Here is a 42,252-nt window from a genome sequence, read left to right as displayed (position 1 = left end):
TTAATGACGCCCCTTCGGCCGCCCGCAGCGGTGATCGCAGCGACATGCCAGGCGCCCCACCCCGACAGTGGGCTTTCACCTTGAACGGGTTAGAATGTTGGGCACAATAGCTGGAAAGCGAAACCTGCATTTCTTGCACGAACACCTCGACCAAGGAGACACGCCAACCATGGCAAGCACCATTGATTCCGTCGTCAACCTAGCCAAGCGCAGGGGGCTGGTGTATCCCTGCGGCGAGATCTACGGTGGCACCCGCTCTGCCTGGGATTACGGCCCGCTGGGTGTGGAGCTGAAGGAGAACATCAAGCGCCAGTGGTGGCGCCACATGGTTACTTCCCGCCGCGACGTCGTCGGCCTGGATTCCTCCGTGATCCTGCCGAAGCGTGTCTGGGAGGTCTCCGGCCACGTTGAGGTGTTCACGGATCCGCTGGTTGAGTCCCTGCACACTCACAAGCGTTACCGTGCCGACCACCTGCTGGAGGCTTACGAGGAGAAGCACGGCCACCCGCCGGCAAACGGCCTGGCCGACATCAACGATCCGGAGACCGGCCAGCCGGGCGCCTGGACCGAGCCGAAGGCTTTCTCCGGTCTGCTGAAGACCTTCCTGGGTCCGGTGGATGACAAGGAGGGTCTGCACTACCTGCGCCCGGAGACCGCGCAGGGTATCTTCACGAACTTCAAGAACGTGATGACTACCTCCCGCCAGAAGCCGCCGTTCGGTATCGCGCAGGTTGGTAAGTCCTTCCGCAACGAGATCACCCCGGGTAACTTCATCTTCCGCACCCGCGAGTTCGAGCAGATGGAGATGGAGTTCTTCGTCAAGCCGGGCGAGGACGAAGAGTGGCACCAGTACTGGATCGATGATCGCCACCAGTGGTACATCGACCTGGGTATTAACCCCGATAACCTGCGCCTTTACGAGCACCCGAAGGAGAAGCTGTCCCACTACTCCAAGCGCACCGTGGACGTGGAGTACGCCTTCCACTTCAACGGCTCCAAATGGGGCGAGCTCGAGGGCGTGGCCAACCGCACCGACTACGACCTGCGCGTTCACTCCGAGGGCTCGGGCGAGGACCTCAGCTACTACGACCAGGCTGCGGACGAGCGTTGGATCCCGTACACCATCGAGCCCGCCGCCGGTCTTGGTCGTGCGATGATGGCCTTCCTTGTTGACGCCTACACGGAAGAAGAAGTACCGAATGCGAAGGGTGGCACGGACACCCGCACGGTGCTGAAGCTGGACCGCCGTCTGTCTCCGGTCAAGATCGCAGTTCTGCCGCTGTCCAAGAAGGAGACGCTGACGCCGACCGCGGAGAAGATCGCCGACCAGCTGCGCGGCTTCTGGAACGTGGACTACGACACCTCCGGCGCTATCGGCCGCCGCTACCGTCGCCAGGATGAGATCGGCACGCCGTTCTGCGTCACCGTCGACTTCGACACCCTCGAGGACAACGCCGTGACTGTGCGCGAGCGCGACACGATGGAGCAGGAGCGCATCAAGATCGAGGATCTGCAGAGCTACTTCGCTGAGCGACTGGCGGGCTGCTAAGTATGTCGAGTGACATTCGCTGGGGCCTGCCGAGTGACGGGCACACGTTCCCCATCTACGAAGGTCCCAGCAATGACCTTGTGAAGGTGGCGGAGTTCGCCGACGAGCGCGGCGTCACCAACATCCGCTTCGGCGGCGACACGTGGCAGCTGCACGGCCCCGACGGCACCAACGCCAGTAGTGGCGCCTCGGCTGCCGACGATGCCGCTGACGGTGAGTCGCGCGGCGGTGGCGTCACAAAGAATGGCTGCACTGCCTCGGCGACGACCCAGACGGGCACCTGGACGGTGACCGGCAACGGCAAGAGCTTCGGCAAGTCGGACCGTTACGAGGTACAGGCCGACCGGCACCACGTGACGATCATCGCGGAGACCAAGAAGAACTTCGTGCTGGACATCGACGGCGAGAAGGTGGGGCAGTTCACCAGCGAGAACCGCGGCCTGCGGAACCTGCACGTCGAGTTCGAAGGCGCGGGGGAGAAGCTGCCGATCGACGTGCGCGTGTTCATTTCCTGGGCGGCGCGGCTGTGCATGGAGACGCGGATGATCAGCTCTTCGTGGGCGATCACCATCGCGCTGCTGCTGTGCATCCCGATCGTGGTGCTCTACTGGATTGGGTTTATCTAAAACGCCGGATTGGGGTTGGTAGGTAGCTGGGTTTGGATCGGTCGAAACCGTCTGTCGAGGGTTTGACCAAACTAAATAGGTAGCAAGAGTTCAACCCTCGTTAACCTCTTGTTTATTATTAAAGCCCGTTCTTTTTACCTCCATCGGACAAGGTGTTTCTGTCTGACATCTTGATGTTTTGGAGGAATCTTGTCGACGACAACCGAAACGGCCGCGCCATTGTCGGCCACGGGCATCACCCCAGTGCCCGAGAACGAGAATAATACCTGGTGGCACCTGTTCTTCGGTGGCCTTATGGCCATCACCCTGGTGACCTTCAGCCTGTGGGCGCACGACTACGTTGGCGACGACGCCAGCTTGATCGTGCTGCTGACCACCATCATCTTCGCCGTGTTCATGGCGTTCAACATCGGTGGTAATGACGTCGCGAACTCCTTCGGTACTTCCGTGGGTGCGGGCACGCTGAGCATGAAGCAGGCCCTGGTCGTGGCCGCCATCTTCGAGGTCTCCGGTGCTGTGCTGGCCGGTGGTGAGGTTACGGATACGGTACGTTCCGGCATTGTTGACCTGGGCGCTATTGACCACCTCGACCCGATGGACTTCGCCTACATCATGATGGCCTCCCTGCTGGGTGCGGCTGTGTGGCTGCTGTTGGCGACCCGCATGGGTTGGCCGGTGTCCACCACCCACTCCATTGTTGGCGGTATCGTCGGTGCGGCTCTGACCGTTGGCTTCATTACCGGCAGCGGTGGCTGGTCTATGGTCCAGTGGAGCGAAGTTGGCATGATCGCCATCTCCTGGGTTCTGTCCCCGGCTTTGGGCGGAGTAGTTGCCTACCTTCTGTATGGCTCGATTAAGCGCGGCATTCTGGTCTACAACGAGCAGGCGGATCAGCGCCTCGAAGAGATCAAGAAGGAAAAGAAGGAGCTGAACATTCAGCACAAGATCGCCTTCGGCAAGCTCAGCGAGGAAGAGCAGCTGGCTCTGACCGATTCGATGATCCGTGACTCGACCACGATGCGCGAGCACGGCTATACCGAGGAGGACCTGGAGTCCGACTACTACAAGAAGCTGCACCGCATCAATAGGTCCATCGACGAGGTTGAGGCGCACCACGCCCTGGATACCTGGGTGCCGCTGCTGGCTGCTGGTGGTTCCATCATCATCTCCGCGATGATGTTGTTCAAGGGTCTGAAGAACTTGAACCTGGAGCTGTCCAGCCTGGGCAACTTCCTGATCATGGGCATGATTGCAGCTGTCGTCTGGATGGCTGTCTACATCTTCTCCCGCACTCTGAAGAAGCAGGCTCTGAGCCGTTCGACCTTCCTGCTGTTCAGCTGGCTGCAGGTGTTCACGGCATCCGCCTTCGCATTCAGCCACGGCTCCAACGACATCGCTAACGCGCTTGGACCGTTCGTTGCAGTGCTGGATGTGTTGAAGACGAACTCCATCTCTGAGGAATCCGCCGTGGCCCTGCCGGTCATGGTTGCCATGGGTGTTGCCTTGATTGCTGGCCTGTGGTTCATTGGCCGCTTCGTTATCCGCACCGTTGGCTCCGGCCTGACCAAGATGCACCCGGCCTCTGGCTTCGCTGCAGAGCTGTCCGCAGCTGCCGTGGTTATGGGAGCGTCCGTACTGGGTCTGCCGGTTTCCTCCACCCACATTCTGATCGGTGCTGTTCTGGGCGTTGGCCTGGTTAACAAGGATGCAAACTGGGGTCTGATGAAACCCATCGCCCTGGCTTGGGTTATCACCCTCCCGGCCGCCGCGATCATCTCCAGTGGTACGGTCGCTATCCTGCGCGTGATCTTCTAAAGCAAACTGCTTGCCGCTGGCTTAGCCCGGCTGGCTGACTCGGCTCGGCCTGGCTGAAGTTGCTGGCCCGTCCCGACTGGCTGGCGCGTTACTGCAGGCCCGGATGGCTGACCCGGCATTGCTGACTTAAGGCGCTCGCCCCTCTGGGCGGGCGTTTTTGCTGCCCGGAGAATGTGGGGGCGCCAGAATGTGGGGGCGCCTGCTCGAGTCGATCCGAGGTTTGGATCCTCTGTCCTGGTGGATCTGAAGGGTGGTGCTAGGCGTAAATGTCGTTAAAGTGGGAATCTGTAAAATTGAATCCGGCTTATAATTTTTCAGCAACTCGCTGACCTGCGGTTTTACATATGTGGAAATGGGTGCCAGCAACGGATTCCCACTTTAACGACATTTAGCGGAATCCGAGGGCACAAAAGCCCCGGCTGGAAGCTGGAGGAGCCCCAGCCAGCCGATCGGCCCGGCCCTAGCTAGAAGTTGGAGCTAGCTAGTAGTCAGCAGTAGCTAGAAGCTGGAGGAGCCGCTGCCGCCGAAGCCCCCGCCTCCACCGCCGAAGCCCCCACCAAAGCCGCCGCCGAAGCCCCCACCAAAGCCGCCGCCGAAGCCGCCACCAAAGCCACCGTTGCCGCTCAGCAGCGAACCCAGCACCATGCCCGTCACAAAGTTGCCGCTGCCGCCGCTACCGCCGAACCCGCCGTAGCCGCTGTTGCGTCGGTTGAAGTCATCAATGTCCTTGCGCGCCTGCGAAGTGGCCTGCTGCGCCAGCTGGCTAGCTCGCTGGGCCGCCCGCAGCGCTCGCTTCGGATCCTCCGTCCGCAGCTGCGCAGTCTCATCCAACGCAGCCCGCGCCGCCTGCGCCGCCGTGCGCGTATCCACGCCGATGATCCGCCGGCGGTTCCTGATCAGGTCCTCCACGGCCTCCAACCGCTGGGCGGCATCCATGGCCGTCCGGTCCACCATGTCCACGGTGCGGGCAAAGTCGCTGGCCTTGCCACGCGCCTCGTCCAGCTGAATATCCAGAACACCGTCGGCCTCCAGCAGCTGGGAGTAGCTACCCAGTGGATCCGAAGAACCTTCCTCCCGTGCCTTCTTCAGCGCCTCGCGGGCCTGCTCCACGGCCTTGTACAAAGCCGCACGGTCCAGGTCTGCGCCGGACTTATCCAGCTGCCCGGCCTCCGAAATTTCCTCTTCCACTTCGGTGATCAGCGCAGGCAAGTTGGATTGTGCCGACCGCAGATGCTCTTCCGCACGCTCCACGGCCAGCAGCTGCGAATCCGCCTGCTGGAGTGCCATGCGCGCGGCACCAAGTGCGTCGATCAGCCCGCCCTGCTGCCCGGCCGGCTTGTCCAGCAGCCCACGAGCGGAGTCCAGCGCCTTCTCAGCCTCCGCCAGCTCGTCCTCGGCCACGTCCGGGTTGTGGCGCACGGATTCCAGCAGCGCCGGGTCCACGCGCGTGATGGCGTCGCTGAGGATCTCCCGCGCATTCGGAATGCGGTTGTGCAGGCTGATGCTGGTCTGGCGGAGCTTCTCCACCAGCTGGGGCGCATCCATCAGCTTCTGGCGCAGCTCGGCAAAGCGCGCGGCCTGCCCGTCCAGGTTGTCGTCTGCCTGTCCGCAGGTAGATACGATCTCGATCAGTAGGTCGCGCTGCTCCGGTTCGGTTGTCACCAGCCCGGAGCGTAGCCGCTCGTTCATGCTATAAGCCTTGTTCAGCGTCGAGCGGCTGTGCTGCAGCGCCTTAGCCAGGTCGCGGGTGCGTTCCTCGCCGAACTCTCCGCGCGCGACGGCCAGCTCTTCGTCGCCCTTACGGATGGATTCATCGGTACTGTGCAGTTCCTCATCCGCCAGCTCGCGCAGCACCTCAGTAGGCTGCTCGTACAGGTCGTCGATGTTGCCCGGGTCGATTTCGCGGGCGGTCTCCAGCTGCTGCGCGTGCGTCTTCTTCCTATTGCGGCGGGACCACACAACGGCACCGGCCCCCGCGCCGACCACTCCGACGGCTCCGGCGCCCATCCACACCTTCGACGCCGTGGAGGTCTTGCCCGCCAGCTTGTCCGCCGCCGCCTGTGCGCCCCCGGCCCAGTCGTCGTCGGCGAAGTGGTCTTGCGCCGCGTCCTGCAGCTTCTCCGCCTCGCTCGTCTTTACCTTGTCCCCGGCGGCGTAGCCAATCTGCCGCGTTTCGGTGGCCACTGCCAGCACGATCACGTTGTCGGTGCCGTCCTGTTCCCGCAGCTGCTCGGCCATGGTCGTAATGTCGCCTGGTGCGGTCGGGACGAAGACGATGTAGAGCTTCTTGCCGGATTCTTTGGTTGCTTCTTTTAATGACGCCGTAATGTCCGCTTTTTCCTGTTCAGACAACACCCCGGACTCGTCAACGAGCTGGGAGGTCAGCTGTACCTCGCTGGTGGCGGTGGCGGCTGGGGCCGAGGGGGCGTCAATAAGAAAAGAGCCAAATCCGAGTACGGCGCCGGCGGCTAGGATTGCCAGGAAGCGAGTGGTGGAAAAAGTCGGTTTCATACAGCCCACCTTAACGAAAAATACAGGGGAAACCGCGTATGGTTTTGCGCATGGCTAATGCACGACATCCGGTGAGGCGCGCGGTGAAGTATGTCTTCATCGCGCTGTTAACCATCGTCTTGGTGGCGGCGGGTGTGTTTGGAGTGACGGCTTTCCAGGTGTGGCACTTCGCACGGTCGGACGATAGGCGGCCGGCGGACACGATCTTTGTGTTGGGGGCGGCGCAGTACGCGGGCAATCCGACGAACTGGTTTGCTTCGCGGCTGAACCACGCAGCGGAGCTGTACAAGCAGGGCGTGGCGCCGACGATCGTCACCGTGGGCGGCAAGGCGGAGGGCGACCTGTACACCGAGGCGGCCGCGGGCAAGAACTACCTGGTGGAGAACTTCGACATTCCGGAATCGGCGGTGGTGCCGGTAGAAGAAGGCGCGGATACGCTGAAGTCCGCCGAGGCGTTCGCGCAGGTGGCGAGAGAAAACGGTTGGCGGACTTCTGTGGTGGTGACGGATCCGGAGCACTCGCTGCGAGCTACCCGGATGGTGCGCGATCAGGGATTGGATGCGTGGGCGAGCCCCACGCGCCAGGGGCCGTCGGTGTTTACCCGAAAGTCGCAGGCCAACTCGATCCTGCACGAGACGTTGGGCATGCTGTACTACGAGGTAGTAGAGAAGCGCCGGTAGAGAAGTGGAAAGAGGACATGCGTTACCCCTATAGCGATCACGACCAGCAGCGGCGGCTGCCGGATCGGCCGAAGACCCTGGGGCTGCCCGGGGCGGTGGTGGACGGGCGCGATAGCTTCGACCGCGACCGGGCGCGCGTGCTGCACTCCGCGGCGCTGCGGCGGCTGGCGGATAAGACGCAGGTCGTGGGGCCGGGGTCGGGAGATACGCCGCGTACCCGCCTGACGCACTCGCTGGAGGTCGCGCAGATCGCCCGCGGGATCGGCAAAACATTGGGCGCGGACCCGGATCTGACGGAGCTGGCAGGCCTGAGCCACGACATTGGCCACCCGCCTTATGGGCACAACGGCGAGCGCGCGCTGGATGAAGCCGCCGCCGATTGTGGCGGCTTCGAGGGCAACGCGCAGACGCTGCGCATTCTCGCCCGGCTGGAGCCGAAGGTGCTGGGGGACGGCGCCGTCGGTGCGGGCACTAATGCAGGCGCCGCGCCCGTCTCCTACGGCCTGAACCTCACTCGCGCCAGCCTGGATGCAGCCTGCAAATACCCGTGGGGGCCGGTCGACGAGCACGGTAACAAGCGCGCAAAGTACTCCGCCTACGCCGAGGACGTGGAGACTCTCAAGTGGATCCGCGAGGGCGCGCCGGAGGGGCGGAAGTGCCTGGAGGCGCAGATCATGGACTGGTCCGATGACGTCGCGTACTCGGTGCACGACGTGGAGGATGGCATTCTTTCCGGGCGCATCGACTTCGGCGTGCTGTGGGACTTGGTGGAGCTGGCTGCCTTGGCGGAGAAGGGCGCCCGCGTTTTCGGCGGCACCCCGGAGGAGCTGCTGGAGGCTGCCGACCGCCTGCGCGCGATGACCTTGATCTCCCGGGCGGCGGATTTCCGCGGCTCGATGCAAGATCTCGCCGCGCTAAAGGCAATGACCTCGGAGTTGGTTTCCCGCTTCGTCACCGCCGCCGTCACGGGCACCCGCCAGCAGTTCGGCGAGGGGGCGCTGGGCCGCTACGCCGCCGACCTGGTGATCCCCGAGCCGGTGCAGGCGGAGGTCACACTGCTGAAGTCCGTTGCGGTCCTGTATGTCATGGACGAGGCCCAACATCTGGCCAACCAGCAGCGTCAGCGCGAGCGCATCTTTCGCGTCACGGACTACCTCTGGCGCGGCGGCTCGGGCGCGCTGGACCCAATGTTTTCTTCGTGGTTTGACGCCGCAGCCTCCGACCGTGAGGCACGCCGCGTAGTCATCGACCAGGTGGCCTCGCTGACGGAATCCCGGTTGGAGCGGCTGGACAAGCGCGCCAGCGGAATCAGCGCCGCCTGGGCCTAGCTGCGAGCAGGGCGGCGCGAACTAGCGAGAGCCCCCGGTTAATCCTCCGCGTCTGGGATAGAGCAGAAGCTCTCGAAGTGGTCGGACGTGTAATACCACACGTCCGGGTCGGTTTCAGTGCCGCCGCCGACGACGATCCGGCGCTCACCCCGGTGGTTAAGCCCCGGGGTTTTTACGGTGTATTCGCGGTAGTAGCTGCCCTTTTCCTTCGGCAGCAGGCCTTCGTAGTTGCCGAAGTGCTTGCCGTCGGCGTCTCCGTCGTCCGGCGGAGCGCCCTGCAAAATGTCGTCGATCTGCTTCTTGGCCTCCGGCGGGAGGGTGTCAACGGCGCAGATGTCGGCGTCATTGCTAGAAACACCGGAAGCCGCACCGCCGTTGCCGTCATTTCCGTCGGCTCCATCGTCGCCTTGCAGGCCGAACCAACCGGCTGCGACGACTGCCGCGCCGACGATCGGCGTGGCGTACTTTGCCCACTTCTTCGGCACTAGGCCCTGCGAGGGGCTCTGCGAGCGGCCCTGCGAACTTCCCTGAGACATAGGGAAGAGTCTAGAGCACGCGCAGTGGCAGGCGGAGGGCGGCCGGGGCGTCGTCCGGAACGATCGGGTTGTTCGGCTGCACTGGGTTAATGCGGCGGTAGCCCTCGGACTGCGGCGGGCGCGGGTCGGCCTCGCCCTTGTTCGGCCACATGGCGGCAGCACGCTCGGCATTCGCGGTGATGGACAGGGAGGGGTTCACGCCCGGGTTCGCGGTGATGGCGGAACCGTCGGTGATGAACAAGCTCGGGTAGCCCCATGCGCGGTGGTAAGGGTCCACCACGCCGTGCTCAGGCGAGGAGCCGATAACGCAGCCGCCCAGGAAATGCGCGGTCAGCGGGATGTTGAAGACCTCCGACCACACGCCACCTGCGATTCCCTTCGGCAGAAATTTCGCCAGGATGCGGGTGGCCGTGTTGCCTTCGGGGATCCAGGAGGGGTTTGGCTCGCCGGTACCCTGCTCGGAGCTCAGCATGTTGAACGGGCCGACCTTGCGGAGGAAGGTGCGCAGCGAGTTATCGCGGGTCTGCATCACCAGGTTGATGACGGTGCGCTGCGACCACTTGCTCAGGTTCACCAGGCGCGGGATGGCCTTGTACTGCAGGAAGACTTGCTTGATGAACTCCAGGAAACGGGGCTGCAGCTTATCGCCGTCTGTCATGAGGGTCTGCAGCAGGCCCATCGCGTTGGAGCCCTTGCCGTAGCGCACCGGCTCGATGTGCGTATCCGGGGCGGGGAAGTAGGAGGAGGTGATGGCCACGCCCTCGGAGAAATCCATGTCGGGGGAGTAGTCCGAACGGTTCGCGCCCAGCAGCGCCTCGGAGTTCGTGCGGGTAAGGTGCCCCAGCTTGTCTGACAGCTTCGGCAGGTTGCCGTTGGCCTTCTGGCGGTGCAGCAGGTTCTGGGTGCCCCAGGTGCCTGCGGCGACGACGAGGTTATCGGCGGTGAAGCTGCTGGTCTGCGGGTTGCGTTTGGTGATCGGTCCAGTCTGTTGCGCCTGTACCGTCCAGGTGGTGCCGTCGAAGGTGATGTCGGTGACGGTGGTGCGGTCGTGTACCTTCGCCCCGCCCTTCTCAGCCAGGTACAGGTAGTTCTTCAGCAGGGTGTTCTTCGCGCCGTGGCGGCAGCCGGTCATGCACTCGCCGCACTCGTGGCAGGCGGTGCGGTCGGGGCCAACACCACCGAAGTATGGATCCTTCACAGTTTCACACGGCTTACCTTCCAGCCCGACCTTTTCTCCGAAGAACACTCCGACGGGCGCCATGCGGAACGTGTCGCCCACGCCCATCTCCTCGGCAACCTTCTTGGAGTACACGTCGGCGGGGGTCATGGTGGGGTTCTCCACCACGCCGAGCATCTTCTGCGCCTGCTGGTAGTAGGGGGTCAGCTCGTCCTCCCAGTCGGTAATGGTGTTCCACTGCTTGTCGTTGAAGTATGCCTCGCCGGGCTGGTAAAGCGTGTTCGCGTAGTTCAGCGAGCCGCCGCCCACGCCCGCGCCAGCGAGGATCATCACGTCCTTGAGCAGGTGGATGCGTTGGATGCCATACAGGCCGATCTGCGGCATCCACAGGAAGTCCTTGAGGTGCCAGGAGTTCTTGGCGAACTCTTCGTCCTTGAAACGGCGGCCGGCTTCGAGGATGCCGACCTTGTAACCCTTCTCCACCAGGCGCAGGGCGGTGGTGGAGCCGCCGAAGCCAGAGCCGATGATCAGCACGTCGTAGTGGGTGGAGGAGTTGCCGGTGGCCTGCGATTCAGCCTGCGGGGCGGCTTGCGAATTAGCCTGCGAGTCAGTCATGGGAGTGGTCCTTCGTGTTATTGCAGTGTGACGTAGATCCTATTTTGAACACGTTAGCGCCCGGTTCTGTCGCGGTGTGTTGTTTGTAGAAAATAGGTTGTATAGGTTGTGACGGTCGCCGATCTGGGACTTCCGGGGGACGTCTGGGGGTTGTACTAGCATGTGGCTATGGCTAAGGGCAGGATTCCGGAGCGGGACATCGAAGCAATTCGAGAGCAAACCCCCATCGAAGAGGTAGTGGGGGAGTATGTGCAGCTCAAACCGGGTGGCGTCGATTCCATGAAGGGCCTTAGCCCCTTTAAGGACGAAAAGACTCCCTCGTTCCACGTCCGCCCGAACCACGGCTACTTCCACTGCTTTTCCACGGACCAGGGCGGTGACGTTTTCAAGTTCCTCATGCTGATGGAACACATGTCCTTCCCCGAGGCCGTGGAGGCCTGCGCCGAGCGCATCGGCTACCGCATCAACTACGAGGGCGGCCGGCCTGGCAACCGGGAGGAGCCCGGCACGCGGCGCAGGTTGGTCGCCGCGAACAAGGCGGCCTTTGAGTTCTACCGTAAGGAATTTCTTGGTGACGCCGAGGGCGCGGACGTTGCTCGCAACTTCCTGATCGAGCGCGGTTTCACCATGGAACACGCCGAGCAGTTCGGCTGCGGGTATGCACCGGCCGGATGGGATCGGCTGACCAAGCACTTGCAGCAGAAGGGCTTTACGTTCAAGGAGATCGAGGCGGCAGGCCTGGGCCGCATGGGTAAGCGCGGTCCGATCGATCGGTTCCACCGCCGCCTTCTGTGGCCGATCCGTTCCGTCAGCGGAGACGTGATCGGCTTCGGCGCCCGCAAGCTCTTCGACGACGACAAGCTGGGCAAGTACCTGAATACGCCGGAGACGATGCTGTACAAGAAGTCGAAGGTGCTGTTCGGCATTGACCAGGCGAAGCGGAACATCGTGGCCAAGCACCAGGCCGTGGTGGTGGAGGGCTACACGGACGTGATGGCCATGCACGCCGCCGGCGTGGATACCGCGGTGGCCGCGTGTGGCACGGCCTTCGGCGCGGAGCACCTGTCCGCGCTGCGGAGGTTCATGCTGGACGACCAGTTCTTCCGTGGCGAGATCATCTACACCTTTGATGGCGACGAGGCCGGCCAGAAGGCTGCTTTGCGTGCCTTCGAGGGCGACCAGCAGTTCTCTGGGCGCAGCTATGTGACGGTCGCGCCGGGCGGGCAGGATCCGTGTGACGTGCGCATTAAGCGCGGTGACGCGGCCGTGCGCGAGCTCGTGGCCTCCCGCATTCCGATGTTCGAGTTCGTGATCCGCACCCTCATCGCGGACTACGACACAGCCAGCATCGACGGGCGCGTGCACGCGCTGCGGCGCATCGTTCCGGTGCTGGCGGGGATTAAGGACGACGCGCTGCGGGACGAGTACGCCCGCCAGGCCGCGGGCTGGGTCGGCTGGGATAACCCGAACGACGTGCTGGATCAGGTGCGCAAGGAGGCGCGGAAGTCCGGCGGGCAGCGGCCGAAGCTGGAGTTGAAGACCGGCGCTGGTCCTGCTGGCGCTGGCGGCCCTGGGGCCGGTGCGGGCTCGGCTGGCGCGGGCGGCGCTGGTGCTGGAAGCGGGGGCGGCCCGAACCTGCACGTGGTGAAGGGCATGGAGCGCCCGAACCCGGACGACGACTACCTGGAAGGCCCCCGCGAGGTCATGAAGCTGGCTTTGCAGGAACCGCAGCTGGCCTCCACCATCTTCGACCTCATGCCCCCGGAGAGCTTTGTGCATCCGACATACGTGGCGATGGCTGAGGCTGTGGCGTCATTAGGTGGGGCGGCGAACAGCAACGGCGGGGCCGGATGGATCGAGAAGATCGCGGCGCAGATGAAGGACCCGATGGGGGCGGCGGTGGTCTCCGAGCTGGCGGTGGAGGATTTGCATTGCTTGCCGGAGAGGCTGCCGTACTACGCGGATGCGATTATGGCGCGGATGCAGGAGCGTTGGGTGGGCAGCGAGATTGCGGACATGAAATCCCGGATGCAGCGCATGCGCCCCGACCTGCAGAAAGAGGAATACAACGCGCTGTTTGCGGATGTGATTGCGCTGGAGAAGTACCGCCGCTCGCTGCACGAGCGGGCCTCGGACTTCGGCGACTTTACGCGCTAGCGCTTCTTCTTGAAGGGATTCTTCGGCCGGTCGATCTGGTCGTTCGGGTGATGGTCGTCGGCCTCCACGATGGTCTGGCCCTCGCCCAGAGAGTTCCGGGTGGAACGGTTCAGGTCGCGCACCTCGTGCATGCGCGGCTCCGGATCCAGGCGGTTGGCCAGAGCCTTACGGCCGGAACGCACAACGGCCTTGGTGATGTCCGAGTTCACTGCGGACTGGTAGCCGCGGCGGATCTGCTCATAGCGACGACGGCCGGCCTTTGTGCCCATCAGGTAACCCGCGGCGGCTCCGACGACGAGCTGAATCATGGTGGCTCCTTGGTTTTCTTGCCTTGGTTGCTGTATTAGTGCCGTTAGTGCCCCAATCCTACGCGAAGCCCCCGATGGCGCCGAACAGGGCGCTGTGCCCGGCGCTGACTGGTGCACGCTGGCTGCCGCCTTTCCGAACCGCCCGTACAGTGGGTGACATGACTACCACTGTGAAGGCTGTAATTTCCCGAGCGAAGAACGACCCCGTTGAGCTGACCGACATTGTGATCCCCGATCCGGGCGATAACGACGTGATCGTCCGTATCCAGGCCTGCGGCGTGTGCCACACCGACCTGGCCTACCGCGATGGCGACATCACGGACGATTACCCGTTCCTGCTGGGCCACGAGGCCGCTGGCGTGGTCGAGCAGGTCGGCGACCGCGTGACCCACGTGGAGGTCGGCGACTATGTGGTGCTGAACTGGCGCGCCGTGTGCGGCCAGTGCCGCGCCTGCAAGAAGGGCGAGCCGAAGTACTGCTTCGATACTCACAATGCCTCGAAGAAGATGACCCTTACCGACGGCACGGAGCTGGAGGCCGCCCTGGGCATTGGCGCTTTCGCTGAAAAGACGCTGGTCCACGAAGGCCAGTGCACCAAGGTGAACTCCGAGGCCGACCCTGCGGTCGCGGGTTTGCTGGGATGTGGCGTCATGGCCGGTCTCGGCGCCGCAGTGAACACCGGTGAGGTCAAGCGCGGCGAGTCCATCGCCGTCATCGGTGTAGGTGGCGTGGGCATGGCCGCGATCGCAGGTGCGGCCGTTGCGGGTGCGACGAAGATCATTGCTATCGATATTTCTGACGCCAAGCTTGCCCGCGCCAAGGAAGAATTCGGCGCTACCCACACGATCAATAGCTCGGGGCTTTCGGATGACGAGCTGGTGGAGAAGGTTCAGGAGATCAACGGTGGGTTCGGCGTGGACGTGGCGGTGGACGCCGTGGGTCTGCCGCAGACGTACAAGCAGGCTTTCTACGTGCGCGACCTGGCTGGCCGTGTGGTGCTGGTGGGCGTGCCGACCCCGGACATGACCCTGGAGCTGCCATTCCTGGACGTTTTCAGTCACGGCGGTGCGCTGAAGTCCTCCTGGTACGGCGACTGCCTGCCGGAGCGCGACTTCCCGATGTATGTGGACCTGTACCAGGAGGGCCGATTCCCGCTGGATCGCTTCGTGGACGAGCGCATCGGCATCGATGGCGTGGAAGAGGCGTTCGAGAAGATGAAGCAGGGCGAGGTTCTGCGCTCCGTGGTGGAGTTTAAGTAGGTAGGCCGGGGCATAGACCCGTGAGATTTGTAGGCCAGAGATTGAAGCCCGAGAGATAGAAGAGGAAGCATGAGCGAGCAGAAGTTGGAAAACCCGCAGATCGAGCAGTTCGAGACCTCCGGCAAGTTCCGCCTGGATGGCGGCGAGTGGGATGTGGACAACAACGTCTACCTGCTGGTTAGCGGTGGCAAGTGCATCGTGGTGGACCCGGCGCACGACGCGCAGGCGGTGATCGACCACGTGGGGGACCGCACCGTGGAGGCCATCCTGCTGACCCACGCGCACAACGACCACTGCGAGCTGGCGCCGGAGCTTGCTGAGAAGTGGGGAGTCAAGGTTTACCTGCACGAGGACGACCGGATGCTGTGGGAGGAATCCAACGGCGACGCGCCGTTTACCCCGATCGACGTGGAGGATCCGTTCTGGGCGGACTGGGGTGTGCGCCTGTACCACACGCCGGGCCACTCGCCGGGCTGCATCGTGGTGGAGGTTCCGGGGCAGAACGCGCTGCTCTCTGGCGACACGCTGTTCAACGGTGGCCCGGGCGCTACGGGGCGGAAGTACTCGAGCTTCCCGACGATCATCGAGTCCCTGCAGTCCACGGTGTTTATCCTGCCGCACGATTTGAAGGTGTACCCCGGCCACGGCGACACCACCACTGTGGGTGCCGAGGCTGCGCGCATCGAGGAGTACATCGAACGTGGATACTGATACCCCCTAGGGGTATACTGGGGGCATGGCTATAATAGATCTCGACATCACGGGCATGACCTGCGCCTCCTGCGCGAACCGCATTGAAAAGAAGCTGAACAAGCAGGAGGGCGTGACCGCCACCGTCAACTACGCCACGGAAAAGGCGCACATCGAAACGGGGGAGGGGGCGGCCGCCGACGCGGATTCCTACATCGCCATCGTGGAGAAGCTCGGCTACGGCGGCAGCGTGCCTAAGCCGGAGAAGCCCGCCGGCGACGACCCAGCCGCCAAGGAGCTGCGCGGCCTGAAGCGCCGCCTGGTGGTCGCCGTCGTGCTGGCCACTCCGGTGATCCTGCTGGCGATGATCCCGCCGCTGCAGTTCGACTACTGGCAATGGGTCAGCTTCGCCCTGGCCACCCCGGTGATCCTGTGGGCGGGTTGGCCTTTCCACAAGGCCACGTGGGTGAACCTGAAGCACGGCGCGGCGACGATGGATACCCTCATCACCGTCGGCACCTCGGCGGCCTTCCTGTGGTCGCTGTATGCGCTGTTCTTCGGCCATGCGGGCGAGCCGGGCATGCGCCACGGCTGGTCCATCCTGAACCACGCGGGCGACCCGATGGGGGACATCTACTTTGAGGTTGCCGCGGGCGTGGTGACGTTCGTGCTGGCGGGACGGTACTTCGAGAAGCGCTCCAAGCAGCGCGCGGGGGATGCCATCCGCGCGCTGACGGATATGGGCGCCAAGCAGGTCACCGTGCTGCGGGATGGCGGGGAAACGTTGCTCCCTATCGAGCAACTGCAGATCGGCGACCGCTTCCTGGCCCGCCCTGGCGAGAAGATCGCCACGGATGGCCGCATCCTGGACGGCACGTCCGCCATCGATCAGTCCATGCTCACCGGCGAGTCCGTGCCCGTCGACGTTGGCCCCGGCGACGAGGTCACGGGTGCCACCATCAACACCTCCGGCCGCCTGGTCGTGGAGGCCACTCACGTGGGCGAGCAGACGAAGCTCGCGCAGATGGCGAAGCTGATCGACGAGGCCCAGTCGGGCAAGGCCGACGTGCAGCGCCTGGCCGATAAGGTCTCCGGCATTTTCGTTCCGGTCGTCATTGTGATTGCGCTGATTACGCTGCTGTTCGCGGGCTTTAGCAATGCGGTCGCGGTGCTGATTATCGCGTGCCCCTGCGCTCTTGGTTTAGCGACGCCCACAGCCCTGCTGGTTGGCACGGGCCGCGGGGCCGAGCAGGGCATTCTGATTCGCGGACCCGAGGTTCTAGAGGGCGCGCATGCCATCACCACCGTTGTGATGGATAAGACTGGCACGGTGACGACGGGCACCATGCGGGTAGTCGACGTGGCCCCGACAGACGCATCGCGCGAGGAGGTTCTGTGCGCCGCGGCTGCAGTGGAAGCGTACTCGGAGCACCCCATCGGCCGGGCCATTGCAGAGGCCGGCCGGGAGGAGATCGGCGGCCTGCCGGAGGTCTCCGGCTTTAGGAACCTTCCTGGACACGGCGTGGAGGGAACCGTCGAGGGCCAGGTGATTCGGATTGGCCGTGGGGACGAGGGGGCGTCCACAAATAAGGCAACCACAGTCAAGGTGAGCGCGGATGGGCGGGCGATCGGCACCATCAGCGTGGCCGATACGGTGCGCCCCACCAGTGCCGAAGCGGTGCGGAAGATGCACGAGATGGGCTTAAAGACCGTGCTGCTGACCGGTGATAATCAGCAGGTGGCGGACGCCGTGGCGCGCGAGGTTGGCATCGACGAAGTGATTGCCGGGGTGATGCCGGAGGACAAGGTGGCGCACATCCGCTCGCTGGAGAACGTGGCGATGGTCGGCGACGGCGTGAACGACGCGGCGGCGCTGGCGAGCGCGGACCTGGGCATCGCGATGGGTTCCGGCACGGACGCGGCGATTGAGGCGGCGGACATTACCGTGATGCGCGACGATCTGCTGGCCGTGGCGGATGCGCTGCGGCTGGCGCGCAAGACGCTGCGGACGATCAAGATGAACCTGTTCTGGGCGTTTGCCTACAACGTGGCGGCGATCCCGCTGGCCGCATTCGGGCTGCTGAACCCGATGCTGGCCGGTGCGGCGATGGCGCTGTCCAGCGTGTTTGTGGTGAGCAACAGCCTGCGGTTGAAAGGATTCAAATAATGCACGGGTACTTGAGTGATAAGGAGCGCTACCTGGCGCGGCTGAAGCGGATCGAGGGGCAGGTGCGCGGGCTGCAGCGGATGGTGGATGAGGAGCAGTATTGCATCGACATCCTCACGCAGGTCACTGCGCTGCAGTCTGCGCTGAAGGGCGTGGCGCTGGGGTTGTTGGACGACCACATGAACCACTGCGTGCGGCACGCCGCGGAGGCCGGGGGAGAGGAAGCCGAGGAAAAGCTGGCGGAGGTATCCCAGGCCGTGAAGCGGCTGGTTCGGTAGGTTGCTGGAGGCAGGGGGTGCAGGGCCTGCAGGGGCAGGGGACTACATGTTGTCCACGCCGTACTGGGCCTGCTCTGGGGTGAAGCCCTCAAAGATCAGCTGGTCGTACAGGCCGCTGTCTGACATCGCTAGGCCCGTCTCGTCGTACTCGCGGGCCTTCTTGACTGCTTGCTCGTTCCAATCGACCTCGATGTTCTGCATTGCGTAGTCGATGGCATCCGGCGGGAAGCCTTCGAAGTCCAGTTGCTTGCGGAGGCCCTCGTCGGAGAACGCCATCGTGTCGAGGTAATTGTTTGCGGACCGTAGTGCGTTTCGCTGCTCGCGGGTTACATTTCCGGAATCGTTGGAATCTTCTTCTGGCTTTTCTTCCTCGGCAGGCGCAGGGTTCGGTTCTTCGGCTGGAGCGGGATCCATTTCCTCGGCGACCTGCTCGTTCTCAGGGGACGTTACCTCAGGTGCGGGAGAATCAGAGCTTGAACTGCTGGAAGTCGAGGAAGCAGAGTTGTCTTCTTCGCTGCCGCCCATAGCTGCGGCGATCATGACGAGAACAACCAACACGCCGATCACGATGAGGGCAATTTTGCCCTTGCCCATCTTCTTTTTCTGGGGTGGTTGGGGTGCAGGCCAATTATTCGGGTTTCCGTAGGGGTTGGCTTGTGGGGCCGGCTGTGGAGCGGTCATCTCTTGATCCTTAAGCGTCAGTGGTTGTAGGCATGTAGCCAGCTGCAGAGTTAAAGAACCCTGTTAGCATTTCGTATAGCTTAAATAACCTTTGGAAAACTACCTATACGCTTAAAGGGAGCTACCCCTTTTCTGGGTTAAATCTCAGGATTGAGGGTGGTGGGGCGAAGAGGTTAGTGATCGGCTACAGGTGGTCGATGGCGTACTGCGCCTGTTCCTCGGTGAAGCCGGAGTTAGTCTGAAGCATCTCGAGCAGCTCTTCCTCGGGCAGGGGAGAGCCTGTTTCGTTGAGCTTGCGCGCGCAGTTGAGGGCCTGCTGGTTCCAGTCAGGATCAAGCTTGTCGATGGCCGTGGTGATCTGATTGTCGGAGTAGCCCTGCAGCTGCAGGTTCTCGCGCAGACCCTTCTCGGAGAGATTGAATTTGAGGGCGGTCATGGCGGCATCGTTGGCTTGCCGCTGGGTTTTGGGAGCGTCGGTTGGCTGCGCGATGGCCGTGCTCTCAGTGGATTCCATGGCGGTGCTGCCGGTGGCCTCGCTTTCGGACGTGGAGTATTGGTTGAGCTCGCTTTGTGGGGCGTTGGATACCTTCGCGGGTGCGTTGGCTGGCTCCGTGGCCGGCGGCGTAGTCGAAGTACTGGCTGGGTGCTGGTGCGTGGAGGCTGCGGCGGGCTGTGGGTTGATTCCGCGACCGTAGTCCTTGTTGTTGGCAACGTACCAAATCGCAGCGACGAGGATGCCGACCAGGACGATGGCGCCGATGAAGATTAGCGCGAGGCGGCCGTTGATGGGGTCTTGGAGGGCGTCTTTCTGAGGGCCTGCGTGGGAGTCTCTCTGAGGCATGCTGTCGGAGGAAGGCATCTAACTAAAGTCCTGGTACTCGTTGCTGGGTGCGTGTTGGGTACTTGCGGGCGACGTGCGCGGCGCCTGTGTGGGAGGCGCAGACACAAAGCCCGGTCGTAGTAATAGATGCGGCGGGGAGGCATTTTGTTTCCGCGGGCGGGGTAGTTGAGGTTAGGAGTCTTCTATTCGACGCCCGTTGGCAAATACGCTCGCCAATGCGACCAAATCAAATCCAGCAATAATGCTTGCGCTGATTACGTATCCCAAAAAGGCTAAGTAGCCACAAAGGACTAGGACTGCGATTACTGCGGTGAGGCCGAAAATCTGGCCTCTTTTCGCAGCTTTGGCAGGCTCGATGTACGGGGCGGTGCGAGTGAGCTCGTCGGCACGAGTCTGTGAGCGTATAGCCTCCACATATGCGGAGTACAGCTCAGGTGTTTCACTTCGCAGTTCGCTCATCTTGTCAATGTCCGGCATGAGTAGCGGAACGTGCAGATGGTTTTCTTCTAGGTAGGCGGTTACCTGGGCTAGGAGAACGGGGTCGTTTCGGAGCTGCTCAGAGCTGATGCTCGTACCAATGCTGCGTTGAGTGAAGTCTTCGGCGCTGGAGGTGGCATTAGGCTTTGCATGCGGCGGTACGTCGCGGCGCCCTGTAGATCGAGGATGCTGCCCACTCCCGTCAGGAACGCCCGGCGTTTGCTGGGGTTCGTGGTCGTCATGGTTCATTACCTTACCCTTCTGAGCTCGCTTGGTGAAGATTTGTGGTGGTTGAGAACAGACGTGAGTGTAAAGCGAGGTCTGGACAAGACGGCAGGAAATCGATCACTTGTTCGATTGTGTAGTGTGCTCTGAGGGGAGCGTTGCCGCGTCAACGCGACAAACCCCGACCGCCTGCGTAGTGCAGCCGATCGGGGCTAGTAAGTGGCTCCCCCAACTGGGCTCGAACCAGTGACCTTTCGATTAACAGTCGAATGCTCTGCCAACTGAGCTATAGGGGATTAAGTTGTGTGAGCTCGGGGGTTAATTCCCTTGCCCTGTGCAACGAGATCATACTCTATATGCCAACGGTGCAAACAGACAAATCGGCTGCTCAAGGGAACATTTCTGGGGGATAGATAGGGGTGCGGAAGGGATTCGATGTATCGAAAGCGGGGTATATGAGTGCCCGCGCCGGGCGGTGTGGTTGAATCTTTTGTGAGCAAGCCGCTCAGTTGGAGTGGCTTGGCTTTGCTGGGGGCTATAGCTCAGTCGGTTAGAGCCGCGGACTCATAATCCGCTGGTCGCGGGTTCGAGCCCCGCTGGCCCCACAAGAATACGGGAAAGGGCATGTAGGAAGGGGTGCTCTGTTCGCCGTCTGACTGGAATGCTTCCTGTCTGGCGCTTTTCCAGATGATGTCTAATGACGCCGCCACTCCAACAAATGTCGCCCTCAAAGCAGCTGGGAAGGTTCGGCGCGCCATGGTTCACATTCACGAGGGCGGCCACTTTGACCCGTACGTGGAGCCTCTGTTCTCGGAGATTATTGAGGAGCAGCTAGCTTTCCTGCGGAAAGAGGTTTCGGTGGGAGGCGCCCTAGCGTAGGATTCTTAGAGATGAGGTAGCGGGTAGCCGAAGTTAGTTACAATCACGTTTTTAGCTACCGTGCGGTAAAGCGGAGAGGATAGTAAGATGCGTGCGGATCCCTCGATGGATGTATTCGAAGAATTTCTTTCCCGTTATGGAGAGCAGTTCGTCACTGCAGGGATTGACCACGCCTTTACTCCCGCCTTAGGGGGAGAATTCGAATATGCACTCGAGAGTGCGGTCTACTACTCGGTCGAAGGTGGTGTGTTTATCGCGCCTGACATGTTGGATAAGATCCTCGATCTCTTTTCACCTGGCAGTAACCCAGGCGAATGCTTACGGAGTTTCCTAAAGGAACATCGTCCTGATTATGTGAGAGCATCAGAAGATCAGTAACCACGATCTTTTCAATTTAGTTTCGTTTCTTTCTATTGAATTTCTTTGCTGTTAAGCATTGAATAGAAAGCTTTCTTCATTTTGGAGGTTGTCCCGCCTTGCGGGAGTGGTGAGTTCTGATGATCCGTGGAAATCGCGTCAAGATAGCACTCCCTGAGGCTAATCCCCGCTGGCGCGGGGAGCACCAGGAACAAGCCTTCTTCCACTGGGACCTGGACGGCTCATCCCCGCTGGCGCGGGGAGCACGCGGTAATCAGTGCTACCCGCAGAGTGTTTTTCGGCTCATCCCCGCTGGCGCGGGGAGCACATATTCGCATACGCGCGGGCGAACTCGGCGGGCGGCTCATCCCCGCTGGCGCGGGGAGCACGGTGGCAGAACGTGGATTTCGATAAGGGGCAGAGGCTCATCCCCGCTGGCGCGGGGAGCACGTGGCGGAGTAGTCCGCGTAGAACGGCCCGCGCGGCTCATCCCCGCTGGCGCGGGGAGCACCGGCCGCTTTAGCTGATTGTCTTGTGCGTGCCAGGCTCATCCCCGCTGGCGCGGGGAGCACCGGCCGCTTTAGCTGATTGTCTTGTGCGTGCCAGGCTCATCCCCGCTGGCGCGGGGAGCACCGCCAGAGAGCAACAACCTAGAGGCGGCGATCAGGCTCATCCCCGCTGGCGCGGGGAGCACAGAGCCTTACGCGCCTCAGCCAGAGCCTTCTCCGGCTCATCCCCGCTGGCGCGGGGAGCACGAGGCCTCCGACTTCACCCGCTTCTCCTCCAACGGCTCATCCCCGCTGGCGCGGGGAGCACTAGACCGCGCGATCCATCCAGCGGCGGTGATACGGCTCATCCCCGCTGGCGCGGGGAGCACACCAAACACAACCGACGCAACGCCTGCGAATACGGCTCATCCCCGCTGGCGCGGGGAGCACTGCGCGTTACTGCCGAACTGCCACAGGCTCGGCGGCTCATCCCCGCTGGCGCGGGGAGCACGTAGCGCCCTACGGATAGGTAAGAGAACGTGCCGGCTCATCCCCGCTGGCGCGGGGAGCACGTCGCTCGTCGAAAAACTGCGCGGCCAAGAAACGGCTCATCCCCGCTGGCGCGGGGAGCACTTCGCGGTACAGCCTCGATCAACCAGTCGATCAGGCTCATCCCCGCTGGCGCGGGGAGCACCTCCGCGAGGGCTTTAGCCTGCTGTTGTAGTTCGGCTCATCCCCGCTGGCGCGGGGAGCACAGACCCTTGATGGTCTCCTCAAGCGGGGTGATCGGCTCATCCCCGCTGGCGCGGGGAGCACAACACTGCCTTCCGGCAGCGCCTTATATTCGTCGGCTCATCCCCGCTGGCGCGGGGAGCACGACCGTCTGCTCGATGTACTCCGGCGACAGTTCGGCTCATCCCCGCTGGCGCGGGGAGCACTCCGTAAGAACTATGTGCGAACCGTTATCAAACGGCTCATCCCCGCTGGCGCGGGGAGCACGCCGACGTATGCCCCAACCGACGCTGCACAGCCGGCTCATCCCCGCTGGCGCGGGGAGCACCCGGTTTCTGGGCGTGGCGAGGTGCATAATCACGGGCTCATCCCCGCTGGCGCGGGGAGCACGCTCGTATCACGCCCGCTAGGTCGCGTCGTTGCGGCTCATCCCCGCTGGCGCGGGGAGCACCAGGTCGCGGGCTATTCCGTAGACATTAACGCCGGCTCATCCCCGCTGGCGCGGGGAGCACGCGGCACGGGGTGCGGGTGATTGGCGCGTATTCGGCTCATCCCCGCTGGCGCGGGGAGCACTTGTTTCCTTTCTGTGTTTTAGAGCGCGTTGGCGGCTCATCCCCGCTGGCGCGGGGAGCACTCAAGGCCTGCCAGGGGTGCCTGGTCGGGAGCCGGCTCATCCCCGCTGGCGCGGGGAGCACAGCTCGAAAAGATGCAGGCGCAGCTAGACCGACGGCTCATCCCCGCTGGCGCGGGGAGCACAGTGGCGGAGAAGTCCGCATAGAACGGGCCACGCGGCTCATCCCCGCTGGCGCGGGGAGCACTATCGAGTGCGCTCGCCAACGTGAAGCTCGTGCGGCTCATCCCCGCTGGCGCGGGGAGCACCAACTGGGATTCTAACGCTGCGAAGGGCACTCCGGCTCATCCCCGCTGGCGCGGGGAGCACGGAGTCTTAAACGGGATACCAGACAAATCAGTCGGCTCATCCCCGCTGGCGCGGGGAGCACAAAACAGCCTGTGAGAGTACCGTGGAGACGTGCGGCTCATCCCCGCTGGCGCGGGGAGCACTCGACGCAGACCTTTGGCGGACTCTATGATTGCGGCTCATCCCCGCTGGCGCGGGGAGCACGGTGTCATCGTGACGGCTCATGATGCGTCCTCCGGCTCATCCCCGCTGGCGCGGGGAGCACCGGGTCGATAGCCTGCCCGGCGAGAAGGTTAGCGGCTCATCCCCGCTGGCGCGGGGAGCACAGATTCACGTCCAGCTCGAGGCGGGTCACGAGCGGCTCATCCCCGCTGGCGCGGGGAGCACTAATCGTCCTGATGCGAGCCATCCTCTTCCTCCGGCTCATCCCCGCTGGCGCGGGGAGCACTCTCGCTTGTTCTGCGAGGCGTGTGAGTTCGGCGGCTCATCCCCGCTGGCGCGGGGAGCACACTCTCTGAGCTGTGGTTCTTTGAGCCGTTAGGCCAATTCTACTTCAGCTTGTTTTCCCCACCGCCTACCGGACTAGCGAACGATCACCGACGCTTTACCTCCTCCGCGCATTACTCCATCCGCGCCGCCTCGTCGAAGCTGCCCGGTTGTTGGGGCGCGTAATCAAGTTCACCCCATCGAAATCAGTTGGAACCCAGTTATGCCGGTGAGTCTTGAAATCAAAGCCCTGCTCGTTTGCTGCCTGGAACACCATGATCGCTCGGCCATCATTCACCAGGTCGCATGTTCGCTCCCACACCTGGTCGCGCACCCTGGCACTGGGGCGCCCTACGAACACACCTGGAGAAATCTCCAACAGCCACCTTGTGAGGTCACCGCGAAGACCCGCAGGACATGCAGATACAACCAAGACCATCATCTGATTGGCCCATCGTCTGACCAATTGCGTTTGGAAGCCACGACCTCCAAGTCCGACCACAACACCAGCTCAGCATCAATATTTTGAGCCTCGGAGCTCATCTCCATTAGGAACATCAGATCCCGAATCATGGTCGGTATAAGGTTCTTCTTCACCACATAATCGCGGATCACCCTCCGAATGTTCACATCGGCGGTCAGCTCGTTCTCCGCAACTGCATCAAACGCCGCTGGAATCGAAATCTCGGCCTTGTACAGATCCGCAATGTCGTAAACAAAAGCCCGTTCCGTGCCTTGGTGAATTACGCCTAAAGAGGGAATGAACCCCAACGACGCGATGACCGCATGAGCCACCCCGTATAGGGCTGCATTCGCCGCCGTCAGGGTTCGGTTAATCGGGTCGCCACTGGAAAAATTCTGCGGATCATACATCCGCTTCTTCCATGGCACTCCCGTGCGCTCGGCCTCCGCTAGGTAGACCTTCTTCATCCGGGATCCCTCGCGACCACGTAGCTGCGCCATTGTCGCACGTGAAATATCTTCGCCAGGGAAGCGCATGGCGTACATCTGTCTGGCACAGAAAAGCCTGCGGCGCTGGTTGCTTACTATTGACGCCTGCGCCTCCGCCGCTGCCGAAGAATTCGATAGCGAACGGCCGGATGCGTAGTAGCGCACGCCCTTTTCTCCAACCCATACGACAGAAACCCCGGAGTCTCCCAGAAGAGCCATCGCCGCATATGTCACCTTCGTACCGGGGCCAAGCAGTAGGGCCGCAATACTTGCCGCAGGTACATGGGTGATGCCGCGTTCATCTGCGAAGGTAACTGCGTTGTTGTCACGATTGACCACGCATCGCTCGGCGTACAGAAAGGAAATCCGATCCTGCACGCGCGGAAGGATCGGACGATCCATGGGTGACTTTGAGGGGTGCGGCGCCATAGCTCAGGCCTTAGCTTGTCTTGCTCGGGGTGGGCTTAGCCAGAGTCAACAGGCCACAACCATAGGCTTTACCCCGGCCAATTCCCTCGACGAGTGACTTCTTAAATGTTTCAACGTCGTCGATCTGCAAAGTGCCGCGGTATCGCACCGTGCCAATCACAACCTGGCGGCCTTTCGGATTCTTCGCCAGCTTCGAAAAGCGCAGTGTCTTCCGCTCCACGATCAGGGTCTCCAGTGGGGTGAATCCACAGCTTTTAGCCTTGGTGTTAAACCATTCCAACTGTGCAGCCTCGCCCACCAGCGCGGTAAGTTTGCCTCGAGTTCCCCGTGGGGAGCCGGGAGCCTTCTTGGCTGCCACAGGGTTCAGCACAACTTCGTAATGCCACTGTTGGCCATCCGCGAGAGCTTCTAACAGGCGGTTGTAACTTGCCTTCTGCGGATCGCTTTCGGAGCCGGTTTGCTCGGCGATCTTGGTCGGATCGCAGCTATCCGGTCCAACGATGTACACAAAATGCTCGTCGGCTCCCCTAACCTTGCCGTCGTGGCGCCAGAGGATTCGTTCCTTCTCGCTTACTTCCTTGGGGAAGCAGCTCAGAACTGCCGCGTGCATCGCCTGCGGATTTCCCAGCAACTTTCGTGCTTGACGACTGCTGGGGTTGAGGTGAAGTCGAGTGAAGGTCGTCATGCCTGCATCACCGCCTCCATAAATGGGTCGTTGGTCGAACCGAGGTCATTCTCGACGGGCACCCCGGTCTTGTCTTGGACGACGTCTCGCCAGCCATACTCCCGGTGCTCTTGAGAGAAGGAGATTGGTACGTCGCGTCTGGCTATGCCGGTTTCACCCTGTGTGGCGTCACGAAAAATAGGCAGCGAGAGCTTCGGTGCCCGAGTTTTCCTGTGCGCGCGGGTAGCCTGCCAGTCGGTTGCGCGCAGTGCGTCGACGGCCGAGCCGCGGAACGTACCGAGGTAGAGGTTCGGGGGAGCGGGGCACGAACGGCGCCCAAGGAACAACGGGAAACGGGGGCGCTGGACGGCGCTGGCGAGTTCGTCGATGAAGGAATCATTGTCCGATTCGACGGCAGCGACGAACACAGCATCCTCAAGGTAGTACCGCGTGACCAGGTTCGCGTTGTCCTTTGGCCTTTTCTGCCACGGCTGGGCGGTCTGGTAATCCCGCAGTAGGGAACCAGGCTGATCTACGCGAACGGCGAACGTTAGAGCTGCAAGGTCTTGCAGGTCGTCAGTGCGCCGGCGCCCTTGTGCAGCGGCTAGAAGCCCCAGCACACCGGACTTGGTGGGCACCTGTTCGGTTGCGCGTTGCTTGAATCGGCTACTGACACCCCACGATTGCATGGGGCCAGAGAGCCTGAGTAGGAGGGTGGAAGGCATTAGCGCTCCTGAGTGGCAGCTTCTGCGACAGCTTCGACGAGCTCGGGCAGAGTGGTCTTCTTGGCCAGATCGATCTCGATGAAAGCGTCGGCCAGGTCGCCCAAGGACATCACAAAGGCGGCCTGTGGGACGAAACCGTAGGTATTTTGGATCTGCTCGGCTTCGCGAGCCAGACGATCAGCAGCGGACTTGCGGCGGCCTTGGTTGTTCTCGGAGACTACCGGTTCCTCGAAGGCGTTGACTAGGGAGATGGAGCGGTCATTTCGGACGGTGACGTACACGAGCTCCGGCACACTGTTGTGTGCGAAGGTGTTTTGTTTACCCGTGGGCAGCGACGTGATGAAGCTCTCTGTGAAAGCCTTGATGGCTTCAGCCAGTACGCTCTGGTCACCTAGGTTCTCCGCCAGCGAGTCAACGTCGAGAGTAGCGAATCGGTAGAGGGTGGAGGACATCATCTGTACGGTGCCCATCATGGCTGCACCGACTTCTTCGTCGGCTTCCACCATGTCGTCGACAGCGGTGTAGAAGTCGAACTCCGGCTCGGATTCATGCACGCCAATAGCGTGTGCGACCTGGACGGATGCGTCGACGTTGAAGTCTGGAGCTTCTGCGACCATACGGCCGAACATGCTGATGTCCACGCCATGTTCTTGGTCGAACAGCACAGATACTTCCCTCTTGGGGAACTTATTTTCTTCGCGGTGGTCGATTGCGTACTGGGCCAGGTTACTCACCTGTCGGACGCTTAGGAAGAGCAAGTACCCGAGTTCAGACTTTTGTTCTACTTCCTCACCTTCAGCCTTTGCGGTCTTCCTCTTGGTCAGCTTGAAGCCCGCAGCGGTGAAGACCTTCTCGGAAAGGGTGGTTGCTTCGGCCTCTTCGATGGAAGTATCCAGCTCTTGGATGCGGTCTGCGACCAGCTCGATTGCGCGACGGGTTCGGTATCCCACGAAGCCAGTGGGGAACTTCTCGCCGAAATCCTTGCGGATGGCACGCTTCCAGGCTTGGGAGGAAACACGCTGGCGTGGTGCACCGCCGAAAATTGCAGTCTTCGGAGCGCCCGTATCGTCACGGTTAATCAGGCTCGGTGGAAGGGTTTGCAGGGCGTGGAAATCAATGGTGATGGACATGGAGAGATTCCTTTCGAAATGAAGAGTTTTAGTTTTCTTGGGTAGTAGCGGAGCCGTCGATGTCGCGCGGGTAGCGTGCAAAGGCGAAGTCGCGTCCCCACCGCAGTAGCACGCCATTGCGAGTACGTGGGTTCGAGAGCTTGCGCAGATCTGCAGCGAACCAGCCGTAGTTAAAACGGAGGTCGTTGGATCGGAGCAGCGAAATGAGGGAGCGGGTCTGGATCAGTCGGGACTGGGCGGTGCGAGCAAGCACGAGCGCGTCGAAGCGACCCTTGATAGATTTCGACTCGCTGGTCTGAGCTAGACGGCCACAGGCACTGGCAAACGAATGGGATTCATCGTGTACCTCGTGAGTCGCGCCCTGCATGTGGAGCGCGAAGAATGTAAGCGCGTGAAATGCTGCCTCCTCGGATGGGGAAGGGGTATCACCACGTCCAACCTCCTTCTCGGACAGAGGTACAACTAGGGAAGAAAGAACGCTTTCAAAAACTAGGGGGTTTTTGTCTACGGGCTGGCCAGCCGACTTCCGAAGTTCAGCGAGCGTGCCGCGAGCCCTGGCCTGGTTGGGGTATCCAGTCCGGCCGAGATAGTCGGCCTGAAGCTGGCTACAGGTGGCAGCGACCGCTGAGCTCAGCCGTGGCCGGTCATCAGTTGTTTGGTCCATGATTTTCCTATTCTTGGTGTATGTAGTGCTGAAAGTTGAAACGCTTAGCGCGGAACGGTACGCGGAAGAATTTCACGGAGCTTCCTCTGCAGCCAGTTCATGACTGTTCCAGCGGATACGAAGCGTTCATCATCGTTAGATTCGATGATTCTGCCGACCAGTGCCTTGGGGCCGGCACCAACGAGAAGCACGTCTGCGTGTTCTAGGACAGCGTTGCGTACCGTCATTTCCCAAGCTTTCAGCCGGGGCTCTAGGTCTGCGCCGTGCAGAGATTTCATCCATTCGCTGAACTTCGGCTCTAGCTCGGCTAGGAGGGTGTCCGTTGCAGCTGGCTGGAATTCGTAGTCCCCACCCGCCGCCTGAAAGAGCTGACCTGCAAAGCTGCCCAGCATTGTTCCAGCCTGGCTAGTCGCTGCTGCTAGGTTGAGAACTGCCTGACGTTGATTGAGCGCCGACTTTGGAAGAATCTCGAGAGGCAACTCGATTTGAGTGCTGATGCTAATGCCTACGACTGCGCTATTTGGCCCGTACTCCATGGACGTCATGGAGACGTTCAAAGTCTCCGGCAGGTCAACCTCATTCTCCTTGAGATAAGCAAGCTGGTCGATCGTCTTAGGACGTTTAGGTGCTCGGTTTTTAGCGTCGTAAACCGGGTCGGTTTCCAACGCGATCAACGGTTCCAAGCTGCGCCACATTGTCCGCTGAGAATCGAGAGGCTTGGGGTAGTAGACGTCCAAAGTCTTCGTGGACTTGTTCTTGCTGAAACGGTAGGGCGTCATCGGGTCGTCCTGGACATTCGCATTTGCATTGGGAATGCGGTCCCCGTTGGAGACAAGAACTTGAGTGATCAGTCCTCCATCCGGGAAGAGACGGATGCGCCTGGATTGCCAGGTCAGAATTTCAGCCGGCCCCTTGGGATAGATTCCATCCTTGTTTGCAGGATCCAGACGTTGAGCGGAGGTGTCTGGTTCGCGTTCCCACACGGGATGGTCATTCTTTGCTTGGAGAGCTCCACCAGTGGTGTTCAATGCCAGAGTTTCCTGGAGGTTTTCCCCAAGAATGATCGTTGCAGTGATAGCGCCGGTCCAACCGGTGCCGATTGGGTAACCCCTTCCGCCCTTGACGCGGGGGTCACCAACGGCACCAGACTTGATCCCAGAATAGTCGTAGGCCTGCACGTAGATCAGCCAGCGAGCGGCCTCTGCATAGGTGAGTGACAATGCGCCATCGCCAGCTCGGAGCGTGAAGTAGTCGTCTTCAAAATCAGGTACGATCCGGCGCACATCGGTAGTCGCGTTCTTGCTCGTATGCAGGTCGGCAACCTGCATGAAAGGTTGCTTTGGGTCGAGAAGATCAAAACGGTCAGCGTAGCGCTCCAGATAGTTCAGCACGGTATTGTCTGGTTCGTTCTCCGCAGCGGCTTCCAGCCTGTCGGGAATCCATTCAGCCATATCCAGTTCTGTACCTGGATCGCTAAGCAATTCCTGGCGATGTGCGCACCAGTAAACCGTTAGAAGCAGACGATAGATGGCGACGTCCTGCAAAGGGCTGTCACCACGAATTGATGCGACTGAATGGGAACCGTCGAAGATCTCGCGCAGGCTGAGCTCTGCAGCGGAGCCATCGGTCAGCGTAGTGAGAATCCACGGCTGATCGAGGAGGCTAAAGCTCTCCGTCACGATAGTTCTTCCTTTCGTGTGTAGTTCTGCTGTGTACTTTCGGTATGCCATTGCGGGCATTTCCCTTTCTAGGGAGGCCGAAACAGCTTTTCATTTGCCCCTAAAGCTACTTGTGAATCAAACATTTCATGCGCCATTCCGCGATCCAGGGAACCCCTCGGTTCGCAGGCCGAGGAGTTCTGAATAGTTAATCTTCACGTCCGCCAAGGTGGCCCCAAGGTTCTGGTCTAGGCGTAGCGCTACTTGTCCCCGGAGGAGGTAGTGGTCCTTCCATCCTTCTGGTGTTTGGTCTTCCAAAGCATCGACTGTGCGATCCCACACCTTGTCGGAGCGTGTGAACATCGTGGGTAGACGAACAGTGGAAGCAGCAAGCTGAAAGGCTGTATCGAAGTTAGGGATTGTCGTGTCTTCCACTACACACTCCGGTTGGTCGTTGTTCAGTCCGGGGAGAGGGCGATAGCCGTATTCATCATCGACGATCGGAATGATCTCGATGCTGTTATCGGCATCGCGGACGGAGGCCGTGGCCTTGATCTCCTCCTCTGAGCGATCGTGAACGAGCATCTCAAAGAGTGAATCCAACCGTTTGCCCGTTTCATCGGGGCTTGGTATCCGGAAGACCTTCGATCGTGACTTATCGGAGTCGTCCTTACCTCGACTACTTGTTTTGGATTCCTCCCATCGAGCTGCCCACGCTTCCGGAAAGTTATGATCCGCGTCGAGGTCGTACGCTCTTTGAACTAGTTGCGGAACATCGGAGGGGCGTCGGAATCCCGTCTCCACCACCTCTGTAGAAAGCAGTTGGTAAGTCGTGAGCAGCAACGCATCGTCGTAGATGTATTCTGTGCCGGTATCCCATATGGGAACTGGGGTCGTTTCCTCGACACCGCGAATGTAAATGCGCGCATCACGCAGTTTCTCCGGTCTATCGCTGTCTGGCCTCTGGTGACGGTGCAAGCGCCCAGCCCGCTGAATAATCAGATCCATTGGTGCGATGTCGGTGATCAGTGCGTCAGCGTCGATATCAAGGCTCTGCTCCAGGGTCTGTGTACCGCATACGATGCGCAGGGGAGGGCGCCCTTGTTTTCTTTGTGACGCCGGCCCCAGCTCGTTGAGGAGGTCTTCCTCGTGACGAGCGCGATCGAGTCCGGTGAATGCGGAGTGGTGGAGGCGAACCTCATCGGGAAATACCGAGTCCAGAGCCGTGAAAGCCTCTTGTGCACGCTTGATGGTGTTGCAAATGACAAGAACCACGCCGCCGTCGGAACAGAGCTCGGTGACGAGTCGCGTTAGTTCCTCAACGGAATCATCGATGATTTCTACTTTGGCGTGCATGTCGTCCGGACGTGGAGTGACGGCTTGTTCACTGACGCCTTCTTCAGTCACAAGAGTGAGAAGTGGATAACCTTCACCGGCTAGGGCGAGGTCATTCTTATGCATCTGGCTACCGTAGGCAGTAACGAGCTCCTTTTTGCGGCTGGTCGGCAAGGTGGCGGACAGGAGGATTACGGGAACGCCATATGCGGCGAGCCACCGCAAGGTTTCGGCGAGATATTCGTTGGTATAGGTCGAGTAGGCGTGAACCTCGTCGAAGATCACCACTTTCCCAGCCAGCGCCAGGTGGCGCAGCATGGAGTGTCGAATTTGAAGCGCCATCATGAGAACCTGGTCGATGGTTCCGACCACGAAGTTAGACAGTAGGCCGTTCTTGCGGCCGGATAGCCAGTCGGTAGCGATGACAGTCCCGTGGTCAGCACAATCCTCGCCGATGTCGCTGTAGCGGAGCTTGCGGTAATCCTTATTGAGGCGGTTCTTGCTGTGAGCTAGGTAGAGAGACGACACGGCAGAATTTTCAGTGATGTTCTCCACCCAGCAAGAAAAGCGTTTGAAAAGGCCGTTTGCCGTTGCCATTGTGGGTGCCGCCAGAATCGCGCCGCTGGCGTGATTGTGCTGGGCGAAAAGTAGAGCCGCCTGGAGGGCTCCTTCAGTTTTTCCTTCTCCGGTTGGAGCCTCGATTATGAGTAGAGTCGGGCCGGGAGAATTAGAGTTCAGTAGTTCTGCAACTGCGAATTGCACGGGGCGTGGGGTGGCGCCTTCTGGCCAAGCAAAGCTCACGCGATAGTTCTCGGCAATCTGAGTGGGGTCTTCGCTGAAGTGTTTGAACTCGGTGTGGAGATCGAACTTAGCTTTTGCCATTCCCAGCTTGATGCGATCGGCTTGGGAACCGCTAAAGCGAAGAGGGAAGAAATCCGTGTTGGAGGCCAGCCAGTCGCACATCACCGTGAATCCGGTGATGATTTGAATGGCTGTTGTTGGTGGCTTCCCTTCTAAAGCGTCAAGGGCAGGTTGGACGTGAGCTGTAGAGGCGAGAGTATCCAGGATCTCATCGACGGCGCTTTGCCACTCGGGAGGGTAGCTATTGACGAAAGTGGTGACTGCCTTCCGGCCAGCCGCGGTGAGCCAACCATGGTGAGCTTCCACCGTTTGGGTGAGTGACAAAGCAACGGGAGCTTTGAGTCCATGTGTCTTTAGCCAGCGCTTCAGCAGTTCCCGAGAATAGAGCGGGTGGGCGAGGTTGGCGACATCTTCATCGGGAGTAAGATCCGGGATAGGAATGCCAGCGTTTTCGAGTGGGTAGAGCAAAGGCGCGTTCGTTTCGGGGGAGCGAAGTTTACGTAAGAACGGGCCAGATATCTTCCCCACATCATGGGCAGCTACGAGGAAAACGGCGAGTGAACGGATGTGTTCAGGGGAGAGCCGTGTGCTGCGGCTGAGGAAGTCCTTGGTCTGTGGGGAAAACCAGGTATCCCAAAGATAGGTTGCGACCGCGCCGGAATCGACCATGTGCTGAACGAGGGACATTGGTCCATGCTCGTCTCCCGATTTAGCTAGGAATGCGCTGGCTGTGGGGGAGAAGCTGTCGACTAAGTCGTTCCAGGAATCTAAATCGAACAGTGGTGCGCTGTGGGGGTCTGTCATGTCCGTTGGCTTTCGTAGTGTTGTGTTCTACCAACAAAGTTAGCAAGGATGCCGTTACCTTGCAATGCCAAGTTCGGATTAAAATAAAGCGCGCCGTGAGCTGGGTGGAGTCTGCAGTTTTGTAGGGTGGGGAGCTAGTGATGCCCATGTCTCCCAGCGCCAGCTGGGATGAGCCGTTGGCTTTGCACGGTTCAGAACATGGGATCACATGCTCCCCGCGCCAGCGGGGATTTCTTAGATGTCAGTGCTCAGCGTCTACAGCCCCAGCCCCTCAATCCCGTGCACCGTCACCGTCTCGGATAGCGCAACGCGGCTCGGAGCGGTCTTGTACACCGGGCTGGATTCATCCGCACGGCCGAACGTCAGTGCAGTCACCAGCTTGTACTCTTCATCCACGCCCAGGAACTCGCGCACCGTCGGCGCCAGCAGGGAGATCATGCCCTGGGGCACCCCGTGGTAGCCGTGGGCGGTCAGGGACAGCAGGAAGTTCTCCGCGTACGTCCCCTGGTCGAACGCCGCCCGAATACGGTCGCCCATCGGTGGGATGAACATCAGCGCAGAGTACGGGGCGCCGAAGAAACGCAGGTTCTTGCGGACGAACTCCGTACGCGCCTCCTTATCCTCGCGGGCAATGCCCAACAGGCCGTACATTTTCGCCGCCAACTCCATGGAACGCTGTGGGTGCACACCCTGGCCATAGTCGATCGTGAAGTCGGGGTTAAGCCCGTTGGTATCGAACTCCTCGATCAGCGCGGCACTCAAATCCTTCAACTTTTGGCCACCGATCACGTGAACGTTCCACGGTTGCGTGTTGGAGTTCGAGGGCGCGGACTGGGCGTCCAGCAGAATCTCCTTGATGTCCTCTGCCGGGATCTCGTCTGGCAGGAACGCGCGAGGGGAGTGGCGATTGCGTATAAATTCAGAAAAATTCATGCTCGCCACCGTACGCTCTTTTCCGCCTTCAACACCGGTCACCGATGTCTGCTCCCGGCGATCGCGTGGATGGTCAACCATCCCCTTTAACGAGCTCAACCTTAGGGCGTCAATAAGCCGTCAATAAGACAACAACAAGCAGTCACAGTGAATCATCTTGCTTTCATTTCATAAAAGTGACCTCCGTTACTTATTATTTGGAACATGTCTGAACCCACTGTTTCCAAACCAATGATTGAACTCAAGGGAGTGAACAAGCACTTCGGCGAGTACCACGCTCTTCGGGATATCAACCTCGAAGTACCGGCGGGCCAGGTTGTTGTGATCCTCGGGCCTTCCGGATCCGGCAAGTCCACGCTGTGCCGCACCATCAACCGCCTAGAGACCATCGACGATGGCGAAATCCGCATCGACGGTGAGCTGCTGCCCGAAGAAGGCAAAGACCTCGCCAAGCTCCGCGCAGAGGTGGGCATGGTGTTCCAGCAGTTCAACCTGTTCAGCCACATGACCATTCGCGATAACGTCACGCTGGCACCCACCAAGGTCCGCAAGGTCAGCAAGGAAGAGGCACGCAAGACCGCCGAGAAGCTGCTGGACCGCGTAGGCATCGCCGCCCAAGCCGACAAGTACCCAGCTCAGCTATCCGGCGGCCAGCAGCAGCGCGTAGCCATCGCCCGCGCACTGGCTATGGACCCGAAGGTGATGCTCTTCGACGAGCCGACCTCTGCCCTCGACCCAGAGATGATCAACGAGGTCCTGGACGTCATGACTGACCTCGCCAAGGGCGGCATGACCATGGTGGTTGTCACCCACGAGATGAGCTTTGCTCGCCGCGTCGCGGATCGAATCCTGTTCATGGCCGACGGCGCCATTGTTGAGGACGCCGACCCGGAGACCTTCTTCACGAACCCGCAATCCGATCGCGCCAAGGACTTCCTGGCGAAGATCGTGAACCACTAGTTCGGGAAGCGAGTTACACATGTCTACCTTCAAAAGCGCACTCAAGCGCCTCACCGCTGCAGTGGTTGCCACCGCAAGCGTGGTGGCGCTGACCGCGTGCGGCTCTGGCGGTGCCCGCGACCTGCTGGCGGATATCGAATCCGGCCACGTCGTCATGGGCACCAAATACGACCAACCGAACCTGGGCGAACGCACCCCGGACAAGCAGTTCGCCGGCCTGGATACCGACGTCTCCCGCTACGTGGTGGAATACATCGCAAAGAAGCACGGCTGGGCCACGCCAGAAATCGAGTGGCGCGAAACCCCCTCCGCGCAGCGCGAGACCCTCATCAACAACGGTGAGGTCAACATGATCGCCGCCACGTACTCCATCAACAAAGGCCGCCTGAAGGCCGTGGACTTCGCGGGCCCGTACGTGGTCACCCACCAGGCGCTGCTGGTCCGCAAGGATTCCGGCATCGAGGGTCTGAACGATATCGCACCGGGCACCCGCCTATGCTCCGTATCCGGCTCCACCCCGGCACAGAAGGTGAAGGACGCGTTGCCAGAAGTGCAGCTGCAGGAGTTCGACACCTACGCCGCGTGCGCGGAAGGCCTGAAGCAGGGCGTGGTGGATGCAACCACTACGGATGCGACCATTCTGGCTGGCTTCGCGCAGCGCTACAAGGAGCGATTCGGCGAGGAGTACAGCGTTATCCAGCTAAAGAACGATGACGGCAGCTTCTGGACCAACGAAAACTACGGCATCGGCCTGCCCAAGGGTGACGACAAAGCCAAGGCGGAGGTCAACGAAGCGCTGAACGAAATGCACGATTCCGGCGAGTTCCAGAAGATCGTCGCCAAGAACCTGGGCGACAACGTGGATCTCGGCGAGAAGCCAAAGATCGGCGACCTGTCGTTCGTCGACAAGAAGTAGGAAGGAGGAACGCACTATGAACCCCGAACTATGGTCCGAGATGAAGCCCGAACTGCTTCCAGCATTCTGGGTGACCATCAAGTTGACGTTCTTCTCCGCGGTCGGGTCGCTGATCTTCGGCATTATCCTGACCGCCATGCGCGTGAGCCCCGTGGGCATCCTGCGTAACCTGTCCGCGTGGTACATCAACATTGTTCGTAACACCCCGCTGACGTTGATCATTCTGCTGGCCTCCATGGGCCTGTACTACAACCTGGGCCTGCTGCTGGCGGTGGAGAACGATTCCTTCATCGAAAAGCAGAACTTCCGCCTGGCAGTCCTAGCCTTCGTGTCCTACACCTCCTGCTTCGTGGCAGAATCCCTGCGCTCCGGTATCAATACGGTGCCCTTCGGCCAGGCCGAGGCCGCCCGCTCCTTGGGGCTTAGCTTCGGCCAGAACTTCCGGCACGTGATCTTCCCGCAGGCCCTGCGCGGTGCGATCGTGCCGCTGGGCAACACCCTGATCGCGTTGACGAAGAACACCACCATCGCCTCGGTGATCGGTGTAGCTGAAGCGTCCCTGCTGATGAAGACCCTGACGGAGGACTACGCCAGCGACATTCTGGTGATCTTCGGCGTAATCGCAATCGGATTTATCATTTTGACTCTGCCTACCGGATTGTTCTTCGGCTGGGCAGGTAAGCGATGGGCGGTGAAGCGCTAATGACTACACGTGCAACAGTTCTTTATGACGCCCCAGGCCCCAAGGGACGCAGGCTCAACTCGATCCTCACGGCGATCACCGTCGTAGTGGTCGCTGTGATCCTCGTCCTGGTGGCAATGAAGCTCAACGACAAGGGGCAGTTTGAGCCCGAGAAGTGGTCCTTCTTCCTGGAGAGCACCACGTGGACGACCTACATCATCCCGGGCCTGGTCTCTACGATCGGCGCGGCTGTAGTCTCCATCGTCTTGGCGATGGCCATCGGTGCGCTGCTGGGCGTGGGCCGACTGTCGCTCTCCGCACCCGTGCGCTGGATCTGCGGCATCATCGTGGAGTTCTTCCGCTCCATCCCAGTGCTGGTACTGATGCTGTTCGCCTACGCGGTGTTCTCCCTTCTGCAGCTGGTGCCTTCCAACTGGCTGGGCTTTTCCGCAGTGGTCTTCGGCCTGACGATGTACAACGGCTCCGTGATCGCAGAGACCCTGCGCTCCGGCATTCAGTCTCTGCCGCGCGGCCAGCGTGAGGCAGCGATTGCACTGGGTCTGAGCCACCGCCAGTCCATCAACCTAATCCTGCTGCCGCAGGCCGTGGCGGCCATGCTGCCGGCCATCATCTCTCAAATGATCATTGCCCTGAAGGATTCCGCGCTTGGTTACATGATCGGCTTCGTGGAAGTCGTCCGCTCCGGTCGCCAGCTGGGCGAGTACTACGGCGCGATGATCCCAGCCCTGCTGCTGATCGCAGTAATCATGATTGTGATCAACATGATCCTGGCGAAGCTGGCCGAGCGCATCGAGATCCAGCTGCGTTCCGGCCGTGCCCGCCGCAATATTGTGGCCAAGGTTCCGCACCAGAGGGAGCAGGGTATAGATACCAAGGACAACGCCTACGTTGATTGGCGCGCAGAGGGCCACGAGGACCTCCGCACCACCTACGAGTAGCAGCGCTGCGCCAGGCTAGCCCCGCGCTGCCGGGGCGGGGCTGGGGCCAGCTAGCCCAGTGCCTCCCATAGGCGCTGGTTGAAGCCATCCCAGCGCTGCTTCGCCCAGTCGCCGAAGTTCTCATCCGTGAGGACGACGGCGGCTTTTTTCTTGCTCCCACTTCGGTCAAACCAAAGGAAAGTCCCCGACTGTCCGAAGTGCCCCGCCACCGTTTCAGGCATCCCCTCGCCCAACCAGTGCGGCGACTTCTCACCGTGCAGCTCAAAGCCCAAGCCCCACGGGCAAGGTTTCTGCATTCCGTAGCCCGGCACCACCCCGGAAAGCTCCGGCCATTGAGGCTCCAGCGCCTCGTTGAGGGTGGAGGGAGCCAGGACTGAGGGCGTCAAAAATTCAGAAGACAACACCGCAAGAGCATCGACCGAGGCAGAAAAACCATGCCCCGCGCTGCCCTCGATCTTCACGTCGATGCCCAGCGGCGCGCACACGCCCTCGGCGACGTAATCCGCGAAGGGCATGTCGGCCTCCGCGGCGATGAAATCCGCCAGCACCTCGTAGCCCGCGGAGGAATAGATCCGCCGGGTGCCGCGCGGCTTCTCCGGAGTGCGGTCGCGGAAACCAATTCCACTGGTGTGGGCCAGCAGCTCGCGGACGGTCGGCAGGTCGTCGAACTCGGGCAGCAACTCGGCGGGGATCTGCTGGTCGAGCTCGAAGGCGCCCTCCTCGACGGCCAGCAGCGTGGCATAGGCGGTGATCAGCTTGCTCACGCTGGCCAGGGGGAACTGCGCGGACGTGTCACCGAAGGTCGCCGTGTGGGCACCCGCCCCGTCGTTGTCGCTGTCGCTGCCGTCATCCCGCAGGGCCGCAGCGGCCACGTTGTCGACGGGCCAGTCCTGCAGCTCGGCGAGTATGTCCTCTACAGCGCTGCTCACTTATCCACCAGGCCAACCAGCTCGTCGATGGTCTTCACCCGGTTGATGTCCTCGTCTGGAACCTCCACGCCGAACTCTTCCTCCAGGCGCACGGCGATGTCCATCAGGGACAGTGAGTCGATGTTCAGGTCGTCGCCCAGGCGCTTGGAGCCCTCCAGCTCCTCGCGCTCGATGCCCGTCGCGTCCTCCACGACGTCCAGTACGATGCTGCGCTTGTCCTTCTCGCCCGCGCCGTTCTTCCCGGAGCCCGCAGCGCCCGCCGTGCCCTCGGCGCCAGCGCCAGCACCTTCCGCGCCGTCCTTCTTCAGCTTCTTCGACAGCGCCGCAGCCAGCTGGTTGTTTTGTTCAGCCATGATCGTTCCTTCTCCTGCCACTCCATATTCGCCCGCACGTGGGGGGGCGCTAAGCTAAATTCCTTGTGGCTAAAGCTCCAGCGCACTCCCGCATCGTGCGGCCGTTTGTACACTCATCCTAACAATCTTGCGAAGGTCATTCCTATGCGTCCCGTCACCGCCGTCCGCAACCTCGCCAGCATCGTGTTGCGCGACCCTCCCGCCGTCCCGGGCCTGCCGCGCGCACGCTGGATCCATCGCCTGACCATGGACGACGGCGCTAAGGTCGCCGTCCATGAGGTGCGTTCTTACTCTTTCTCTTTTGAGGACGCCCCCTCGTCCGCCCCCACCACCCTCATTCTCATGCACGGCTTCAACCTGACGGCGGCTTCCTGGTTCTTCCAATTGGCCGCACTGCGCGAGCAACCGAACCTGCGCATCCTGCTGCCGGATCTGCGCGGCCACGGCGCCAGCGAGGATGCCCCGGGGCTGGACATTGAACGCACCGCCATCGACCTGGCCGCGACCATCCGCGAGCTCGCGCCGACGGGAAGGCTGATCCTGGCGGGCCACTCGATGGGCGCTATGACGGTGCTGGGAGGGCTGCGCCACCTGGATGAAGCTGACTTGCAGCGGGTTGGCGGTATCGCGCTGATCAACGGCGCGATCGATACCTTCGCCTCTGCGGGTGTGTCCCAGATTCTGCATTCCCGGCTGGTGCGGGCGACCCGCTGGCTGGGCCCCAAGAGCCCCAGTCACCTGGAATGGGCGAAGTCGCTGGTGGAGTGGGCCATCAAGCCCGTGATCGCCGCCTTCATCTACCACGGCTCGCTGGACGAGGAGGAATCCGATAACTTCGACGTCCTGACTTTCCACGCCAACGAGATCGCCGGGACGTCCATGCGCACGCTACTGGGCTACCTGGACGACCTGACCGAGCACGACGAGCTTGCAGCCGCCGAGCTACTGGCCGACATTCCCGGCGAGATATTGGTCGGAGCGATGGATGACGTCACCCCGCCCAGCCAGAGCAAACGCATCCATAACCTCTGGCCGCGCGCCGCTTTCCACGAGTACCCGGAATCCGGGCATATGCTGCCTGTCGAACGCCCGGAGGACGTCACCCGGGCGTTGCTGAACCTACTGGGCTAGTTGGTTGCAGTCGGGTCGTCGATCTGGAACCGCTTGGCGGCCTCCGCAGCCACGGAGCGCTCGATCTTGCCCTCGCGCGCCAGGCCCAGCAGCACGCCCACCACGATGGACTCCGCATCCACGTTGAAGTACCGGCGCGCCGCCTCGCGAGTATCCGCAAAGCCGAAGCCATCGGCACCCAGCACCACGTACTCGCCCGGCACCCACTTGCGCACCTGCTCGGCCACGGTGGTGGCGTAGTCGCTCACTGCCACGAACGGACCCTCCGCAGCCTCCAGCTGCTGAGTGATAAACGCCGTGCGGGGCTCCGCAGCCGGGTCGCGCAGCTGCTCCAGCTCCACGGCCTGGCCATCGCGGGCCAGCTCGTTCCAGCTGGTCACAGAGAACACGTTCGCGTCTACGCCGAACTCCTTCAGCAGCTCCTTCGCCTTCAACGCTGCCGTCATGGCCACGCCAGAGGCCAGAATATTGGCCTGCAACTCCGCTGAGTCCGAGGCGGCGTCATAAAGGTAAATACCCTTGTGCAGCCCCTCCACATCGAGGTTCTCCGGCTCCGCCGGCTGGTGGATCGGCTCGTTGTATGCGGTGAGGTAGTAGATCACGTCCTCGCCGCGACCATCGTTGCTGTTCTCGCCGTACATGCGCTCGATGCCACGGTGCACGATGTGGGCGATCTCGTAGGCAAACGCCGGGTCGTAGGTCACCACAGCAGGGTTTGTGGACGCCAACACGGGGGAGTTGCCGTCCATGTGCTGCAAGCCCTCGCCTGTCAGCGTGGTACGGCCCGCGGTGGCCCCGATCAGGAATCCGCGAGACATCTGGTCTGCCGCCGCCCAGATCTCGTCGCCCACGCGCTGGAAGCCGAACATCGAGTAGAAGATGTACAGCGGGATCATGACTTCGCCGTGGGTGGCGTAGCTGGTGCCGGCGGCGATGAAGGACGCCATAGAGCCGGCCTCCGAGATGCCCTCGTGCAGAATGTGGCCGTCGGTGGCCTCGCGGTAGGAGAGCATCAGGTCGTGGTCCACCGGTGTGTAGTTCTGGCCGTGCGGGTTGTAGATCTTCAGCGTCGGGAACCAGGAATCCATGCCGAAAGTACGCGCCTCATCCGGGACGATCGGCACGATGCGCTTCTTCAGCTCGTCGTCGCGCATGAGGTCCTTGAACACGCGGACCAGGGCCATCGTGGTGGCGACCTCCTGCTTGCCGGAGCCCTTGCGGGCCAGCTTCGCGATGGAAAGGTCAGGCATCTTCAGCGGCGTGAACTTCTCGCGGCGCTCCGGCAGGAAGCCGCCGAGCTCCTTGCGGCGGTTCAGCATGTACTGGATTTCTTCCGCATCCTCGCCGGGGTGGAAGTACGGCGGCAGGTACGGATCCTTCTCCAGCTCCTCGTCGGAGAATGGGATGTCCTGCTTATCGCGCAGGATCTTCAGATCCTCTAGGGCGAGTTTCTTCATCTGGTGGGTCGCGTTGCGGCCCTCGAAGTTGTGGCCCAGGCCGTAGCCCTTAATGGTGTGGGCCAGGATGACGGTCGGCTGGTCCTTAGTCTCCAGGGCGCGCTTGTAGGCGGCGTAGATCTTGCGATAGTCGTGGCCGCCGCGGCGCAGGTGCCAGATCTCCTCGTCCGTCATACCTTCCACCAGCTTGGCGGTGCGCGGATCCTTGTTGAAGAAGTATTCGCGAACGTAGGCGCCATCGTTGGCCTTGAACGTCTGGAAGTCGCCGTCCGGGGTGGTGTTCATCGCGTGGACCAGGGCGCCCTCTTCGTCGCGGGCGAATAGCTCGTCCCACTCGCGACCCCAGACGACCTTGATGACGTTCCAGCCGGCGCCGCGGAAGAAGCTCTCCAGCTCCTGGATGATCTTCGTGTTACCGCGCACGGGGCCGTCCAGGCGCTGCAGGTTGCAGTTGATGACGAAGGTCAGGTTATCCAGGTTGTTCAGCGCGGCGGTTTGGATCAGGCCGCGGGATTCCGGCTCGTCCATCTCTCCATCGCCGAGGAACGCCCAGACGTGCTGCTGGGAAGTGTCCTTGATGCCACGGTCGTGCAGGTAGCGGTTGAAGCGCGCCTGGTAGATGGCATCCATGGGGCCCAGACCCATGGAGACAGTCGGGAACTCCCAGAATTCCGGCATGCCGTGCGGGTGCGGGTAGGAAGGCAGACCGTGGTCCGGCTTGGAGGCCTCCTGGCGGAAGGCATCCAGGTCTTCTTCGGAAAGGCGGCCTTCCAGGAAAGCGCGGGCGTACATGCCGGGGGAGGCGTGGCCCTGGAAGAAGATCTGGTCGCCGCCGCCTGGGTGATCCTTGCCGCGGAAGAAGTGGTTCAGGCCGACCTCGTAGAGCGGGGCCGCGGAGGCGTAGGTGGAGATGTGGCCGCCCACCCCGAT

The 42,252-nt window shown here is 61.6% G+C and carries 36 protein-coding genes, 2 tRNA genes and 1 CRISPR repeat array (1 of these 39 running past the window's edge); of the genes, 18 read left to right on the top strand and 20 right to left on the bottom strand.

The features are described 5' to 3' along the window. Positions 1 to 169 precede the first annotated feature (169 nt). From QKE30_RS04315 to QKE30_RS04305, 3 genes are all read left to right on the top strand, one after another. Positions 170 to 1,549, top strand: coding sequence for a glycine--tRNA ligase (locus QKE30_RS04315; RefSeq protein WP_239201169.1), 1,380 nt, complete (start codon positions 170 to 172; stop codon positions 1,547 to 1,549). A gap of 2 nt (positions 1,550 to 1,551) precedes the next feature. Next, positions 1,552 to 2,175: a hypothetical protein gene (locus tag QKE30_RS04310; protein WP_239201170.1), complete on the top strand. Its 624-nt coding sequence runs from the start codon at positions 1,552 to 1,554 to the stop codon at positions 2,173 to 2,175. 219 nt (positions 2,176 to 2,394) lie between these two features. After that, entirely contained in the window at positions 2,395 to 3,990 is a 1,596-nt protein-coding gene (locus QKE30_RS04305) for an inorganic phosphate transporter (RefSeq protein WP_239201206.1), read from the top strand. Positions 3,991 to 4,488: 498 nt separating this feature from the next. Here the strand turns inward: QKE30_RS04305 and QKE30_RS04300 are convergent, their stop codons facing one another. After that, positions 4,489 to 6,501, bottom strand: a complete 2,013-nt coding sequence (locus QKE30_RS04300) for a TPM domain-containing protein (RefSeq protein WP_347934186.1) — start codon at positions 6,499 to 6,501, stop codon at positions 4,489 to 4,491. A gap of 50 nt (positions 6,502 to 6,551) precedes the next feature. On the opposite strand from QKE30_RS04300, the gene QKE30_RS04295 reads away from it, so the two are divergent. Together QKE30_RS04295 and QKE30_RS04290 are read left to right on the top strand one after the other, a co-directional pair. Beyond that, complete coding sequence (locus QKE30_RS04295) at positions 6,552 to 7,181, top strand: YdcF family protein (protein ID WP_347934185.1); 630 nt, start codon at positions 6,552 to 6,554, stop codon at positions 7,179 to 7,181. Between the two features lie 17 nt (positions 7,182 to 7,198). Beyond that, on the top strand, positions 7,199 to 8,509 hold the full coding sequence (locus QKE30_RS04290; RefSeq protein WP_239201175.1) for a deoxyguanosinetriphosphate triphosphohydrolase: 1,311 nt from the start codon (positions 7,199 to 7,201) through the stop codon (positions 8,507 to 8,509). A gap of 38 nt (positions 8,510 to 8,547) precedes the next feature. Here QKE30_RS04290 and QKE30_RS04285 read toward each other — a convergent pair whose 3' ends face one another. Beyond that, entirely contained in the window at positions 8,548 to 9,045 is a 498-nt protein-coding gene (locus tag QKE30_RS04285) for a ribonuclease domain-containing protein (RefSeq protein WP_347934184.1), read from the bottom strand. 10 nt (positions 9,046 to 9,055) lie between these two features. Beyond that, positions 9,056 to 10,837 (bottom strand): GMC family oxidoreductase, encoded by a 1,782-nt coding sequence (locus tag QKE30_RS04280; protein WP_246816887.1) that lies wholly within the window; start codon positions 10,835 to 10,837, stop codon positions 9,056 to 9,058. A 168-nt stretch (positions 10,838 to 11,005) separates the two neighbouring features. Between QKE30_RS04280 and dnaG the strand changes: the two genes are divergently transcribed. Continuing rightward, entirely contained in the window at positions 11,006 to 12,994 is a 1,989-nt protein-coding gene (gene dnaG / locus QKE30_RS04275) for a DNA primase (protein ID WP_347934183.1), read from the top strand. Here dnaG and QKE30_RS04270 read toward each other — a convergent pair. Next, on the bottom strand, positions 12,991 to 13,302 hold the full coding sequence (locus QKE30_RS04270) for a hypothetical protein (RefSeq protein ID WP_347934182.1): 312 nt from the start codon (positions 13,300 to 13,302) through the stop codon (positions 12,991 to 12,993). The genes dnaG and QKE30_RS04270 overlap by 4 nt on opposite strands. Before the next feature lie 158 nt (positions 13,303 to 13,460). Here QKE30_RS04270 and QKE30_RS04265 point away from each other — a divergent pair, with 158 nt between their 5' ends. From QKE30_RS04265 to QKE30_RS04250, 4 genes are all read left to right on the top strand, one after another. Continuing rightward, entirely contained in the window at positions 13,461 to 14,561 is a 1,101-nt protein-coding gene (locus QKE30_RS04265; protein WP_347934181.1) for an S-(hydroxymethyl)mycothiol dehydrogenase, read from the top strand. A 69-nt stretch (positions 14,562 to 14,630) separates the two neighbouring features. Further along, a complete protein-coding gene (locus QKE30_RS04260; RefSeq protein ID WP_347934180.1) occupies positions 14,631 to 15,272 on the top strand; it encodes an MBL fold metallo-hydrolase in 642 nt (213 codons plus the stop codon). 25 nt (positions 15,273 to 15,297) lie between these two features. After that, entirely contained in the window at positions 15,298 to 17,418 is a 2,121-nt protein-coding gene (locus tag QKE30_RS04255; RefSeq protein ID WP_347934179.1) for a heavy metal translocating P-type ATPase, read from the top strand. Then, positions 17,418 to 17,696, top strand: coding sequence for a metal-sensitive transcriptional regulator (locus QKE30_RS04250; protein WP_005296245.1), 279 nt, complete (start codon positions 17,418 to 17,420; stop codon positions 17,694 to 17,696). Before QKE30_RS04255 ends, QKE30_RS04250 begins: the two co-directional genes overlap by 1 nt. Positions 17,697 to 17,738: 42 nt before the next feature. Here the strand turns inward: QKE30_RS04250 and QKE30_RS04245 are convergent, their stop codons facing one another. From QKE30_RS04245 to QKE30_RS04230, 4 genes are all read right to left on the bottom strand, one after another. Further along, positions 17,739 to 18,377, bottom strand: coding sequence for an Ltp family lipoprotein (locus QKE30_RS04245; RefSeq protein WP_347934178.1), 639 nt, complete (start codon positions 18,375 to 18,377; stop codon positions 17,739 to 17,741). A 184-nt stretch (positions 18,378 to 18,561) separates the two neighbouring features. After that, positions 18,562 to 19,236, bottom strand: coding sequence for an Ltp family lipoprotein (locus QKE30_RS04240; protein ID WP_347934177.1), 675 nt, complete (start codon positions 19,234 to 19,236; stop codon positions 18,562 to 18,564). 153 nt (positions 19,237 to 19,389) lie between these two features. Next, positions 19,390 to 19,944, bottom strand: coding sequence for a hypothetical protein (locus QKE30_RS04235; RefSeq protein WP_347934176.1), 555 nt, complete (start codon positions 19,942 to 19,944; stop codon positions 19,390 to 19,392). Positions 19,945 to 20,140: 196 nt separating this feature from the next. Continuing rightward, positions 20,141 to 20,216, bottom strand: a tRNA-Asn gene (locus QKE30_RS04230). A 235-nt stretch (positions 20,217 to 20,451) separates the two neighbouring features. On the opposite strand from QKE30_RS04230, the gene QKE30_RS04225 reads away from it, so the two are divergent. The 3 genes from QKE30_RS04225 to QKE30_RS04215 all read left to right on the top strand — a co-directional run bounded on the left by QKE30_RS04225 (position 20,452) and on the right by QKE30_RS04215 (position 21,177). Beyond that, positions 20,452 to 20,525 (top strand) — tRNA-Ile (locus tag QKE30_RS04225). A gap of 151 nt (positions 20,526 to 20,676) precedes the next feature. Next, on the top strand, positions 20,677 to 20,799 hold the full coding sequence (locus QKE30_RS04220) for a hypothetical protein (RefSeq protein ID WP_272945018.1): 123 nt from the start codon (positions 20,677 to 20,679) through the stop codon (positions 20,797 to 20,799). Positions 20,800 to 20,886: 87 nt separating this feature from the next. Further along, on the top strand, positions 20,887 to 21,177 hold the full coding sequence (locus QKE30_RS04215; protein WP_347934175.1) for a hypothetical protein: 291 nt from the start codon (positions 20,887 to 20,889) through the stop codon (positions 21,175 to 21,177). 156 nt (positions 21,178 to 21,333) lie between these two features. Beyond that, positions 21,334 to 23,804: direct repeats of the CRISPR family, unit length 29 nt; unit sequence CGGCTCATCCCCGCTGGCGCGGGGAGCAC. 95 nt (positions 23,805 to 23,899) lie between these two features. Here the strand turns inward: QKE30_RS04215 and cas2e are convergent. From cas2e to QKE30_RS04170, 9 genes are all read right to left on the bottom strand, one after another. Then, positions 23,900 to 24,223 (bottom strand): type I-E CRISPR-associated endoribonuclease Cas2e, encoded by a 324-nt coding sequence (gene cas2e, locus QKE30_RS04210; RefSeq protein ID WP_077536150.1) that lies wholly within the window; start codon positions 24,221 to 24,223, stop codon positions 23,900 to 23,902. Beyond that, a complete protein-coding gene (gene cas1e / locus QKE30_RS04205; protein WP_011273274.1) occupies positions 24,220 to 25,161 on the bottom strand; it encodes a type I-E CRISPR-associated endonuclease Cas1e in 942 nt (313 codons plus the stop codon). The genes cas2e and cas1e overlap by 4 nt, the downstream gene beginning before the upstream one ends. A 10-nt stretch (positions 25,162 to 25,171) precedes the next feature. After that, a complete protein-coding gene (gene cas6e / locus QKE30_RS04200) occupies positions 25,172 to 25,846 on the bottom strand; it encodes a type I-E CRISPR-associated protein Cas6/Cse3/CasE (protein ID WP_011273275.1) in 675 nt (224 codons plus the stop codon). Next, a complete protein-coding gene (cas5e, locus tag QKE30_RS04195) occupies positions 25,843 to 26,550 on the bottom strand; it encodes a type I-E CRISPR-associated protein Cas5/CasD (protein ID WP_005296216.1) in 708 nt (235 codons plus the stop codon). The genes cas6e and cas5e overlap by 4 nt, the downstream gene beginning before the upstream one ends. Next, positions 26,550 to 27,680 (bottom strand): type I-E CRISPR-associated protein Cas7/Cse4/CasC, encoded by a 1,131-nt coding sequence (cas7e, locus tag QKE30_RS04190; protein ID WP_005296213.1) that lies wholly within the window; start codon positions 27,678 to 27,680, stop codon positions 26,550 to 26,552. The genes cas5e and cas7e overlap by 1 nt, the downstream gene beginning before the upstream one ends. A 28-nt stretch (positions 27,681 to 27,708) precedes the next feature. Continuing rightward, the gene (gene casB, locus QKE30_RS04185) at positions 27,709 to 28,344 is read right to left on the bottom strand and encodes a type I-E CRISPR-associated protein Cse2/CasB (protein WP_347934174.1); all 636 of its coding nucleotides are present in this window, start codon (positions 28,342 to 28,344) and stop codon (positions 27,709 to 27,711) included. 44 nt (positions 28,345 to 28,388) lie between these two features. Continuing rightward, positions 28,389 to 30,023: a type I-E CRISPR-associated protein Cse1/CasA gene (gene casA / locus QKE30_RS04180; RefSeq protein ID WP_231913300.1), complete on the bottom strand. Its 1,635-nt coding sequence runs from the start codon at positions 30,021 to 30,023 to the stop codon at positions 28,389 to 28,391. 126 nt (positions 30,024 to 30,149) lie between these two features. After that, positions 30,150 to 33,002 carry a CRISPR-associated helicase Cas3' gene (gene cas3, locus QKE30_RS04175; RefSeq protein ID WP_347934173.1) on the bottom strand — a complete coding sequence of 951 codons (2,853 nt, stop codon included), beginning with the start codon at positions 33,000 to 33,002 and terminating at the stop codon, positions 30,150 to 30,152. A 255-nt stretch (positions 33,003 to 33,257) separates the two neighbouring features. Further along, positions 33,258 to 33,935, bottom strand: a complete 678-nt coding sequence (locus QKE30_RS04170) for a nitroreductase (RefSeq protein WP_347934172.1) — start codon at positions 33,933 to 33,935, stop codon at positions 33,258 to 33,260. 231 nt (positions 33,936 to 34,166) lie between these two features. On the opposite strand from QKE30_RS04170, the gene QKE30_RS04165 reads away from it, so the two are divergent. The 4 genes from QKE30_RS04165 to QKE30_RS04150 are packed head-to-tail and all read left to right on the top strand — an operon-like array spanning position 34,167 to position 37,452. Next, positions 34,167 to 34,895 carry an amino acid ABC transporter ATP-binding protein gene (locus QKE30_RS04165; RefSeq protein WP_034966252.1) on the top strand — a complete coding sequence of 243 codons (729 nt, stop codon included), beginning with the start codon at positions 34,167 to 34,169 and terminating at the stop codon, positions 34,893 to 34,895. 19 nt (positions 34,896 to 34,914) lie between these two features. Further along, on the top strand, positions 34,915 to 35,811 hold the full coding sequence (locus QKE30_RS04160) for a glutamate ABC transporter substrate-binding protein (RefSeq protein ID WP_239201228.1): 897 nt from the start codon (positions 34,915 to 34,917) through the stop codon (positions 35,809 to 35,811). Between the two features lie 16 nt (positions 35,812 to 35,827). Continuing rightward, the gene (locus tag QKE30_RS04155; protein WP_297666303.1) at positions 35,828 to 36,514 is read left to right on the top strand and encodes an amino acid ABC transporter permease; all 687 of its coding nucleotides are present in this window, start codon (positions 35,828 to 35,830) and stop codon (positions 36,512 to 36,514) included. After that, complete coding sequence (locus QKE30_RS04150; protein WP_239201231.1) at positions 36,514 to 37,452, top strand: amino acid ABC transporter permease; 939 nt, start codon at positions 36,514 to 36,516, stop codon at positions 37,450 to 37,452. The genes QKE30_RS04155 and QKE30_RS04150 overlap by 1 nt, the downstream gene beginning before the upstream one ends. 50 nt (positions 37,453 to 37,502) lie before the next feature. On the opposite strand, the gene QKE30_RS04145 is transcribed toward QKE30_RS04150, so the two are convergent. After that, on the bottom strand, positions 37,503 to 38,381 hold the full coding sequence (locus QKE30_RS04145; RefSeq protein WP_297666302.1) for a serine hydrolase domain-containing protein: 879 nt from the start codon (positions 38,379 to 38,381) through the stop codon (positions 37,503 to 37,505). Next, a complete protein-coding gene (locus tag QKE30_RS04140; protein ID WP_297666301.1) occupies positions 38,378 to 38,734 on the bottom strand; it encodes a phosphopantetheine-binding protein in 357 nt (118 codons plus the stop codon). The genes QKE30_RS04145 and QKE30_RS04140 overlap by 4 nt, the downstream gene beginning before the upstream one ends. Before the next feature lie 144 nt (positions 38,735 to 38,878). Between QKE30_RS04140 and QKE30_RS04135 the strand changes: the two genes are divergently transcribed. Continuing rightward, entirely contained in the window at positions 38,879 to 39,865 is a 987-nt protein-coding gene (locus tag QKE30_RS04135; protein ID WP_347934171.1) for an alpha/beta hydrolase, read from the top strand. Here QKE30_RS04135 and aceE read toward each other — a convergent pair. Further along, on the bottom strand, positions 39,862 to 42,252 hold the 3' portion of the coding sequence (gene aceE, locus QKE30_RS04130) for a pyruvate dehydrogenase (acetyl-transferring), homodimeric type (protein ID WP_347934170.1). 366 nt of this gene lie beyond the right edge of the window; the window shows 2,391 of its 2,757 coding nt (coding positions 367-2,757); its start codon lies beyond the right edge, outside the window; the stop codon is at positions 39,862 to 39,864. The genes QKE30_RS04135 and aceE overlap by 4 nt on opposite strands.

The organism is Corynebacterium sp. c24Ua_83 (assembly GCF_039907245.1).
In the GTDB taxonomy this organism is placed as follows: Bacteria; Actinomycetota; Actinomycetes; order Mycobacteriales; family Mycobacteriaceae; genus Corynebacterium.
The sequence above is the reverse complement of the archived record's forward strand: the minus strand, read 5'-3'. Positions and strand labels throughout refer to the sequence as shown.

Excerpts from the sequence above, each read along its gene's own strand:
- QKE30_RS04315 (WP_239201169.1), top strand. The coding sequence starts at position 170 with ATGGCAAGCACCATTGATTCCGTCGTCAACCTAGCCAAGCGCAGGGGG.
- QKE30_RS04310 (WP_239201170.1), top strand. The coding sequence starts at position 1,552 with ATGTCGAGTGACATTCGCTGGGGCCTGCCGAGTGACGGGCACACGTTC.
- QKE30_RS04300 (WP_347934186.1), bottom strand. The coding sequence starts at position 6,501 with ATGAAACCGACTTTTTCCACCACTCGCTTCCTGGCAATCCTAGCCGCC.
- QKE30_RS04295 (WP_347934185.1), top strand. The coding sequence starts at position 6,552 with ATGGCTAATGCACGACATCCGGTGAGGCGCGCGGTGAAGTATGTCTTC.
- QKE30_RS04290 (WP_239201175.1), top strand. The coding sequence starts at position 7,199 with ATGCGTTACCCCTATAGCGATCACGACCAGCAGCGGCGGCTGCCGGAT.
- QKE30_RS04285 (WP_347934184.1), bottom strand. The coding sequence starts at position 9,045 with ATGTCTCAGGGAAGTTCGCAGGGCCGCTCGCAGAGCCCCTCGCAGGGC.
- QKE30_RS04280 (WP_246816887.1), bottom strand. The coding sequence starts at position 10,837 with ATGACTGACTCGCAGGCTAATTCGCAAGCCGCCCCGCAGGCTGAATCG.
- dnaG (WP_347934183.1), top strand. The coding sequence starts at position 11,006 with ATGGCTAAGGGCAGGATTCCGGAGCGGGACATCGAAGCAATTCGAGAG.
- QKE30_RS04270 (WP_347934182.1), bottom strand. The coding sequence starts at position 13,302 with ATGATTCAGCTCGTCGTCGGAGCCGCCGCGGGTTACCTGATGGGCACA.
- QKE30_RS04265 (WP_347934181.1), top strand. The coding sequence starts at position 13,461 with ATGACTACCACTGTGAAGGCTGTAATTTCCCGAGCGAAGAACGACCCC.
- QKE30_RS04260 (WP_347934180.1), top strand. The coding sequence starts at position 14,631 with ATGAGCGAGCAGAAGTTGGAAAACCCGCAGATCGAGCAGTTCGAGACC.
- QKE30_RS04255 (WP_347934179.1), top strand. The coding sequence starts at position 15,298 with ATGGCTATAATAGATCTCGACATCACGGGCATGACCTGCGCCTCCTGC.
- QKE30_RS04250 (WP_005296245.1), top strand. The coding sequence starts at position 17,418 with ATGCACGGGTACTTGAGTGATAAGGAGCGCTACCTGGCGCGGCTGAAG.
- QKE30_RS04245 (WP_347934178.1), bottom strand. The coding sequence starts at position 18,377 with ATGACCGCTCCACAGCCGGCCCCACAAGCCAACCCCTACGGAAACCCG.
- QKE30_RS04240 (WP_347934177.1), bottom strand. The coding sequence starts at position 19,236 with ATGCCTTCCTCCGACAGCATGCCTCAGAGAGACTCCCACGCAGGCCCT.
- QKE30_RS04235 (WP_347934176.1), bottom strand. The coding sequence starts at position 19,944 with ATGAACCATGACGACCACGAACCCCAGCAAACGCCGGGCGTTCCTGAC.
- QKE30_RS04220 (WP_272945018.1), top strand. The coding sequence starts at position 20,677 with ATGGTTCACATTCACGAGGGCGGCCACTTTGACCCGTACGTGGAGCCT.
- QKE30_RS04215 (WP_347934175.1), top strand. The coding sequence starts at position 20,887 with ATGCGTGCGGATCCCTCGATGGATGTATTCGAAGAATTTCTTTCCCGT.
- cas2e (WP_077536150.1), bottom strand. The coding sequence starts at position 24,223 with ATGATGGTCTTGGTTGTATCTGCATGTCCTGCGGGTCTTCGCGGTGAC.
- cas1e (WP_011273274.1), bottom strand. The coding sequence starts at position 25,161 with ATGGCGCCGCACCCCTCAAAGTCACCCATGGATCGTCCGATCCTTCCG.
- cas6e (WP_011273275.1), bottom strand. The coding sequence starts at position 25,846 with ATGACGACCTTCACTCGACTTCACCTCAACCCCAGCAGTCGTCAAGCA.
- cas5e (WP_005296216.1), bottom strand. The coding sequence starts at position 26,550 with ATGCCTTCCACCCTCCTACTCAGGCTCTCTGGCCCCATGCAATCGTGG.
- cas7e (WP_005296213.1), bottom strand. The coding sequence starts at position 27,680 with ATGTCCATCACCATTGATTTCCACGCCCTGCAAACCCTTCCACCGAGC.
- casB (WP_347934174.1), bottom strand. The coding sequence starts at position 28,344 with ATGGACCAAACAACTGATGACCGGCCACGGCTGAGCTCAGCGGTCGCT.
- cas3 (WP_347934173.1), bottom strand. The coding sequence starts at position 33,002 with ATGACAGACCCCCACAGCGCACCACTGTTCGATTTAGATTCCTGGAAC.
- QKE30_RS04170 (WP_347934172.1), bottom strand. The coding sequence starts at position 33,935 with ATGAATTTTTCTGAATTTATACGCAATCGCCACTCCCCTCGCGCGTTC.
- QKE30_RS04165 (WP_034966252.1), top strand. The coding sequence starts at position 34,167 with ATGATTGAACTCAAGGGAGTGAACAAGCACTTCGGCGAGTACCACGCT.
- QKE30_RS04160 (WP_239201228.1), top strand. The coding sequence starts at position 34,915 with ATGTCTACCTTCAAAAGCGCACTCAAGCGCCTCACCGCTGCAGTGGTT.
- QKE30_RS04155 (WP_297666303.1), top strand. The coding sequence starts at position 35,828 with ATGAACCCCGAACTATGGTCCGAGATGAAGCCCGAACTGCTTCCAGCA.
- QKE30_RS04150 (WP_239201231.1), top strand. The coding sequence starts at position 36,514 with ATGACTACACGTGCAACAGTTCTTTATGACGCCCCAGGCCCCAAGGGA.
- QKE30_RS04140 (WP_297666301.1), bottom strand. The coding sequence starts at position 38,734 with ATGGCTGAACAAAACAACCAGCTGGCTGCGGCGCTGTCGAAGAAGCTG.
- QKE30_RS04135 (WP_347934171.1), top strand. The coding sequence starts at position 38,879 with ATGCGTCCCGTCACCGCCGTCCGCAACCTCGCCAGCATCGTGTTGCGC.